36 protein-coding genes and 1 pseudogene (2 of these 37 running past the window's edge) are annotated in these 57,671 nt (G+C 57.2%); 21 read left to right on the forward strand and 16 right to left on the reverse strand.

Going from position 1 to position 57,671, the window contains the following annotated elements; all coding sequences use genetic code 11:
* The 4 genes in view from QLG07_RS04210 to hemA are tightly spaced (at most 37 nt apart) and all read right to left on the reverse strand, a layout consistent with a single transcriptional unit that may run on beyond the window.
* Positions 1 to 368: the 5' portion of a SirB2 family protein gene (locus tag QLG07_RS04210; protein WP_282468551.1), read on the reverse strand. It extends 31 nt beyond the left edge of the window; 368 of the gene's 399 nt are visible here — the first part of the coding sequence; its start codon is at positions 366 to 368; its stop codon lies beyond the left edge, outside the window.
* A 9-nt stretch (positions 369 to 377) separates the two neighbouring features.
* On the reverse strand, positions 378 to 1,214 hold the full coding sequence (gene prmC / locus QLG07_RS04215) for a peptide chain release factor N(5)-glutamine methyltransferase (RefSeq protein ID WP_187497637.1): 837 nt from the start codon (positions 1,212 to 1,214) through the stop codon (positions 378 to 380).
* Positions 1,214 to 2,296: a peptide chain release factor 1 gene (prfA, locus tag QLG07_RS04220; protein ID WP_048916260.1), complete on the reverse strand. Its 1,083-nt coding sequence runs from the start codon at positions 2,294 to 2,296 to the stop codon at positions 1,214 to 1,216. The genes prmC and prfA overlap by 1 nt, the downstream gene beginning before the upstream one ends.
* Positions 2,297 to 2,333: 37 nt before the next feature.
* Positions 2,334 to 3,590, reverse strand: a complete 1,257-nt coding sequence (hemA, locus tag QLG07_RS04225) for a glutamyl-tRNA reductase (RefSeq protein WP_282468552.1) — start codon at positions 3,588 to 3,590, stop codon at positions 2,334 to 2,336.
* 227 nt (positions 3,591 to 3,817) lie between these two features.
* Here hemA and lolB point away from each other — a divergent pair, with 227 nt between their 5' ends.
* From lolB to prs, 3 genes are all read left to right on the forward strand, one after another.
* The gene (gene lolB / locus QLG07_RS04230) at positions 3,818 to 4,444 is read left to right on the forward strand and encodes a lipoprotein insertase outer membrane protein LolB (RefSeq protein ID WP_048916262.1); all 627 of its coding nucleotides are present in this window, start codon (positions 3,818 to 3,820) and stop codon (positions 4,442 to 4,444) included.
* Positions 4,441 to 5,304 carry a 4-(cytidine 5'-diphospho)-2-C-methyl-D-erythritol kinase gene (gene ispE, locus QLG07_RS04235; RefSeq protein WP_282468553.1) on the forward strand — a complete coding sequence of 288 codons (864 nt, stop codon included), beginning with the start codon at positions 4,441 to 4,443 and terminating at the stop codon, positions 5,302 to 5,304. The genes lolB and ispE overlap by 4 nt, the downstream gene beginning before the upstream one ends.
* A gap of 258 nt (positions 5,305 to 5,562) precedes the next feature.
* Positions 5,563 to 6,510, forward strand: a complete 948-nt coding sequence (prs, locus tag QLG07_RS04240; RefSeq protein ID WP_013201847.1) for a ribose-phosphate diphosphokinase — start codon at positions 5,563 to 5,565, stop codon at positions 6,508 to 6,510.
* A 114-nt stretch (positions 6,511 to 6,624) separates the two neighbouring features.
* Here the strand turns inward: prs and QLG07_RS04245 are convergent, their stop codons facing one another.
* Positions 6,625 to 7,515 carry a LysR family transcriptional regulator gene (locus QLG07_RS04245; RefSeq protein WP_187498882.1) on the reverse strand — a complete coding sequence of 297 codons (891 nt, stop codon included), beginning with the start codon at positions 7,513 to 7,515 and terminating at the stop codon, positions 6,625 to 6,627.
* Positions 7,516 to 7,625: 110 nt separating this feature from the next.
* Here QLG07_RS04245 and QLG07_RS04250 point away from each other — a divergent pair, with 110 nt between their 5' ends.
* Positions 7,626 to 9,077: an MFS transporter gene (locus QLG07_RS04250; protein ID WP_282468554.1), complete on the forward strand. Its 1,452-nt coding sequence runs from the start codon at positions 7,626 to 7,628 to the stop codon at positions 9,075 to 9,077.
* A gap of 73 nt (positions 9,078 to 9,150) precedes the next feature.
* Here the strand turns inward: QLG07_RS04250 and ychH are convergent, their stop codons facing one another.
* On the reverse strand, positions 9,151 to 9,438 hold the full coding sequence (gene ychH / locus QLG07_RS04255) for a stress-induced protein YchH (RefSeq protein WP_048916265.1): 288 nt from the start codon (positions 9,436 to 9,438) through the stop codon (positions 9,151 to 9,153).
* A 274-nt stretch (positions 9,439 to 9,712) separates the two neighbouring features.
* Here ychH and pth point away from each other — a divergent pair, with 274 nt between their 5' ends.
* Positions 9,713 to 10,300, forward strand: coding sequence for an aminoacyl-tRNA hydrolase (gene pth, locus QLG07_RS04260; RefSeq protein ID WP_099754012.1), 588 nt, complete (start codon positions 9,713 to 9,715; stop codon positions 10,298 to 10,300).
* A 418-nt stretch (positions 10,301 to 10,718) separates the two neighbouring features.
* On the opposite strand, the gene QLG07_RS04265 is transcribed toward pth, so the two are convergent.
* Together QLG07_RS04265 and QLG07_RS04270 are read right to left on the reverse strand one after the other, a co-directional pair.
* The gene (locus tag QLG07_RS04265) at positions 10,719 to 11,402 is read right to left on the reverse strand and encodes an EAL domain-containing protein (RefSeq protein ID WP_099754013.1); all 684 of its coding nucleotides are present in this window, start codon (positions 11,400 to 11,402) and stop codon (positions 10,719 to 10,721) included.
* A 137-nt stretch (positions 11,403 to 11,539) separates the two neighbouring features.
* Positions 11,540 to 13,021 (reverse strand): SulP family inorganic anion transporter, encoded by a 1,482-nt coding sequence (locus QLG07_RS04270; protein WP_282468555.1) that lies wholly within the window; start codon positions 13,019 to 13,021, stop codon positions 11,540 to 11,542.
* A 354-nt stretch (positions 13,022 to 13,375) separates the two neighbouring features.
* On the opposite strand from QLG07_RS04270, the gene ychF reads away from it, so the two are divergent.
* The 5 genes and pseudogenes from ychF (at position 13,376) to QLG07_RS04295 (ending at position 18,399) form a co-directional block, all read left to right on the forward strand.
* Positions 13,376 to 14,467, forward strand: a complete 1,092-nt coding sequence (gene ychF, locus QLG07_RS04275; protein ID WP_048916269.1) for a redox-regulated ATPase YchF — start codon at positions 13,376 to 13,378, stop codon at positions 14,465 to 14,467.
* Between the two features lie 100 nt (positions 14,468 to 14,567).
* Positions 14,568 to 14,783, forward strand: a pseudogene (locus QLG07_RS04280) (integrase); the annotation flags it as partial.
* A 281-nt stretch (positions 14,784 to 15,064) separates the two neighbouring features.
* On the forward strand, positions 15,065 to 17,272 hold the full coding sequence (locus tag QLG07_RS04285) for a DUF4401 domain-containing protein (RefSeq protein WP_282468556.1): 2,208 nt from the start codon (positions 15,065 to 15,067) through the stop codon (positions 17,270 to 17,272).
* Positions 17,265 to 17,795 (forward strand): GDYXXLXY domain-containing protein, encoded by a 531-nt coding sequence (locus tag QLG07_RS04290; RefSeq protein ID WP_282468557.1) that lies wholly within the window; start codon positions 17,265 to 17,267, stop codon positions 17,793 to 17,795. Before QLG07_RS04285 ends, QLG07_RS04290 begins: the two co-directional genes overlap by 8 nt.
* Before the next feature lie 151 nt (positions 17,796 to 17,946).
* Positions 17,947 to 18,399: a hypothetical protein gene (locus tag QLG07_RS04295; RefSeq protein WP_282468558.1), complete on the forward strand. Its 453-nt coding sequence runs from the start codon at positions 17,947 to 17,949 to the stop codon at positions 18,397 to 18,399.
* A gap of 182 nt (positions 18,400 to 18,581) precedes the next feature.
* Here the strand turns inward: QLG07_RS04295 and QLG07_RS04300 are convergent, their stop codons facing one another.
* The 7 genes from QLG07_RS04300 to QLG07_RS04330 all read right to left on the reverse strand — a co-directional run bounded on the left by QLG07_RS04300 (position 18,582) and on the right by QLG07_RS04330 (position 45,456).
* On the reverse strand, positions 18,582 to 19,757 hold the full coding sequence (locus tag QLG07_RS04300) for an HlyD family type I secretion periplasmic adaptor subunit (RefSeq protein WP_048918633.1): 1,176 nt from the start codon (positions 19,755 to 19,757) through the stop codon (positions 18,582 to 18,584).
* Positions 19,758 to 19,777: 20 nt separating this feature from the next.
* Positions 19,778 to 21,997, reverse strand: coding sequence for a type I secretion system permease/ATPase (locus tag QLG07_RS04305; RefSeq protein ID WP_282468559.1), 2,220 nt, complete (start codon positions 21,995 to 21,997; stop codon positions 19,778 to 19,780).
* A gap of 131 nt (positions 21,998 to 22,128) precedes the next feature.
* Positions 22,129 to 40,116, reverse strand: coding sequence for an Ig-like domain-containing protein (locus QLG07_RS04310; protein ID WP_282468560.1), 17,988 nt, complete (start codon positions 40,114 to 40,116; stop codon positions 22,129 to 22,131).
* A 96-nt stretch (positions 40,117 to 40,212) separates the two neighbouring features.
* Complete coding sequence (locus QLG07_RS04315; protein WP_099754436.1) at positions 40,213 to 41,439, reverse strand: TolC family outer membrane protein; 1,227 nt, start codon at positions 41,437 to 41,439, stop codon at positions 40,213 to 40,215.
* Between the two features lie 863 nt (positions 41,440 to 42,302).
* On the reverse strand, positions 42,303 to 42,809 hold the full coding sequence (locus tag QLG07_RS04320; RefSeq protein WP_282468598.1) for an ATP-binding protein: 507 nt from the start codon (positions 42,807 to 42,809) through the stop codon (positions 42,303 to 42,305).
* A 46-nt stretch (positions 42,810 to 42,855) separates the two neighbouring features.
* Positions 42,856 to 44,049, reverse strand: coding sequence for an MFS transporter (locus tag QLG07_RS04325; protein ID WP_282468561.1), 1,194 nt, complete (start codon positions 44,047 to 44,049; stop codon positions 42,856 to 42,858).
* A gap of 381 nt (positions 44,050 to 44,430) precedes the next feature.
* Positions 44,431 to 45,456, reverse strand: coding sequence for an alpha/beta hydrolase (locus QLG07_RS04330; RefSeq protein ID WP_282468599.1), 1,026 nt, complete (start codon positions 45,454 to 45,456; stop codon positions 44,431 to 44,433).
* A gap of 273 nt (positions 45,457 to 45,729) precedes the next feature.
* Here QLG07_RS04330 and QLG07_RS04335 point away from each other — a divergent pair, with 273 nt between their 5' ends.
* The 8 genes from QLG07_RS04335 to QLG07_RS04370 all read left to right on the forward strand — a co-directional run bounded on the left by QLG07_RS04335 (position 45,730) and on the right by QLG07_RS04370 (position 53,084).
* Positions 45,730 to 46,896 (forward strand): aldo/keto reductase, encoded by a 1,167-nt coding sequence (locus tag QLG07_RS04335; RefSeq protein WP_282468562.1) that lies wholly within the window; start codon positions 45,730 to 45,732, stop codon positions 46,894 to 46,896.
* A 14-nt stretch (positions 46,897 to 46,910) separates the two neighbouring features.
* Entirely contained in the window at positions 46,911 to 47,591 is a 681-nt protein-coding gene (locus tag QLG07_RS04340; RefSeq protein ID WP_282468563.1) for a heavy metal response regulator transcription factor, read from the forward strand.
* Between the two features lie 15 nt (positions 47,592 to 47,606).
* Positions 47,607 to 49,052: a heavy metal sensor histidine kinase gene (locus tag QLG07_RS04345; RefSeq protein ID WP_282468564.1), complete on the forward strand. Its 1,446-nt coding sequence runs from the start codon at positions 47,607 to 47,609 to the stop codon at positions 49,050 to 49,052.
* Positions 49,053 to 49,115: 63 nt separating this feature from the next.
* Positions 49,116 to 49,595 (forward strand): cupin domain-containing protein, encoded by a 480-nt coding sequence (locus tag QLG07_RS04350; protein WP_282468565.1) that lies wholly within the window; start codon positions 49,116 to 49,118, stop codon positions 49,593 to 49,595.
* A complete protein-coding gene (locus QLG07_RS04355; protein ID WP_187498418.1) occupies positions 49,573 to 50,334 on the forward strand; it encodes a carboxymuconolactone decarboxylase family protein in 762 nt (253 codons plus the stop codon). The genes QLG07_RS04350 and QLG07_RS04355 overlap by 23 nt, the downstream gene beginning before the upstream one ends.
* Positions 50,335 to 50,343: 9 nt before the next feature.
* Positions 50,344 to 50,928, forward strand: a complete 585-nt coding sequence (locus QLG07_RS04360; RefSeq protein WP_282468566.1) for a flavodoxin — start codon at positions 50,344 to 50,346, stop codon at positions 50,926 to 50,928.
* Between the two features lie 107 nt (positions 50,929 to 51,035).
* Positions 51,036 to 52,100 carry an alpha/beta fold hydrolase gene (locus QLG07_RS04365; RefSeq protein WP_282468567.1) on the forward strand — a complete coding sequence of 355 codons (1,065 nt, stop codon included), beginning with the start codon at positions 51,036 to 51,038 and terminating at the stop codon, positions 52,098 to 52,100.
* A 132-nt stretch (positions 52,101 to 52,232) separates the two neighbouring features.
* Positions 52,233 to 53,084 carry an aldo/keto reductase gene (locus QLG07_RS04370; RefSeq protein ID WP_187498421.1) on the forward strand — a complete coding sequence of 284 codons (852 nt, stop codon included), beginning with the start codon at positions 52,233 to 52,235 and terminating at the stop codon, positions 53,082 to 53,084.
* 230 nt (positions 53,085 to 53,314) lie between these two features.
* On the opposite strand, the gene QLG07_RS04375 is transcribed toward QLG07_RS04370, so the two are convergent.
* Complete coding sequence (locus tag QLG07_RS04375; RefSeq protein WP_282468568.1) at positions 53,315 to 54,439, reverse strand: N-acetyltransferase; 1,125 nt, start codon at positions 54,437 to 54,439, stop codon at positions 53,315 to 53,317.
* A 388-nt stretch (positions 54,440 to 54,827) separates the two neighbouring features.
* Here QLG07_RS04375 and QLG07_RS04380 point away from each other — a divergent pair, with 388 nt between their 5' ends.
* The 3 genes in view from QLG07_RS04380 to QLG07_RS04390 are tightly spaced (at most 29 nt apart) and all read left to right on the forward strand, a layout consistent with a single transcriptional unit that may run on beyond the window.
* Positions 54,828 to 56,567 carry a fatty acyl-AMP ligase gene (locus QLG07_RS04380; protein WP_282468569.1) on the forward strand — a complete coding sequence of 580 codons (1,740 nt, stop codon included), beginning with the start codon at positions 54,828 to 54,830 and terminating at the stop codon, positions 56,565 to 56,567.
* A 17-nt stretch (positions 56,568 to 56,584) separates the two neighbouring features.
* Positions 56,585 to 57,487 (forward strand): NAD-dependent epimerase/dehydratase family protein, encoded by a 903-nt coding sequence (locus tag QLG07_RS04385; RefSeq protein WP_282468570.1) that lies wholly within the window; start codon positions 56,585 to 56,587, stop codon positions 57,485 to 57,487.
* 29 nt (positions 57,488 to 57,516) lie between these two features.
* A protein-coding gene (locus tag QLG07_RS04390) for an acyl carrier protein (RefSeq protein WP_048918533.1) crosses the window boundary here: on the forward strand, positions 57,517 to 57,671 show its 5' portion. The gene runs 106 nt beyond the window's last position; the window shows 155 of its 261 coding nt (coding positions 1–155); it begins with the start codon at positions 57,517 to 57,519; its stop codon lies beyond the right edge, outside the window.

Consider the following 57,671-nt stretch of genomic DNA (forward strand, 5'->3'; position numbering starts at 1 on the left):
GTGGCTAACTGAACGATGGCCACAAGGGCGATTAACGCCACAATGAACGCTATCCAGCGTACTTTTTGCGCGCGCGGACGTCGTCCCAGGGCAATAGCGCCCAGCGCGATATAGATGATAACGCCAAACAGCTTCTCAGTCAGCCAATTGCCCTGCGGTGTAAACGGGTAAAAATGGGTCATCATCACCAGCAGCACGCCAGAAAGCAGCAAAAGCGTGTCGTTAAGATGCGGCACAATACGCACCCAGCGCCGCTGCAGCATAGCTGAACCGGTCTGCAACCAGTAAAAGCGCAGCAGAAACATCACTGCCGTTATCGCTACGGTTAACAGATGAAAATTTTTAAGTGGAAGGTACCATGCGGCCATAAAAGTTCCTTAATTATGCGTTATCTGCCCGAGCGTCACGCGGTCGTTGCCGCCATAATCCTGACAGGTTTCCACCTGACAGAAGCTGTTTTCGCGCAGGATTTGCCGCACCGCTTCACCCTGCTGCCAGCCATGTTCCAGCAGCAGCCAGCCGTTATCCGCCAGATAATTCGCAGCCGAAGAGGCAATAATTTTGATATCGGCCAGGCCATGGTCGCTTGCCACCAGCGCGCTGGCGGGCTCGAAGCGCACATCGCCCTGCGACAGATGGTGGTCGGCGACATCGATATAGGGGGGGTTACTCACGATCAGCTGGAAACGCTGAGCATTCAGCGCCGAAAACCAGTCGCTTTGCAGGAAGCGGGCGTTAGGCAGATTAAGTTTCGCCCCGTTGTGCGTTGCCAGCGCCACCGCCGCCGCAATGCGGTCCACGCCCGTCACCTGGCAGTCAGCGCGTTCACTGGCCAGCGCCAGCGCAATCGCTCCGGTACCGGTGCCGAGGTCAAGAATGGCGCACGGGTCGGCAGGAAGCCGGCTTAGCGCTTGCTCAACCAGCACTTCACTGTCCGGGCGCGGGATCAGGGTGTCGGGCGACACGCTGAGCGGCAGCGACCAGAACTCACGTTCACCGATCAGGTACGCCACCGGTTCCCCGGCGGCGCGGCGCGCCAGCAGACTCTCCAGCGCGGCCAGCTGGCTGTCGTCCAGCTGCGCATCGTCAAAAGCGATCAGCCAGGCGCGGGATTTGCCGCTAACCCATGCCAGCAGGATCTCCGCGTCGCGTTTCGGGCTTTCGCTGCTGCTGAGACGGGCTATCGCCGCTCGCAGCCAGACACGGATTTGCACTACTCGTTCCCGGCAAGTGCAGCCAGCTGATCGGCCTGGTATTCCTGCACAATCGGCTCAATCAGCGCGTCCAGCTTGCCTTCCATCGCTTCATCCAGACGGTAAATCGTCAGGTTGATACGGTGATCGGTGACGCGGCCCTGCGGGAAGTTATAGGTGCGGTTACGGTCCGAACGGTCGCCGCTGCCGAGCAGGTTGCGACGGGTCGAGGACTCTTGCTCCTGCCGGCGCGCCATTTCGGCGGCGCGAATACGGGACCCGAGCACGCCGAGCGCCTTGGCTTTGTTTTTATGCTGGGAACGTTCGTCCTGGCACTCCACCACGATGCCGGTTGGCAGGTGGGTAATACGGATCGCCGAGTCGGTGGTGTTAACGTGCTGGCCACCCGCCCCCGATGAACGGAAGGTATCAATTTTCAGGTCGGACGGATTAATCTCCGGCAGCTCCGCTTCCGGCACTTCCGGCAGCACCGCCACGGTACAGGCTGAGGTGTGGATACGCCCCTGAGATTCGGTTTCCGGTACGCGCTGCACGCGGTGACCGCCGGATTCAAACTTCAGGCGCCCGTAGGCACCCTCGCCAATCACTTTGGCAATCACCTCTTTGTAGCCGCCGTGCTCACCTTCGTTGGCGCTCATCACTTCGACACGCCAGCGGCGCGATTCAGCGTAGCGGCTGTACATGCGGAACAGATCGCCGGCAAAGATCGCCGCTTCGTCACCGCCGGTTCCGGCACGAATTTCCAGATAACAGTTACGCTCATCATCCGGGTCTTTCGGCAGCAGCAGCACCTGCAGCTGCTGCTCCAGCGCTTCGCTGGCGGCACGCGCCTCTTTTAGCTCTTCCTGTGCCATCTCACGCATTTCAGCGTCATCCAGCATCATTTCGGCGGTTTCAATGTCTTCCTGGGTTTGCTGCCACTGACGGAAGCACTGACTGACGTCGGTCAGCTGGGCGTATTCGCGGGATAAAGCGCGGAAACGCTCCTGATCGGCAATCACACCAGCATCGCCCAGCATCGCCTCAACTTCTTCGTGGCGCTCCTGCAAGGCTTCCAGCTTGGCAACAATAGAAGGCTTCATTCGTGTAGTTTTACCTTGTAAAATAGAGGTTTAAACGCTATTCCAGCCCGAGGCTGTCGCGTAAAATTTGCAGGCGTTCGCCATCGCCATCGCGGGCGGCCTGCTGAAGAGATTTGGTTGGAGCGTGGATCAGACGGTTGGTCAGTTTGTGGGCCAGGTCACGCATCACCGCTTCGGGGTCTGCACCCTGCTGCAGTGCGGCAAGCGCCCGCGCCTGCAACTCTTCCCTGACCTGATCTGCCTGCGAACGGTAGTCGCGGATGGTTTCAACGGCGCTCTGCGCGCGCAGCCAGGACATAAACTCGCTGCTTTCCTGTACCACGATGGTTTCAGCCTGCACCGCAGCCGCCTGGCGCTGGGCCATATTGCTTTCAATAATCGCCTGCAGGTCATCCACGCTGTACAGATAGGCGTTCGGCAGCTTGCCCACTTCCGGCTCCACGTCACGCGGTACGGCAATATCCACCAGCAGCATCGGCTGGTTGCGGCGCTGCTTCAGCGCACGCTCCACCATCCCTTTGCCGATGATCGGCAGCGGGCTGGCGGTAGAACTGATGATAATGTCGGCTTCTGCCAGGCGTGAATCGATCTCCGCCAGGCCTATCACCTCAGCCCCGACTTCATCCGCCAGCAACTGCGCACGCTCGCGGGTACGGTTAGCGATGATCAACTTCTTCACCTTGTGCTGATGCAGATGGCGCGCGGCCAGCTCGATAGTCTCGCCCGCTCCGACCATCAGCACGGTAACGGTCGACAGCGACTCGAAGATCTGGCGCGCCAGGGTACAGGCGGCAAACGCGACCGATACTGCACTGGCACCGATTTCAGTTTCGGTGCGCACGCGTTTGGCGACGGAGAAGGTTTTCTGGAACATGCGCTCCAGTTCGCTGGAGAGCGAATGGCCGCGCTGGGAGTCGGCAAAGGCTTTTTTCACCTGGCCTAAAATCTGCGGTTCACCGAGCACCAGCGAATCCAGGCCGCTGGCAACGCGCATCAGATGGCTGACCGCTTCGTCACCCTGATGCCAGTAGAGGCTTTTACGCACCTCTTCAACGCACAGATGATGGTAATCACACAGCCACGACACCAGCTGCTCCTGCAGATTTTCCTGCTGCTCAACGCTCAGGTACAACTCGGTACGGTTACAGGTAGACAGCACAACGCCGCCCTGAACCAGCGGCTGTGCCAGCAGGCTGTTAAGCGCCTGATCCAGCGTGTCCGGCGAGAACGTAACGCGTTCGCGCAGAGCCACAGGTGCCGTTTTGTGATTGATGCCGAGTGCCAGTAACGTCATGGTGCGAGGTTGGGTTAATCCCACAGTTGTCAGGGTTTTGTGAGGCGCATTCTACAAGATGAGCGAGATCAATAAAAGTGATGGTTCACCTATCCCTGTAACAAGTTATACCGACAACAGGTCAAATGAGACAATTTGAGCATTGACGCGGCCCGGTTAGCTGGTTAGCGTGAGCGGTTGATTGCGGCAAGTATGCCCGAACCCCCGTCTGAGGAGCTGACCTGATTATGCTATCGCCAAACCGCCGCCTGCTGCGGCTTATCCCCCTTGCCAGCCTGCTGTTAACCGCCTGCGTTACGCCCACCAAGCCACAGGGGCCGGGCAAGAGCGCCGATACGCCGCAGTGGCGTGAGCATCAGCAGTCGGTGGAAAAGATCACCCAGTATCAGACTCGTGGCGCGTTCGCCTACCTCTCCGATCGGCAAAAAGTGTATGCGCGCTTTAACTGGCAGCAGACCGCACCAGACCGCTATCGCCTGCTGTTAACCAATCCGCTCGGCAGCACCGAGCTGCAGCTGGACCAGCAGGGCCAGACCGCACAAATTGTTGATAATAAGGGCAAGCGCTACGTCAGTAATGATGCCGCGAAGATGATCTCCCAGCTGACCGGTATGAGCATTCCGCTGGATAACCTGCGTCAGTGGATGGTCGGCCTGCCGGGCGACGCCACCGATTATCAGCTTGACGACCAGTACCGCCTGCGCGAACTGAACTACAGCCAGGACGGCAAGCAGTGGCACGTGACCTACCAGGGTTATGACAGCAAGCTCAACCCACAGCTGCCATCCAATCTCGAACTGCGTGAAGGCAGCCAGCGCATCAAACTGAAGATGGACAGCTGGACGGTAAAATGATCACAACCTGGCCTGCCCCGGCAAAGCTGAATTTATTTCTCTACATCACTGGCCGCCGCGCCGACGGCTACCATAATCTACAAACGCTGTTTCAGTTTCTCGATTACGGCGACACGCTGACGATTGAAGTGGACGACAGCGGCGAGATTACGCTGCTGACGCCGGTGGCGGGCGTGCCGGATGCGCAGAACCTGATTGCGCGCGCCGCAGCGCTGCTGCGCGAGCGGGCGGCCGCTCTCGGCTCCCTGCCCGATGCTGCCGGGGCGAAAATTGCCATTGAGAAGCGCCTACCGATGGGTGGCGGACTGGGCGGCGGTTCCTCAAACGCCGCCACGGTGCTGGTGGCGCTTAACCACCTTTGGCAAACCGGGCTGAGCCTGGGGCAGCTGGCAGAGCTTGGCCTTCAGCTTGGCGCCGACGTGCCGGTGTTTGTTCACGGCTTCGCTGCCTTTGCCGAAGGTGTGGGTGAGCAGCTGACCCCGGTTAACCCGGCGGAGAAGTGGTATCTGGTGATGCACCCTGGGGTGAGCATTGCCACCCCGCTCGTTTTCAACGATCCGGAGCTGACCCGCGACACGCCAGCAAGGGAAATCAGCCAGTTATTAAGCACCGAATTCCATAATGATTGTGAACCTGTCGTAAGAAATCGTTTTCGCGAGGTTGAACAGCTTGTTTCCTGGCTGCTAGAATACGCGCCGTCGCGCCTGACTGGAACGGGTGCTTGTGTGTTTGCAGAATTCGACACCGAGTCCGCCGCCCGCCAGGTGCTTGAGCTGGCCCCGAAAAATCTGCAGGGGTTTGTTGCGCGAGGTGTTAATATCTCGCCGCTACACCGCAGACTTTCAGGGCAATTGAGTTGATGTGACAGTGTCACTCTGTTCCAGACGCTGCACGACTGCTCTTATTTAACCCAAATAATTGGCGTTGTAGCAAGGCGGCCAGTGTTTGAGTTCCCGGGAGCTTACCCAGGTAAGTGATCGGGGCGATGACGCGCAGCCAACGCCGCTACGGCGTCAAGAATGTAGGGTTAAAACACCCGTATGAAAGCATAAGTCGTATACCGCCCAGTGCGGCTTATGGTATTTCATTCTCTGGACGCAAAGCCTGAGGTTCTTCTCGTGCCTGATATGAAGCTTTTTGCTGGTAACGCCACCCCGGAACTAGCACAACGTATTGCCAACCGCCTTTACACCAGCCTGGGCGACGCCGCCGTCGGTCGTTTCAGTGATGGTGAAGTGAGCGTACAAATTAACGAAAATGTACGCGGTGGTGATATTTTCATCATCCAGTCCACCTGTGCCCCAACCAACGACAACCTGATGGAACTGGTTGTGATGGTTGACGCCCTGCGTCGTGCTTCCGCTGGTCGTATTACCGCGGTGATCCCTTACTTTGGTTATGCACGTCAGGACCGCCGCGTGCGTTCCGCCCGTGTGCCAATCACTGCCAAAGTTGTCGCCGATTTCCTCTCCAGCGTTGGCGTTGACCGCGTTCTGACTGTGGATCTGCATGCTGAACAGATTCAGGGCTTCTTTGACGTCCCGGTTGATAACGTATTTGGTAGCCCGATCCTGCTTGAAGATATGCTGCAGATTGGCCTGGAAAACCCGATTGTGGTTTCCCCGGACATCGGCGGTGTGGTTCGCGCCCGCGCTATCGCCAAACTGCTGAATGACACCGATATGGCCATCATCGATAAACGTCGCCCACGCGCCAACGTCTCACAGGTGATGCATATCATCGGTGATGTGGCTGGCCGTGACTGCGTGTTGGTCGATGATATGATCGATACCGGTGGCACCCTGTGTAAAGCAGCGGAAGCGCTGAAAGAGCGCGGTGCGAAGCGCGTGTTCGCCTACGCAACCCACCCTATCTTCTCCGGTAACGCGGTCGAAAACCTGCGTAACTCGGTGATTGATGAAGTGGTTGTGTGCGACACCATTCCACTGCCGGAAGAGATTAAAGCGCTGCCAAACGTCCGTACCCTGACCCTGTCAGGCATGCTGGCCGAAGCAATCCGCCGTATCAGCAACGAAGAGTCTATCTCTGCGATGTTTGAGCATTAATTCCGGTGTGCTACGGATGGGCCGACCAGAAAAGCGGTCGGCCCCTACTGTAGGGGTTGACCTTCTTTTGCGGTCAACCGGAACAAAAAGGGACAGAGGCTCATCTGTCCCTTTTTATTTGCGCAGCGCAATATGTTCCGCCAGGTAGTCAATCAGTACTCGCAGCTTGGGCAGCAGGTGGCGATTGCCCGGCCACAAAAGAGAAAACTGCCCGCCATGGCCGATCTCCCCCTCCAGCACGCTCTGCAGCTCGCCGCTCTCCAGATACTCCTGCACCGCAAAATCCGGGACGTAAATCAGCCCTAAACCGCGTCGCGTGGCGGATATCTGCGCCTCCAGATTGTTAAACACCAGCGGGCCATTAAGCGATAGCGCCTGGGGATCGACGCCGTTAAACTGCCACGGCTGCAGCTGACCGCTGCCGGAAAAACGGTACAGCAGGCAGGCATGCTGGCTCAGCTCCGCTACCTTCTGCGGCGTGCCGTGCTGCTGAAAATAACCCGCGGAGCCAACCAGACGAAACTGAAAGCCGCCCAGCCGCCGCGCCTTGAGGCGCGAATCGGCAAACTCGCCGCTGCGCAGCACCGCATCATAGCCCTCACCAATCACGTCCACCAGGCGGTCATTGAAATCGAGGTCCAGTTCAATTTCGGGATAGCGGGCGGTGAACCCCGGCAGCAGCGGCAGCAGCAGGCGGTAGCCAATGGCCGGAAAGCTCAGGCGCAGCCGCCCGCGCGGGGCCGCCATCAGGCGGGAAAGCTCCTGTTGCGCCTCTTCCAGCTCCATCACTATGCGTTGGCTGCGTTCAAAGAACAGCGCGCCCTCTTCAGTCAGGCTCAGGCTGCGCGTGCTGCGGTTAAACAGGCTGACGCCGAGGCTGGCTTCCAGCCGCGCCACGCTTTTGCCGATAGCAGAGGCCGAAACCCCCAGCCTTTCGGCGGCGGCGACAAAGCTTCCCAGCTGCGCGGCTTTCACAAACGCGCTCAGCCCGCTTAAACTCTCCACGCTGCTCATTCGCGACTTTTTGTCCTTTATCTGCGGCCTGATGGCCTGTTTATCGTGGCGTGACGCCAATTTATCCTGCTTTCTTTCCTGTTGAAAGCGGAGAGTCCACAATGAGTTCCCTGATCCTCACGGCACCAGGCAGCCGCTGGAGTGTTTTTGCCGTCTGCAGCGCCGCCCTGATGTTACCGCTCAGCTTCTCCGCCGGGGTGATTGCCACCCCAGCGATTGCCCAGCATCCCGGAGGGTCTGCACTGGCCCTGAGCTGGATTACCAATGCCTTTCTGCTCAGTTTCGGCAGCCTGCTGATGGCCGCAGGCACGCTGGCGGACCGTTTTGGCCGCAAGCGGCTGTTTATCAGCGGCGTCAGCGCCTTTACCCTGCTGTCATTTTTCACCGCCTGGGTGCCTTCGGTGGTGTGGCTGGACGTGGTGCGCGCCCTTCAGGGTGCCGCCGCCGCCGCGGCACTGGCCGGGGGCGCCGCCGCGCTGGCCAATGCCTTTGAGGGGCAACGGCGCGCCCGCGCCTTCAGCCTGCTCGGCACCAGCTTTGGCGTTGGCCTTGCCGCCGGACCGGTGATCGCCGGGATGCTGATGCAGATTGCCGGCTGGCACAGCGTTTTTCTCTGCTGCGCCCTGTTTGGCATAGTGGCTCTGATTGCCGGCGGGCTGACGCTGCCGGAGTCGCGCACCCCGGATGCCGGCGCGCTCGACTGGCCGGGGGTTATCAGCTTCAGTACCACCCTGTCGCTGTTTACCTGGGGCATGCTGCAGCTGGCGGACAGCGGCGGCGACCGCCTGTCGGTTGCGCTGCTGCTGGCTTCCCTGCTGGCGGGCGGGCTGTTTGTGTGGATCGAACGGCGCAGCGCCGGGCCGATGCTCGATCTCAGCCTGTTTCGCTACGGCCGTTTTGTCGGGGTACAGCTGCTGCCGGTAGCCACCTGCTACTGCTTTGTGGTGCTGCTGGTGCTGCTGCCGCTGCGTTTTATGGGATTCTACGGCTACAGCGCGCTGACCACCGGGCTGCTGATGCTGGCGCTGTCGCTGCCGATGCTGATTGTCCCCTCTCTGGCGGTGGCGCTGACGCGCCGTTTCCATCCCGGTGCCGTCAGCGCGGCGGGCCTGCTGCTGGCCGCCGCAGGAATTGGCCTGCTGAGCCAGTTTTCTCCCACCGCTTCGCTGCCCATCACGCTGCTGGCGATGGCGATGGTGGGCTGCGGCACCGGGCTGCCCTGGGGGCTGATGGATAATTTGTCGGTCAGCGTGGTGCCGCCGCAGCGTGCCGGCATGGCGACCGGCATTTTCAGCACCGTGCGCGTGGCGGGAGAAGGTGTCGCGCTGGCAAGCGTTGCCAGCCTGTTCAGCCAGCTGCTCAGCTGGCAGCTCACGGCGCATAACCAACCGGCAGCGCTCGCCGGGCAGCTGGCGAGCTATCATCTGGTGGATTCACGACTGTTGGGGCTGGCGGAACAGGCTTTTCAGCAGTTATTACTGGTACTGATGGCGATGACGCTGCTGTGCGCGGCAGCCATCTGGCGCTGCCTGGTGACGCCGGACAGGAAGTGAGCAAGCGGAGCAAACAGTAACGCCCGGCTGGCGGGCGTTGATTGCGCTAAGAGGGTAATAGCAGCGCGGAAATTTAAGACTGGCTGTTGTGCTGGCTGCTGCCGTGGCGGCAGCGTTTGTCGCCGCAGTGGCGCACCCAGTAATAGCGGTCGGCGATTTTTTCCCGCCCGCTCACTCTGGCCCCCACCAGCCACAGCAACGCACCGATAAAGATGCTGAAAATCGCCCCATGCACCATATACTCAGGCAGATTGAGCTGAGGCAGCTGGTTGAGAACTGAATAACCCACGCCGCCGACCATCACCACTAAACCGAGTACCATCAGGGCATTACCCATCACATGTGAATGTTTACGTTTCATTGCGCACCTCCGGACAGTATTGAAAAGGCAAATTCCATTGCCAGATGCGCTTAGTGTAGGCAATCAACAGCTGCTCTGATGAGTTGGCGATCACATTTATTGCTTATGCTTTGACAAAACTTTACGTCTAACGGCCTGTTTTTATATAGAAAATGTATTATCACGCTTGTCAACTATCGTGACATGGCTCACCTTTTTACGCAGATCTTTGAGTTCTCGCAACGGCTTGCGTAAACTAGCCGCTTTCCCCCGTACGCTTCAGGAAACACCACACGTGAGTAGCATCAAACTGATTGTTGGCCTGGCCAATCCCGGCGCTGAATACGCCGCCACGCGCCATAATGCCGGAGCCTGGTACGTTGATTTGCTGGCTGAACGCCACAATCAGTCATTAAAGGAAGAGAGCAAGTTCTACGGCTACACTGCCCGGTTAAACATCGGGGGTGAGGATGTACGCTTGCTGGTGCCAACCACCTTTATGAATCTCAGCGGCAAAGCCGTGGCGGCGATGGCGACGTTCTACCGCATTGCCCCGGAAGAGATCCTGGTTGCCCATGACGAGCTGGACCTGCCGCCCGGCGTGGCAAAGTTTAAGCAGGGCGGCGGCCACGGCGGTCATAACGGCCTGAAAGATATTATCAGCAAGCTGGGTAACAACCTGAACTTCCACCGCCTGCGCATCGGCATTGGTCACCCGGGCGACCGCAACAAGGTGGTCGGTTTTGTACTGGGCAAGCCGCAGTCGGCAGAGCAGAAGTTGATTGATGATGCGGTCGATGAAGCGGCGCGCTGCACGGAAGTGTGGTTGAAAGAAGACCGCCTGAAAGCCATGAATCGTCTGCACAGCTACAAAGCGGGCTAAGCCTGCGCACCCGCTGTGGCCGCAGCGGGGAATACTCCTGAGGTATCCCCAGAAATCACTTCCCTCGCTAAACGTCCGCGAATCGGTCTGAGCTCAGCCTGAGCACGCCGGAACGGCAAAAGACGCTCCCTGCGGGCCTCGGCACGCGGCATCCCTGCCGCGTGACGTCCGGCTTACCTCAGGCCAAGCTCATCCCCCATTCGCATCGTGCTCGCTGTGGCTTTTAAACCGCGACGCTGAAGCTTTGGGTGCAAGGAGGGAGGGCTGATTGCAGCAGGCCCACGGCCAGGGATGGCCGTGAGCCAGGCTACAGGGATGTATTCATGCCGGTGCGGAAAGCAGCCCTCCCTCCTGAAACCGGGCAACTGTCATCCCGCAACACTATTCAAATCAATTTTTGTGGGGATCCTTCAGGGGATTACCCCTTCTCGCACCGCTTCCCGTCGTCGCCACACTCCAGGCTATCCAGCGTCAGCTGCTGTGCAAAATAGCCCTGCACGCCCCAGATTTTACTGTTGCGCAGCGTCTCCAGCTGACCGTCTCCGGCCACACCCTCCACGATCACCCGATTGGTATACTGACGGATATGGTTGATCAGCACCGAAAAGAACGGCTTATTGACATTTTCCAGATAGAACTGGCGGTCGAGCTTCACCGCTTCAAACATGTTTGACTGTAGCGCATGCAAATTGGCATCGCCGGCACCAAGATCGTCCAGCCATAAGATATTCAGCTGTTCAATCAGGGTACGCAGCAGCGGATTGTCCATGCCGTCGTGCAGATTGGGGAAATCTTCCGACAGTTTCAGGCGCACAAAGGGCAGATGGCTGAGGATTTGCTGGATAAACGACGACTGCGTGACGGCGCGCGCCAGCTGAAAGTCGATGGCCACGCTGCACAGCAGGCCGTGCTGGCGAAAGTAATCGGCGTACTCTTCAACGATCAGCAGCTGATGCAGTAGCCGATCCTCAGGCAATGGTGGCTGCCGCACAGCATCCAGCGGGCCACCGACCGCAGCAGAATGCGGACGGTAGCTCAGGTCGATGGCGATCATCTCACCGCTAAGGGTATGTACAGGAGTACAAAAAAAATCGTTTTTCATGCCGCCGGGTCAGTTAACGGGCATCCTGCCAGTGAAATAAATCGTGGTACAGTTAAACTATAGAAGTAAATACTGTAAGCGCCGTTATAAAACGACGATTTCTAGATTATCGGCAGGTCCAGCAGTAGCTTTATGGTTCATGCATCATTGCTAGCAACTTTATAATCCGGGTCATCCAGCTCATGGCTGCAGAATGGCCCTGCCTGACGCAACAGGCTGATGCAATCCTCGCTCAGATGGCGCAGGCGCAGGCTTTTACCGGCTTCCAGATAGCGCGCCGTCAGCTTGTCGATCGCCTCCACGCCGCTGGAGTCCATCACCCGGGTGCGGGCAAAGTCGATCACCACGCTATCGGTATCCTGCTGCGGATTAAACAGCTCCTGGAAACTGGCGGTGGAGCCAAAGAACAGCGGCCCTTCCAGACGGTAGGTTTTCTCCCCCTCTTTCTCGCTCTGCTCAATAATGGTGATGCGGGCGTGCTGCCAGGCGAAGACCAGCGCCGAGATAATCACGCCGCAGATCACCGCCATCGCCAGGTCGGTGAAAATCGTGACCAGCGTCACCGCAATCATAATTACCGCATCGGCTTTCGGCATGCGCTTCAGGCGCCTGATGGAACTCCACTCAAAGGTGTTGATGCACACCACAAACATAATGCCCGCCAGCGCCGCCACCGGCAGCAGCGCGATATAATCCGACAGGCTAATCACAAACAGGATCAGCAGCAGCGCCCCGACCAGGTTGGAGATGCGCCCGCGCCCGCCGGAGGTGAAGTTGATAATGGACTGGCCGATCATCGCGCATCCGGCAAAGCTGCCTAAGAAGCCGCAGAGAGTGTTGCCAATACCCTGCGCCACGCACTCCTGATTGCCCGCCCCCTTTTTACTGCCCATCTCATCCAGTACCGCCAGCGTCAGCAGCGATTCAATCAGCCCGACCAGCGCAATCACCACCGCATACGGCAGCACGATCTTCAGCGTTTCCCAGCTCAACGGCGCGGTCGGCAGATGGAAGGACGGCAGCGTGCCGGAGATATCCGCCAGGTCGCCGACGCGTTTAGTATCCAGGCCAAAACCAATGGCAATCGCACTGATGGCGATCAGCGCCGCCAGCGAACCCGGGATCGCTTTGGTCAGCTTCGGGAACAGCCAGACAATTAACATCGCCAGCGCCACCAGCGCATACATCACCGGCCCCTGCCCTTTAATCATCGGGAACTGCGCCAGCATAATCACAATCGCCAGCCCGTTAACGAAGCCGTAAATCGCCGGTTGCGGCACCAGGCGGATAAACTTACCGAGCCGCAGCACGCCAATCGCCAGCTGAATCAGCCCCGCGAGGATGGTCGCCAGCAGCACGTACTCGTAGCCGTGCTGGGTAATCAGGCTAATCAGCACCACGATAATCGACCCGGCCGCGCCGGAGATCATCCCCGGCTTGCCGCCGAAGAAGGCGGTGACCAGCCCGAGAATAAAGGCGGTGTGCAGACCAATGGTCGGCGACAGCCCGGCCAGCAGAGAAAAAGCCGTCGCTTCCGGGATCAGCGCAACGGACACCACGGCACCGGCCAGCACGTCATTTTTGACGTCACTCGCCCTGAAATTGCTCAGGTTAAACATAAAATTTCCAGTTAATTTAAACGTGTTGGTTCTTCCGTGCCGCATTAATCGGGCACAGCTGGCTCGTCAGAGTGACGAGTGGCGGCAACGGGCGTTGCGCAGGCGGGAGGGTCTTAAGGTGGCGTAAGCAGCAAGCGATGCATCTGCGGGGTTCTCCAGGTTCTGTAAAGACACGTCAGTATGGGAAAATGTGAGCACGATCTCAAGAGATAACTTAACCTCCGCCTCAGAAATCAACCGCCTCCAGGCTAAAATTACGTGTATAATGCGCGGAAACTTTTAAGACAACCGTCTGTGACACTATCAGGGCATGTAAAAGTGCGTTGATTATCAAGAAATTAAGGTGATTCAAACATGGGATTCAAATGCGGTATTGTGGGCCTGCCAAACGTCGGGAAATCCACCCTGTTCAATGCGTTAACCAAAGCGGGCATCGAAGCAGCTAACTTCCCGTTCTGTACCATTGAGCCGAATACTGGCGTGGTGCCAATGCCTGATTCACGTCTTGATCAGCTGGCTGCTATCGTTAAGCCACAGCGTATTCTGCCGACCACCATGGAATTCGTTGATATCGCTGGCCTGGTAAAAGGCGCCTCTAAAGGTGAAGGCCTGGGCAACCAGTTCCTGACCAATATTCGTGAAACCGAGGCTATCGGCCACGTGGTGCGCTGCTTTGAGAACGACAACATTATCCACGTAAATAATAAAGTTGACCCGGCTGACGATATTGAAACCATCAATACCGAGCTGGCGCTTTCTGACCTCGATACCTGTGAACGTGCCCTGCAGCGCGTGCAGAAGAAAGCCAAGGGCGGCGATAAAGACGCCAAAGCTGAACAGGCGGCGCTGGAAAAATGCCTGCCGCATCTGGAAAAAGCCGGCATGCTGCGCGCGCTGGACCTGACGGATGAAGACAAAGCGGCGGTCCGCTACCTGAGCTTCCTGACGCTGAAGCCAACCATGTATATCGCCAACGTTAACGAAGACGGTTTTGAAAATAACCCGTACCTCGATATCGTGCGTGCGATTGCCGAGAAAGAGGGTTCCGTTGTGGTGCCGGTGTGCGCTGCCGTTGAGTCTGATATTGCCGAGCTGGAAGATGGCGACCGCGAAGAGTTTATGGCCGAGCTGGGCATTGAAGAGCCGGGCCTGAACCGCGTCATCCGCGCCGGTTACTCCCTGCTCAACCTGCAGACCTACTTCACCGCTGGCGTGAAGGAAGTGCGTGCATGGACTATCCCGGTTGGTGCGACCGCACCGCAGGCCGCAGGTAAGATCCACACCGACTTCGAGAAAGGCTTTATCCGCGCTCAGACCATTGCTTTCGATGACTACATTGCCTGCAAGGGTGAACAAGGCGCGAAAGAAGCCGGTAAGATGCGTTCAGAAGGGAAAGACTACATCGTGAAAGATGGCGATGTGATGAACTTCCTGTTCAACGTCTAAAACGCTGCTGTCGTCTTATGAGGTTTGATTGAATCTCCTACGATTTGAAACGCGATAAATCCACGCAGCTGCGTGGATTTTTTTTAGCTCGCCAGTTAGAAAAATCCGCAAGGCCAGTGACACTTCTCACCTCTTTAAGCCCGTCGCCACACAGTGTTTGCAGATGAACGACTGGGCCGAAATCACCAAAACGCGGCGACTGGATATGCTGGAGCGTGTGGTTTTCCCCGCCATCGGTAAACTTCCTATCACGGAAATCACCCCGTACCACATTCTTAAAATTCTTCATGAAACGGCTAAACGCGGCGCACCGACTGGTAACGCAGTAAGACCGGACTCTGGCATCAGGAAACGCAGGTGCTCCAGGTCACCGATGGCACTGAGAAAACCATGATCATCAGAATGCGTATGATCGCGCAGAATGCGTTAATCGCCTTTGTTTTTCGCTGTTATTTCCGCGAAATGATGATTAAATTCGTTCAGGAACATTATTCGCACAGTCTGAGGCTCATCAGAGCGTGACTCGGATTGATCGCAGGTAAGTACAGTCTTTAACTTCATCATCAAAGTCATATCGCAAACAGAGGCAGGGAAAGAATGAGGGAGCTTGCACCCGATGGCATCACCGGGATGCCGTCACGGACGGCAGAGTATCTTTGTCGCCAGATCGCACGCCTGCTGAAAGGAGGAAGCCTGACCCCTGAGACCTGCGAGCGTATCTTTGCTTTCTGTGGAATCAGACCTTCAGATGCTCAGTGGCGTCAGTTTCTTACCCCGGTTCTTTCCTGTCTGGGATTACTGTCACTGGTTGCCGGAGCGGTGTTCTTTATTGCCTGGAACTGGGCCTGGCTGCCGAAAATGGCGAAATTTGCCCTGGCCGAGCTGTTTATCGTCGCGCTGGCGATGATTGTCTGGTGGCGCTGGTACAGCACGCTGGCACGCAAGGCATTACTGGCGACAGGGTTAAGCTTCGGTGCCCTGTTTGCGCTGTATGGACAGATTTATCAGACTGGTGCTGACAGCTGGGAGCTATTCCGGGCCTGGTTATATGTTCTTCTGCCGCTGGCGCTGATTGCCCGGCAAAACAGCCTGTGGTTTTGCAGCTGGCTGGTCGCTAACCTGGCGTTCCAGCTCTATTACAACACCCTGCCGTCGTCACTGCTGGATCTGGCCGCGTCTGACAGTTTAATCAGGCTCCCGACCACTGTGCTCTGCGGATATCTGGCGTTGCTGGCAGCCTGCCTGATTGTCAGGGAAGCACTGGCCTGGCGCGCGATAACGCATCATCCTGAGAGCTGGCTGGCAAGCCGCTGGTTCTCGCGAGTCATGGCTGGATTTTTACTGCTTCAGCTGACCGCCATTGTGGCCGGGAACCTCTCTGACTGGGGCGGCGGTGACCACCTTCCTTATATCACGGGCGGTTGGGTGATCACCCTGCTGGCAGGTTATTACCTGTACCGATACCGCTATCAGGATCTCTGCATGCTGACGCTGGGCATCGCCAGCCTGACCGTGGTCGGCTGTGCGCTAATCATGCAGTTATTTCTTTTAGCCTACGATACGAGCGATCTGTTTTTGACCGGCGCCCTGATGGCATTCTGGGTAGCGGTAAATGGTTCAATTCTGCTGAAGTGGCAACGCAAACTGGTTGAAAAGGGGCCAATCGATCTGGTTCCGGCCAGGCTGTCGTTACTGACAGACACTTTGCGTCAGCAGGGTTTGCTGAGCGCCTCGCAGGTTGAGGAAATTAAGCAACGCGGTCACGCATCCGACCTGCCCTGGTATCTGAGGCTGGCGCTAAGCGTCGGAGGCTGGGTGGCGGCGATCATCATTCTGTTACTGATGATACTGATGCTTTATGCCACTGAACTGCTCGAAGATCCGAATGCTGCCACCCTTATTATTCCTTCGCTGCTGCTTGCCGCCATTGCGCGTGGCCTGTTACGCAGTCAGCGTGACGGTAAACATCACCTCGGCCTGGCATGGGCGATTGCGGCAACGTGCGGACTGATAACCGGCGTTCTGCTGCAAATCCAGAGCAATGACGCCAGCTTTATTATGCTGAGTTCACTGACTGCCTTGCCGATCCTGGCCGCGATGGCGGTGGCTATGCCCGACCGCACTTATCGGTTTATGGCCATCACTGCCCTGACCTTTTTCCTGGTGCTGGCGGGCCATTCTATGGCCCGGCTTTACCTGTCTCCGATGGCTGCACGCCTTGCTGTGTCCGTACTGGTGGCGGCGATCATATGTTTGTGGATGTGGACAGTCAGTTATCAGTTGAGGTTACAGGCTGGGCAGTGTGCTGACGCGGTACATCCCCTGTTGTATGGCATACCTTGTGGCCTGATGTTGCTAAGTTTCCTTGGGATTAACGCGGCTTATCTCACGGATTTCCTCTGGTCAGCATCGCAATTTTCCACGCTTCAGTCTGCGACAGGCCCAGGGATCGCGGCTGGCTTAGTGCTGAGTGCGCTCAGTCATAAAAGGCACAGCCAGCCGCTGTTTTCGAGCATTACGCTGCCCGCTGCGCTTATCTGTGGGGCTGCCGCCCTCTATGCGCCGGGTATAGGGCTGGGATTATGGTTAATTCTGATGGCACGTTATCAGGGAAGTCTGGGGTTACTGGTGGTCAGTGGCGGTTTCATGGTGCTGTATGTCACTGGCTGGTATTACTTTTTGGAGGTAATTTTGCTGCAGAAATCCCTGCTGCTGCTGGTCAGCGGTCTGGTTTTACTGGGGCTGGCATGGGGAGTCAAAAAAGTATTACCCGTACAAATCGGAGGTGCCAGTGAGAATGCATAAACAGTGCCGATGGCTGGCTGGCGCTGTGATAGCGCTGGCGTTGATAGCCGTTAATGTCAGCATCTGGCAAAAAGAGCAGTTGCTGAAGCAAGGCGCGGTCATGATTTTACCCCTTGCCCCGGTTGACCCGCGATCCCTGATGCAGGGTGATTACATGGCGCTGAACTATGCCCTCACCCGTCCTCTGGAACTGACGTTGTATCAACAGGCTGAGTCCTGCGGCGCGACCCTATCAGCGCCATGCCTGCCCACCAGCGGAACCCTGATTGTTGACCTCGATGCGCAGCGTCACGCGACTCAGGCCCGCTTTGATCAGGGTGAACCTCTGCAGCCGAATCAGCTACGGGTGAAGTACCATCAACATGACGGTTCGCTGACCGTCGGCACTAACGCCTGGTTCTTTCAGGAAGGTCATGCCGACAGATTCGCGCAGGCCCGTTACGGGGCATTTCGGGTGGGAAGCGATGGCACGGCTCTCCTGACGGATCTGCTAAATGAGCAGGGTAAAGCGATTCAGCCTTAAGGATGCGAGACGCTCACTGGCCAGGCGCTAAATACCCTGACAGGCGGCCTTAATATCCTTACTGCCCGGATGCCCGTCACAGGTCGACAAAAGGTTGCTGTGCCGGAAGCCTGTTTTGCGATTAAGCCTCGCGCCGAAAATTTAAGCGGGCATGCTGAATCAATATAGCTACTCAGACATTGAGAAAATTATGCCGAACATGATTAACGACAAATGGGTTAGGGTATCTGTGATATCAGCAATATTTAGTAGTTTAGTGGGTTCATTACTGGTTATAACCTATCTTTCCTGGGGAAAAAGCATTACACCCGTAGTGGGTTTCATTTTTAATTATTTTTTCATTGTTATGGTGAGTATTATTGGCACTACGATGGGATCAATAATAATCGGCATGCCATTAGCGATGATTTCAAAGAGATTTTTTCCTGACGCTGCCCTGAAGGGGTGCTTTTTTATCGTGTGCTCTGCGCTCTTCATTTGGCTGGTTGTACTGGCATGGCCTGTTATCAGGATATGTGAAACGCCTTATTCGGATATTTTGCTTTTAAGCCCCTATGCTTTCTGTTCAGCTGCCGCACTTGCTTATCTGGTTTACTGGGATTGATGAGTATTATATCAATCAGGATCGGGGCAGAAGGACCGTTAATAAATCCACGCAGTTGCGTGGATTTTTTGTTTTAGAGTGTCTCACCGCATCTCATCTAAGTGCAGTCATCAATTTACTTTAACTACTGCACATTCATAACCGCGGTTACTGGAGTGAAGTTTTCACCCTACTTCTATTATTCAACGCTCACGCAATGCTTCGTTCATTTTATTCAGCGGCTTAAGCAGGTAATCGAGGATGCTTTTATTTCCGGTTTTGATGTCTACTGTGGCGATCATACCGGGGAAAATATAAAACTTCTCGTGGTGCTTATTTTCCAGGTAATTTGCATTGGTTTTGATCTTTACGCGGTAGTAGTAGACGTCGCGGCGCACATCATCCTGAATGGTGTCCGGTGAAATCGTCGTCACTTCGCCGTCTAAACTGCCGTAGATGGAGTAGTCGTAGGCAGTGATTTTGACTTTGGCTTTCTGCCCCGGATGAATAAACGCTACGTCGCGCGGGGAAATTTGCGCTTCCACCAGCATCTGGTCGTCAATCGGTACCAGCGTCATCAACACGCCGTTAGGCGGGATCACGCCACCGACGGTGTTAACCTCGATATTCTTTACAATGCCTTTCACCGGCGAGAAGAAGTCCAGTCGGTTGAGGGAGTCTTTGCGGCCTAAAATTACCGAACGCTGAGTCTCGATCTCCGCATTGGCTTTCGCCAGCTCCTCGCCCGCGCGGACGTGATACTGCGTTTCCAGATCGGTCGCCTTGCTTTCCATTTCGTTGATCTGCCGTTGCAGCCGCAGTACTTCGACATCGCTCGCCGCGCCCTGTTTGACCAGCGGTTTGGTCATCGCAAGCTCGCGCCGGATCAGTGCCACCCCCTGTTTCAGGCCAGAAAGCTGCTTCTCAAGGCTGTTGCGGCTGGAGTTGTACAGCTCAGTTTCCGATTTCACCAGATCCGGCTCGTTGTTCAGCTCAGGTGGAAACACCAGCGGGGTATCGTTGATTTGAGCGGTCAGACGCGCCGCCGTCGCCAGCGCCGCGTGCAGACGGGACAGACTCTCCTGCACGCCGGACTCGGTTTTAGTGCGGTCTAGCTGCGCCAGACGCTGGCCGCGCTCCACCACTTCACCCTCCTGCACGTTGATGCTGTGGACAATCCCGCCCTCCAGCGACTGCACGATCTGTTCGTGCGAAGAGGGAATGACTTTGCCAGTGCCGGTGGTCACTTCGTCCAGCGTATAAAAGTTCGCCCACAGCACAAAACTCAGCAACATCAGCGCCAGGCTCCAGACCAGAACGGTCGAGCGCGGCAGGGATTTTTCCGCCAGCGGCCGGTGATACTGTTTTTGTCCATTTATCGGTTTTTTGCGTCCGATCATTATGCCCTGTCCTTATTCGCTGGTTTAACGGCCTGAGCGGGCTGTCCTTTTGGCCTGAAATGTTTATTCAGGATCTCATCTTTGCTGCCATCGAGCGTGATACGGCCGTTATCCATCACGACGATGCGATCGACCAGCTGCAACAGCGCCAGACGGTGCGTAGCGATTACCAGGGTTTTGTTTTCCCCCCACGCCGACAGGTGATGTATCAGGTTCGCCTCGGAGATTTCATCCAGCCAGGCGGTGGGTTCATCCAGCAGTAATACCTGCGGCTGCATGATGATATGCCGCGCCAGCAGCAGTGCCTGGCGCTGACCGCCGGAAAGCCCGACGCCGCCTTCGTGGATCAGGAAGTTCAGACCATTCTCTTTTTGCTGCACAAAGGGCAGCGCGCCGCTGATGATCAGCGCCTGATGGATCTCTTCATCGGTAGCCTGCGGGCGGCCCATGGTAATGTTGTCACGCACCGAGCCAAAGAACAGCCGGGCGTGCTGGTTATGCAGCGCCACGTCACGGCGTAAATCTGCCGGATCGATCTGTTTGATGTTGACGTTATCCAGCACCACCTGCCCTTGCTGAACCTGCTGCATCCCGGCCAGCACCTGCAACAGCGTGGATTTCCCCGCGCCGTTTTTGCCCAGTACGGCAATCTTCTCGCCCGGCGCGATTTTCAGGCGGGCGATGGCCAGATTGGCGACTTTCTCTTCTTCGTCGTAATAGAACACCGCGTCATTGAGCTGATACTCACCGGCGATTTGTGCCTTGTGGACCATTTTCTGGCCATCTTCCCGATCGATAGGCCGTTGCATCAGTTCATCCAGCCCTTTACGGGCAACTTTGGCCTGCTGCCAGCGGGAAAGCACGCCGGAGATCTGCGCCAGCGGCGCGATAGTGCGCGAGGCCAGAATGGTGGTTCCGACCAGCGCACCGGTGGTCATGTCGCCGTTCATCACCAGATAACACCCCACCAGCAGCACAATGGCATACACAATCGCCTGCACTTCCTGCGTCCAGGTCATCAGCAGGCTGGTGAGAAAACGCTGACGCATACTGATATCGGCGGAGACTTCGTTGCAGTGGTTCCACTGGTTCTGGAAACGCTGTTCGGCGCGCATCAGTTTGATGTCTTCAAGGGATTCCACCGCTTCCACCAGCGAGGCGTTTCGCACCGCTGATTCGCGCATCCCTTCGCTGGCGAGCTTCGCCAGGGGTTTTTGGATAAGCAGACCGGGGATCAGCAACAGCGGAATGGCCAGCAGCACCACAAACACCAGCGGACCGCCAATCATCCACAGAATGACCGTGAACAGCAGGAAAAACGGCAGATCGGAAATCACGCTGATGGTAGTGGAGGTGATTAACTCGCGCACCGATTCCAGTTCACGGATTTGCGAAATAAAGGAGCCGGTGGATTTGGAACGGGCACTGTTTTTAATGCGCAGCGCGCGGCCAAACACCCGGTCGGATATGCGCAGATCGGCGCGTTTCCCTACCACATCAGAAATATGGACGCGGACCATGCGCATCACGAATTCGAAAACAATGGCGATCATCACACCGCCAAATAGCACCCACAGCGTGGGGATGGACTGCGATGGCACCACGCGGTCGTAAACCTGCATGGAGAACAACATGCCCGCGAGCGCCAGCACGTTGGCGATCATCGCTGCCACCATGATGTCGCTGTAGCGGCGCCAGTCTTTCAGCGCCAGCTCCCAGAACCAGTTTCTTCTGTAGGGCTTGATGTAGTTATCAACGCGCGCATCGGGAATGGTTTGCAGCGGTCGCAGCAGCGTGATGCTCTGCACCCGCGCTAACAGTTGTTCAGCCGTCAGCGGCGTTTCCAGCCCCTGATCTTCAGTAAATTGCACGGCGCATTGGCCGCTGGCGTCCAGATGCGTCACCACGCCCAGTCGGCCATTATCCAGCGCAACGATAAACGGCACCGACATCGGGTCGAGATCCGCCGGATGAAAATCGCGGGTCACGCGTGCCAGTCCGAGCTTTTGCGCCATCTCATCGAGCACGCTCTCCTGCGGTGCGCCCATCTCCCAGGCGAGGGTGGCTTTCACATGCTCTTCTGAGTAATCCAGACGATAGTGCCGGGCAACATCCAGCATGGCGCTCAGCCATGCCGCATACCCCTTTTGTTTCTCCGCCTGCGCGGCGCGACCGTCGACGACCGCTGCGTCGGGTGCGCTACTGCTTTTATCTGACATGGTCTCTTTATTCATCTGTATTGTTGCCTAATTCACTGTTCCTTCACGTTCATTCCAGAACATGATTATGGAGCGGGAGCAGCGGAGCAGAGACTGTGCCCTCTGCCCCGCCGCCTTCCATTTACCGTTAATTAGCCAACCACTAATTGATGGTTTGCCAGCAGCGTCGCCAGATCGGTGTGGACGTTGGTCAGCGTCGCGATGGTCGTCATCGACTGCGCCGTGCCGCTGCCATCCAGATCAACCTTAATCACCGTGTTGTTACCTTCGGTGGTCACGCTCAGGTAATTCGCCAGATTGCCAACGCCTGAACCCAGCGTCGCGACGCCGTTAACGTAGCTGGCGTCCGCCGTACCGCTGTACCCGCTCGACTGCAACAGGTCACTCAGATCAAGACGGTCGGTATTCGCCGTCCCTTCCCAGGTCCCAACCTTGAAGCCGTTGATGGTGTCGACACCGTTGCCGCCGGTGGCATCGCTGCTGTCCAGCAACTTGTACAGCAGCGTGTCGTGCCCACCTTTACCCAGGTTGAAGGTGTCATTACCACCGCGTCCTTCGAACACGTTATTACCTGCACTGCCGGTGATAACATCGTCGTAATTCGACCCGGCAATCCCCTCGATATCCTTGAAGGTCGCCGTGTTGAATCCGGTGTTCTGTGCGCTGCTGCTGCTGAGATCTACCGTGACCCCGCTGGAGGCGTTTTTAAAATCGACGATATCCTGACCGCCGGTGGCGCTCCATGTCGCATGGTCTGACGAGCTGCTCCAGCCGCCGCCACCGTTGTAAACGTAGGTGCCGCTTTCAGCGATAAACGTGTCGTTATAGCCGGTGCCGGTGAGGGTGCCGCTGGTGCCGCCGTTCGCCGCGTCTGCGGTGAGCGAATAGCTGCTGGTGCCGTCGCCTGCGCTCAGGTCTGTCCAGGTGGCATTGGTGGACACGCCGTTGATGTTGCGCACCAGCACCGCCGAATACGTTTCATTCGGATCCAGACCGTAGAAGTTCACCAGCGCCGAGGAGTCGTTGACGCCGACGCCCGACTGGGCGTTGATGATCTGCGACGCCACCCGTTCACCGGCAGAGTTGTAAAGCTGTACGGTATTACCGTAGAACACGTTCATGCCTTCGCCGTCGAGAATGCGCAGGTGAAGAGCCGTGCCGTCCGCAATGCTGGCATTGTTGGCGATGTACACCACTTTGCCGTTTGCCTGCGACACCAGCAGATCCTGCGTACCGTTCCAGTCGTAATCGAGGGTGGCAATCCCCGTCACGTTAACCAGTGAAGAAGCAAGCGTACTGCTGCTCCAGCCTTTGCCGGTACCGTCGTTAACATACAGTTGGGCGGTCTGGCTGGCCGAATAGGTGCTGAACTTGATGATGTCCATGTCACCGTCGCCGTCCCAGTCCACGGCAGCGGACAGATAACCGGCGGACGCGGTATTGGTGGTCGATGTTTCAACCGCGGTTGGCGTGGTCAGCAAGGTTCCCTGCCCGCTGTTGTAGTAAATCGCACCGCCATAGTTGTAGCTGCCGTTAGGGTTCAGACCGGAGGAAATGTACAAATCCATCAGGCCGTCGCCGTTGAAATCCGCCCAGGTCATTGAGACGGCCGTGGTGGTGTTCGCGGCATTCGGCACAAAGACGTTGGCGATGTTCTGCGTTTCCGTCAGCGCACCTGTGCCACTGTTGTTGATCACCGTCAGCGCATAGGCACCGCTGCGGTTGGTATGCTGCACAATGTCGACCGTACCGTCATTGTTAATGTCCACGCCGGAAATTTCCCGGTAGGTGACCCCGGCAAGACCGGCCGCTCCGTACGTACCATCTGGCGACAGCACGCCGTTGTTATTGACCAGATAGCTGCGGGAGTCGCCGCCTGCATCGCCGTATGCCATGTCCAGCCAGCCATCACCGGTTTTGTCATAAGCCATGATCCCGCCGTACCAGATGGTTGTGCCGATAGCCTGCTGACCGTAGGTATAAGTGCCATCCGTGTTCGCCGTCCATTTGCCCTGGATACTGCCGCCGTAGTTGGTTTCCGTCGCATAGATGTCTGAGGTGCCATTACGGTCGGTATCCGCCAGCGTATAACTCACCACAATGTTGCCGCGGGAGTTGGTCAGCGTGGTGCCGGTATAGCTGTTCAGACCAGAGCTGGTGTAATCAGAGATACCGGTGACCACGTTCCACAAGCCACTGCTGTTCAGGCTGAAGGCCATCGCATTGGTGGTGGTTGCCCCAGCGGTGCTCGCCCAGCTGGTGTCCACCGCCGTTTCGGCATAAACCACCAGAGAACCGTGGCTGATCCCCGCCTCGTTACCGTTGCCCGCGCTGCTTCTGACCTGAGCAGTCACGTCATACGTCGCCAGCGCCAGAGAACCCGGCAGCTGCAAATACCAGGTGTTGTTGATCGGATCGACCACCACCGCACCGCCGGATTCCGAGGTATAGGTGACGCCGTTTACCACCACCTGTACATACATCCCCTCACCCAACGCTTCAGATAGCGTACCGCTGATGATTGGCGTCGTATCCTGGGTCGATTCACCGGTCACGGTGGCAATCGTGGTCGGAATCGAGGTATCGACCGTCAGGGTGAAGTCTGACGACGATGTGACGTTGCCCGCCAGATCCTGCGAGGTCGCGACGTAAATATAGGTCCCGTCCGCCAGCGCGGAATCCGAGAAGGTCCACGCCAGGCCCACCACCGTCGCAACGCCAACGTACACCCCGTTGCGGTAGATCTTCAGCACTTCGCCGTCGGCCAGCGCTTTGCTCAGCGTGCCGCTCAGCGTCGGCGCGGTTTCGTCGGTGTGGGTGCCGGAACCGAACGATCCCTGACGGTCTCCCTTATTGTCAGAATAGCTGGCGATAGTCGCCTGCGCTTCCGGGTTCAGCGTATCAACCGTCACCAGCTGAGAACCGACCGCCCCGGTGTTACCCGCCAGATCGATCACCCGCACCTGCACGTTGTAAACGCCATCGCCGAGTACGGTACCGGTAGCGTCATAGCTCCAGGTGCGTCCGCGGGTGACGACGTCAATCCATGTCTGACCGCCATCGAGGCTGATCTGCGCCCATTCATCGCTCGCAAGCGTTGCACTCAGGTTGCCGGAGAACGTCAGCGTGGTATCGCTGGTGATGAAATCATGGCTGTTATCACCGGTATCGGTGCCGATCGCGCCAATGGTGATGGCTTGCGATGGCGCAGTGGTGTCAATCGTCACCACCTGCTGCGCGGTCTGGCCGACGTTACCGGCCTGATCGACCACGCGTACCTGATACAGCGTTTGCCCGTCGGTCAGCGTGCGACCATCGCTATAGCTCCACTTCAGGCCGGAGAGCGCAACGGTCGTCCAGCTCGCGCCGTTATCAATGCTGATCTGCACCACTTCGCCCGCGCCCAGCGCCTGTCCGATAGAACCGGTCACGGTCAGCGAGGTATCACTGGTGATGAAATCGCTGGCAGACACACCGGTGTCGGTGGCGATACTGTCGATGGTCACGGTTTTGCTGCTGTCCGGCGCCACGGTATCCACGGTGACAACCTGACTGGAGATGCTGCCCACGTTACCGGCGGCATCTACCACGCGAACATAGTAGGTGTAATCCCCGTCGGTCAGCGTGCGGTCATCAACGTACCTCCAGCGCGTGCCGATGGTGGTCGTGTTGAGCCACGTCACCCCCCCATCAAGACTAATTTGCGCATATTCATCCGCCGCCAGCGTCGCGCCGAGCGTGCCGCTCACGGTCAGCGAAGTGTCGCTGGTGACGAAATCGCTGCTGCTCAGACCGGTGTCGTTGCTGACAGCATCAATGCTGATGGTTTTACTGCTGTCCGGGGCGACGGTGTCGATGGTCACCACCTGACTGGCGGTTGCGCCGACGTTACCGGCCAGATCTACCACGCGCATCTGATAGTTGTAGTCGCCATCGGCCAGCGTGCGGCTGTCGATGTAGGTCCACGTCAGGCCACTGATATTGACATCTTTCCAGGTGATGCCGCCGTCGATGCTGATCTGCGCATATTCATCCGCATTCAGCGCCGCGCCCAGCGTGCCGCGCAGGTTGATGGTGTTATCGCTGGTGATGAAATCAGTACTGCTCAGGCCGGTATCCTGCGAAACCGCATCGATAGTGATCGACTGGCTGGCCGTTGGCGCTACGGTGTCAATAACCACCGTTTTCGTCGCCGTCGAACCGACGTTCCCCGCCGCATCAATCACCCGGACGTTATAGGTGTATGACCCGTCCGCCAGCGCGCTGCCCGGGGCATAACTCCACGTGGTGCCCACCACGGTGAGCGTCTGCCAGCTGATGCCGCCGTCGAGGCTGATTTGCGCCGACTCGGCATTGCCCAGCGCCGCACTCAGCCCGCCTTTCAGCGTGATGGTGTTGTCGCTGGTGACAAAGTCAGTATTGCTGCGTCCGGTGTCTTCACTCAGCGAATCAATGGTGATGGTCATCGACGGCGCCGTGGTATCCACGGCAATCTCGTGGATGTCGCTGCCGGTGTTGCCGATACTGTTGGTGACGGAAGCGGTGATTGCGTAGTTATTGCCATCCGCCAGCGCTGACACCGCGTTGGCGCTGAGGTTGAGCGTCCAGCTCAGATCCGCCGCGACCGAAGTGGTGTACGTCTGCCCGTTGAGCGTCACGGTGACGAGGCTGTTCGCCGGTGCGGTGGTGGTGCCGCTGATAGCGAGCGAAGTGCCGTGCTCGGCGGCGTTCACCACGTCGTCCTGCGCGAAGGTGTTGATGCTTATGGTTGGCATCTCACCGCTCAGGGTAACGGACGATGCTGCCGACACCGGGTTGCCCGCCACATCACTGACGGATGCGCTGACGGTATAGCTGCCGTCCGCCGCGCCGAGGAAATCCGCCGCCGGAACGGTCACACTCCAGGTGCCGTCAGAGGCCACCGTGGCGTGATACTCACGGTGATTAAATGTGACGGTCACCGTCTGACCGGCTTCCGCGCTGGTTGTCCCGCCGATCGCCTGACCGGCATGCTGCTCGGCGGAGTTGATGATGTCATCACCGGCAATGGTGTTGATGGTCAGGGTCGGCGCGAGGGTATCGACAATCACCGATGCATTCGCCGACGCCGGGTTCCCGGCCACGTCGCTGGTGCTGGCGGTGACCGTCAGCGTGCCGTCCTGCAGGGCCGCAACGTCATTTTGCGGAACCTGCACCGACCATAGGCCGTCGGCGCTCACCTGCGTGGTATAAGTGACGCTGTTCAGCGTCACGTGCACCGTTTGCCCCGCCTGCGCCGTCGTGGTGCCGCTCAGGGTTAACGCCTGACCCAGCTCCGCTGCATTCAGGATCCCGTCCGCGGCGATCGGGTTGATCAGCAGCGCCGGTGCGGTGGTATCAACCGTCACGTCATGCGTGGCGCTGACCGGGTTGCCTGCCGTATCGCTGGCGCTGGCTGTTACGGTGTAATTACCGTCAGTCAGTTTCGCCACATCGGTCGCCGGTATGCTTAGCGTCCAGTCACCTTTGACATCCACCTGCACAGTGTAGGTTTTGCCGTTCAGCACGACGGCCACCTCTGTTCCGGACACCAGTTTTTCGCTGCTGCCGGACAGCGTCAGGCTGTTGCCCTGTTCCGCCGCATTGATAATGTCGTCCTGCGCAATGGTATCGATGCTCAGGCTGAGGGCATCAGTCATGACGGTGATCAGATGGTCGGTGCTGCCGGTGTTGCCCGCGTTATCGGTGATGCTGACCGTAAATGTCGTGTCACCGGAAGCCAATGCGCTGATAGCGCTGGCCGGAACGCCGATGCTCCAGTTGCCGCGGGCGTCAACCACGGTGGTGTAGGTATGGCCGTCGATCGCCAGCGTCACCAGATTGCCTGCCTGCGTGCCTGTGCTGCCACCGGTGATCACCTGCGCCTGCGCATGTTCAGCGGTATTCAGCACATCGTCACCGGCGACGGTGTTGATGGTCACCACCGGCGCGGTCGCGTCAACCAGCAAGGAGCCGGTGGCGCGGCTGCTGTTGCCGGCGATATCGCTGACGCTGGCGCTCACGGTGTAAGTTCCGTCAGCCAATGCGCCTGCACTCGCCGCCGGTAGCGTGGTGCTCCACGTCCCGTCTGCCGCCACGCTCGCCGTGTAGGTCTGGCCGTTAAGCGTCAGGGTGACCTGCTGACCAGCTTCGGCGGTGGAGGTCCCGCCGATCGCCACGTCCGCATTCGCTTCCGCGCCGTTAAGCACATTATTACCGGCGATGGTGTTGATGGTCAGCGTTGGCGCAGCGGTATCCACCAGCGCCGTGTTTGCCGCCGTGGCGCCGTTGCCCGCCGCGTTGCTCACGCTCACGGACACCGTTGCGTCACCGTCTTTCAGCGCCTTCATGTCCGCTGCCGCAACGGTGATGCTCCAGCTGCCGTCGGCCTGCACGCGGGTGGTGTACTGATGACCGGCAAAGTTTACGCTGACATCGCGACCGGCTTCGACGTTCTGCGTGGTGCCGCTCAGGGTCAGATCCGCCGCTTTCTCCGCCGCGTTAATGATGCCGTCGCTGGCAATGGTATCGACGCTGATCGCTACGCTGCTCAGATCGACGGTGATGTTTTGCGTGATGGTCACCGGGTTACCGGAGGCATCCGCGCCGCTGACGACGATCGCCAGCTGACCCGCAGGCCACTTCGCCACGTCTGCCGCCGGAACCGCCGCCGACCAGCTGCCGTTGGCGCCGACCGTGGCAGCATAATCGGTGCCGTTGACGGTCACGGTGACGCTGCTGCCCGCGGCGATATCAGAGCTGGTGCCGCTGATGATCTGGTTTTGATTAATCTCGATGCTGTTGACGATGTCGTCACCGGCAACCGTATTGATGCGTAGGCCCGGCAAACCGGCGTCGATACCGATCTGGCGATCGCCGCTGCCGGTATTGCCGTGCTGGTTGGTGACGCTCGCGCTGACGGTTAAATCGCCGTCGCCCAGCGCCTGCAAATCGGCCGCCGGAACGCTGACGCTCCAGCTCAGATCCGCCTGCACTTCGGCCTGGTAGGTGTGACCGCCGAGCGTAACGGTGACGGTGTCACCGGCCGCCGCGTTGCTCACGCGCCCGCTCAGGGTCTGGCCTGCCGCCGCTTCGGCTGCGTTGATGATGTTATCGCCCGCCACAGCATTAATGATGACGGAAGGCAGCGAGGTATCAACCAGCAGGTTAGCGCTTTCGGTGATGGCGTTGCCGACATCGCTGTTGGCGCTGGCTGTTACGCTGTAGTTGGCTTCCCCAAGCGCTGCCAGTGCGCTGGCCGGAACGGTCAGGCTCCAGACGCCCGCGGCAATTTGCGCGCTGTAAGTGACGCCGTTCAGCGTGACGCTGACCTGAGTGCCGTCACTCAGGTTGCTGCCGGTGCCGGAAATCGTCAGATCTGCACCTTTTTCGACGGCGTTGAGTACGTTGTCCTGCGCGATAGCGTCAATGCTGATGCCCGGCAGGCCGGTATCTACGGTCACATTGTGCGTCTGCGAACCGGTGTTACCGGCGCTGTCAGTGATGCTGACGCTCACGGTGTAAGTGCCGTCAGAGATCCCGCCGATCGCGCTGGCCGGTACGCCGACGCTCCAGTTGCCGCTGGCATCCACCACGGTGTTATAGGTATGGCCGTCGATCACCACGCTCACGCTGTTACCGCTGACCGTACCCGTGCTGCTGCCGCTGATCACCTGCGCCTGCGCGTGTTCGGTGCTGTTAATGACGTCGTCACCGGCGATGGTGTTGATGGTCACCACCGGCGCGGTCGCGTCAACCAGCAACGCGCTGGTCGCCCCGGTGCGGTTACCGGCGATATCGCTGACGCTGGCGCTCACGGTGTAAGTTCCGTCAGCCAGCGCGCCTGCGCTGGCCGCCGGTAGCGTGGTGCTCCACGTCCCGTCTGCCGCCACGCTCGCGGTGTAGGTCTGGCCGTTAAGCGTCAGGGTGACCTGCTGACCGGCTTCGGCGGTGGAGGTTCCGCCGATCGCCACGTCCGCCCCCGCTTCCGCGCCGTTAAGCACGTTATTACCGGCGATGGTGTTGATGGTCAGCGTTGGCGCTGTCGCATCCACCAGCGCCGTGTTTGCCGCCGTGGCGCCGTTGCCCGCCGCGTTGCTCACGCTCACGGACACCGTTGCGCCGCCCTCTTTCAGCGCCGCCATGTCCGCTGCCGGAACGGTGACGCTCCAGCCGCCGTCCGTTTCTACCTGCGCGGTATAGCTATGACCGGCGAAAATCACCGTCACCTTCTGACCGGCTTCGACATTCAGCGTGGTGCCGCTCAGGGTCAGATCCGCCGCTTTCTCCGCCGCGTTAATGATGTCGTCGCTGGCGATGGTATCGACGCCGATCGCTACGCTGCTCAGATCGACGGTGATGTTTTGCGTGATGGTCACCGGGTTACCGGAGGCATCCGCGCCGCTGACGGCGATCGCCAGCTGACCCGCAGGCCACTTCGCTACGTCTGCCGCCGGAACCGCCGCCGACCAGCTGCCGTTGGCGCCGACCGTAGCATGATAGTCGGTGCCGTTGACGGTCACGGTGACGCTGCTGCCCGCGGCGATATCAGTGCTGGTGCCGCTGATGATCTGGTTTTGATTGATCTCGATGCTGTTGACGATATCGTCACCGGCAACCGTGTTGATGCGCAGGCCCGGCAAACCGGCGTCGATGACGATCTGGCGATCGCCGCTGCCGGTATTGCCGTGCTGGTTGGTGACGCTCGCGCTGACGGTTAAATCGCCGTCGCCCAGCGCCTGCAAATCGGCCGCCGGAACGCTGACGCTCCAGCTCAGACCCGCCTGCACTTTGGCTTCGTAGGTGTGGCCGCCGAGCGTAACGGTGACGGTGTCCCCGGCCGCCGCGTTGCTCACGCGCCCGCTCAGGGTCTGATCGGCCGCCACTTCGGCTGCGTTGATGATGTCATCGCCCGCAATCGCGCTGAGGGTCACCGAGGGCAGCGCGCTGTCGACCAGTACGCCGTGCGTCGTGCTGCCGGTGTTGCCTGCGGCATCAACGGTGGAGGCGGTCAGGCTGTAATTCGCCTCGCCGAGCTGAGCCACATCCGCCGCCGGGACGTTCAGCGTCCACGCGCCGCCGCTAACGCTGGCAGAGTAGTCTTTGCCGTTCAGGTTCAGCGTCACGGTGGAACCGTCCGCGCCGCTGCTGGTGCCGCTCACCGTCAGGGCTTCGCCTTTTTCCATGGCGTTGATCACGTCGTCAGCCGCCACGGTACTGATGGTCAGCACCGGCGCGGCGGTGTCTACGATCACCACGTGCGAGGCTGTACCCGGATTGCCCGCCGCATCGGCGACGGTGGCGGTAATGGTGTGGCTGCCGTCCGCCAGACCGCTGACCACGGCGGCAGGCACGCCGAGGCTCCAGTTGCCGCTGGCATCCACCGCAGCGGTGTAGCTGCTGCCGTCGATGACCACGGTGACCAGGCCACCCGCCGGAACGCCGGTAGATGAACCGCTGATGATGAGGTTCTGCTGGTGTTCATGAGCGTTGACAATATCGTCTGCAGAAACGGTGTTGATGGCAAGCGTTGGCGCGGTCACGTCCACCTGCAGCGAACCATTCGCGCCGGTGCGGTTACCGGCGATATCGCTGACGCTGGCGCTCACGGTATAGGTTCCGTCAGTCAACGCACCTGCACTGGCCGCCGGTATCGTGGTGCTCCAGGTGCCGTCTGCCGCCACGCTCGCCGTGTAGCTCTGGCCGTTAAGCGTCAGGGTGACCCGCTGGCCGGCTTCGGCGGTGGAGGTTCCGCCGATCGCCACGTCCGCCCCCGCTTCCGCGCCGTTGAGCACGTTATCACCAGCGATGGTGTTGATGGTCAGGGTTGGCGCAGCGGTATCCACTTCCACGGTATGCGCTGCCGTGGCGCCGTTGCCCGCCGCGTTAGTCACGCTCACGGACACCGTTGCGTCGCCGTCTTTCAGCGCCGCCATGCTCGCTGCCGGAACGGTGACGCTCCAGCTGCCGTCCGTTTCTACCTGCGCGCTATAGCTATGACCGGCGAAAATCACCGTGACCTTCTGACCAGCTTCGACATTCAGCGTGGTGCCGCTCAGGGTCAGGTCCGCCGCTTTCTCCGCCGCGTTAATGATGTCATCGGCCGCGACAGTGTCGATAGCAATCGCCACACTGGTGAGATCGACGGTGATATCGTTTGAAATCGTGACGCTGTTTCCGGCTGAACTGGTGCCAGTAACGGATACCGTCAGCGCGCCCGCAGGCCAGCTGGCAACGTCCGCTGCCGGAACCGCCGCTGACCAGCTGCCGTTGGCGGTCACGGTCGCGTGGTACTCAACGCTGTTAACCGTGACGGTAACGCTGCTGCCCGCGGTCAGGCCGCTGCTGGTGCCGCTGATGATCTGATTCTGATTGATCTCGATGCTGTTGACGATATCGTCACCGGCAACGGTATTGATGCGCAGGCCGGGGATCGCGGCGTCAATAGCAATGTCGCGCTCACCGGATCCGGTGTTGCCGCTGATATTGGTCACCGTTGCGGAGACTTTCAGCGCGCCGTCGCCCATGGCAGCAAGATCGGCGGCAGGGATCGTCAGGCTCCACGTAAAATCATCTTCGACGGTGGCGTAATACGTTTTTCCACCCACGGTGACGGTCACCTGCTGTCCCGCTTCCGCATGGATAACGGTGCCGCCGATCGCCTGATCGGACTTCACTTCGGTGGCGTTGATGATGTCATCACCGGCCACCACGTTGATGGTCACCGCCGGGCTGTCGGAGGAAGTTTGCAGCCCTTTGCTCACTGACCCGCTGTTGCCGACATCATCGGTGCCGCGCACGCTAACCTGATACAACGCCTGGCCCAGATTCGCCAGATCGCTGGCCGGAATGTCCGCGCTCCATGCGCCGTCGGTCACGGTGCCCTGATACTCCAGACCGTTAAGGGTAACGATAACCGTCACGCCATCCATCAGACCGGTCACGGTGCCGGTGATGGTCAGCGTTGAAAGCGCTTCGGTGGCGTTAAGAATGTTGTCGCCGCCTGCCATGTCGTTGATGGTAAAGACCGGCGCGGCGGTATTGACCACCACGTTTTGCCCGGCCGAACCGACGTTACCGGCGGTGTCTGTCGCGCTGGCGGTGACCTTATAGCTGCCGTCCGCGAGGCCGCTGATGATGCTGGCCGGTACGCCGACGCTCCAGTTGCCGCTGGCATCCACCACGGTGTTATAGCTATGGCCGTCGATCACCACGTTCACGATGTTACCGCTGACCGTACCCGTACTGCTGCCGCTGATCACCAGCGCCTGCGCGTGTTCGGTGCTGTTAATGACGTCGTCACCGGCGAGGGTGTTGATGGTCACTTCCGGCGCGGTCGCGTCAACCTGCAATGAGCCGCTGGCGCGGCTGCTGTTACCGGCGATATCGCTGACGCTGGCGCTCAGGGTATAGGTTCCGTCAGCCAGCCCTGCCGCATCTGCCGCCGGTAGCGTGGTGCTCCACGTCCCGTCCGCCGCCACGCTCGCCGTGTAGGTCTGGCCGTTAAGCGTCAGGGTGACCTGCTGACCGGCTTCGGCGGTGGACGTTCCGCCGATCGCCACGTCCGCCCCCGCTTCCGCGCCGTTAAGCACGTTATCACCGGCGATAGTGTTGATGGTCAGCGTTGGCGCAGCGGTATCCACTTGCGCCGTGTTTGCCGCCGTGGCGCCGTTGCCCGCCGCGTTGCTCACGCTCACGGACACCGTTGCGTCACCCTCTTTCAGCGCCGCCATGTCCGCTGCCGGGACGGTAACGCTCCAGCTGCCGTCGGCCTGCACGCGGGTGGTGTACTGATGGCCGGCAAAGTTTACGGTCACATCGCGACCGGCTTCGACGTTCAGCGTGGTGCCGCTCAGGGTCAGATCCGCCGCTTTTTCCGCCGCGTTAATGATGCCGTCGCTGGCGATGGTATCGACGCCGATCGCCACACTGGCGAGATCGACGTTGATATCGTTTGAAATCGTGACGCTGTTTCCGGCTGAACTGGTGCCGGTAACGGATACCGTCAGCGCGCCCGCAGGCCAGCTGGCAACGTCCGCTGCCGGAACCGCCGCCGACCAGCTGCCGTTGGCGGTCACGCTCGCGTGGTACTCAACGCCGTTAACCGTGACGGTGACGCTGCTGCCCGCGGTCAGGCCAGTGCTGGTGCCGCTGATGATCTGATTTTGATTGATCTCGATGCTGTTGACGATATCGTCGCCGGCAACGGTATTGATGCGCAGGCCCGGCAAACCGGCATCGATGACGATCTGGCGATCGCCGCTGCCGGTATTGCCGTGCTGGTTGGTGACGCTCGCGCTGACGGTTAAATCGCCGTCGCCCAGCGCCTGCAAATCGGCCGCCGGAACGCTGACGCTCCAGCTCAGATCCGCCTGCACTTTGGCCTGGTAGGTGTGGCCGCCGAACGTAACGGTGACGGTGTCCCCGGCCGCCGCGTTGCTCACGCGCCCGCTCAGGGTCTGGTCTGCCGCCACTTCGGCTGCATTGATGATGTCATCGCCCGCAATCACGCTGAGGGTCACCGACGGCAGCGCGCTGTCGACCAGTACGCCGTGCGTCGTGCTGCCGGTGTTGCCTGCGGCATCAACGGTGGAGGCGGTCAGGCTGTAATTCGCTTCGCCGAGCTGAGCCACATCCGCCGCCGGAACGTTCAGCGTCCACGCGCCGCCGCTGACGCTGGCAGAGTAGTCTTTGCCGTTCAGGTTCAGCGTCACGGTGGAACCGTCCGCGCCGCTGCTGGTGCCGCTCACCGTCAGGGCTTCGCCTTTCTCGATGGCGTTGATCACGTCGTCAGCCGCCACGGTACTGATGGTCAGCACCGGCGCGGCGGTGTCTATGGTCACCACGTGCGAGGCTGAACCCGGATTGCCCGCCGCATCGGCGACAGTGGCGGTAATGGTGTAGCTTTTGTCAGCCAGACCGCTGACCACGGCGGCAGGCACGCCGACGCTCCAGTTGCCGCTGGCATCCACCGCAGCGGTGTAGCTGCTGCCGTCGATGACCACGGTGACCAGGCCGCCCGCCGGAACGCCGGTAGATGAACCGCTGATGATAAGGTTCTGCTGGTGTTCATGGGCGTTGACAATGTCGTCGGCAGAAACGGTGTTAATGGCAAGCGTTGGCGCGGTCACGTCCACCTGCAGCGAAGCACTCGCGCCGGTGCGGTTACCGGCGATATCGCTGACGCTGGCGCTCACGGTATAGGTTCCGTCGGTCAGCCCTGCCGCATCTGCCGCCGGAACCGCCGTGCTCCAGGTGCCGTCCGCCGCCACGCTCGCCGTGTAGGTCTGGCCGTTAAGCGTCAGGGTGACACGCTGACCGGCTTCGGCGGTGGAAGTCCCGCCGATCGCCACGTCCGCCCCCGCTTCCGCGCCGTTAAGCACGTTATCACCGGCGATGGTGTTGATGGTCAGCGTTGGCGCAGCGGTATCCACTTGCGCCGTGTTTGCCGCCGTGGCGCCGTTGCCCGCCGCGTTGATCACGCTTACGGACACCGTTGCGTCGCCCTCTTTCAGCGCCGCCATGTCCGCTGCCGGAACGGTGACGCTCCAGCTGCCGTCGGCCTGCACGCGGGTGGTGTACTGATGACCGGCAAAGTTTACGCTCACATCGCGGCCGGCTTCGACGTTCAGCGTGGTGCCGCTCAGGGTCAGATCCGCCGCTTTCTCCGCCGCGTTAATGATGTCGTCGCTGGCAATGCTATCGACGCCGATCGCTACGCTGCTCAGATCGACGGTGATGTTTTGCGTGATGGTCACCGGGTTTCCGGAGGCATCCGCGCCGCTGACGACGATCGCCAGCTGACCCGCAGGCCACTTCGCCACGTCTGCCGCCGGAACCGCCGCCGACCAGCTGCCGTTGGCGCCGACCGTGGCAGCATAATCGGTGCCGTTGACGGTCACGGTGACGCTGCTGCCCGCGGCGATATCAGTGCTGGTGCCGCTGATGATCTGGTTTTGATTAATCTCGATGCTGTTGACGATATCGTCACCGGCAACCGTGTTGATGCGCAGGCCCGGCAAACCGGCGTCGATGACGATCTGGCGATCGCCGCTGCCGGTATTGCCGTGCTGGTTGGTGACGCTCGCGCTGACGGTTAAATCGCCGTCGCCCAGCGCCTGCAAATCGGCCGCCGGAACGCTGACGCTCCAGCTCAGATCCGCCTGCACTTTGGCCTGGTAAGTGTGGCCGCCGAGCGTAACGGTGACGGTGTCCCCGGCCGCCGCGTTGGTCACGCGCCCGCTCAGGGTCTGGTCTGCCGCCACTTCGGCTGCGTTGATGATGTCATCGCCCGCGACCATGCTGATGTTCACCGACGGCAGCGCGCTGTCGACCAGTACGCCGTGCGTCGTGCTGCCGGTGTTGCCTGCGGCATCGACGGTGGAGGCGGTCAGGCTGTAATTCGCCTCGCCGAGCTGAGCCACATCCGCCGCCGGAACGTTCAGCGTCCACGCGCCGCCGCTGACGCTGGCAGAGTAGTCTTTGCCGTTCAGGTTTAGCGTCACGGTGGAACCGTCCGCGCCGCTGCTGGTGCCGCTCACCGTCAGGGCTTCGCCTTTCTCGATGGCGTTGATCACGTCGTCAGCCGCCACGGTACTGATGGTCAGCACCGGCGCGGCGGTCTCTACGGTCACCACGTGCGAGGCTGAACCCGGATTGCCCGCCGCATCGGCGCCAGTGGCGGTGATGGTGTAGCTTTTGTCAGCCAGACCGCTGACCACGGCGGCAGGCACGCCGACGCCCCAGTTGCCGCTGGCATCCACCGCAGCGGTGTAGCTGCTGCCGTCGATGACCACGGTGACCAGGCCGCCTGCCGGAACGCCGGTAGATGAACCGCTGATGATGAGGTTCTGCTGGTGTTCATGCGCGTTAATAATGTCGTCTGCAGAAACGGTGTTGATGGCAAGCGTTGGCGCAGTAAAGTCCACCAGTAACGCGCTGGTCACGCTGGTGCTGTTACCGGCGATATCGCTGACGCTGGCGCTGACGGTATAGATGCCGTCGCTCAGCCCTGCCGCATCTGCCGCCGGAACCGCCGTGCTCCAGGTGCCGTCCGCCGCCACGCTCGCCGTGTAGGTCTGGCCGTTAAGCGTCAGGGTGACCCGCTGGCCGGCTTCGGCGGTGGAGGTTCCGCCGATCGCCACGTCCGCCCCCGCTTCCGCGCCGTTGAGCACGTTATCACCGGCGATAGTGTTAATGGTCAGCGTTGGCGCAGCGGTATCCACGGTGACATCCTGCGCGGCGCTGGCGTTGTTGCCCGCCACGTTGGTCACGCTGACACTTACCGTGGTGTCGCCGTCTTTTAGATTGCGGATATCTGCCGCCGGAACGGTGACGCTCCAGCTGCCGTCGGCCTGCACGCTGGCGTGATAAGTGCCATTCGCGAAATTAATCGTCACGCTCTGGCCAGCCTCCACGCCCTGCGTGGTACCGCTAAGTGTGACATCCGCCGCTTTTTCAGCCGCATTTAGCACGTTATCCAGCGCAACGCTATCGATGGCAATCGCCACGCTGCTCAGATCCACGTTAATGATATTGGCAATGCCGACGCTGTTGCCCGACGTGTCGGAGCCGGTGACGCTAACGGTTAGCGCGCCCGCAGGCCAGCTGGCGACGTCCGATGCCGGAATCGCCGCAGACCAGCTGCCGTTCGCGCCGACCGTAGCATGATAATCGATGCCGTTTACGCTAACGGTGACGCTGCTGCCTGCGGCGATATCAGAGCTGGTGCCGCTGATGATCTGGTTCTGACTGATTTCGATGCTGTTGACAATGTCGTCGCCCGCAATGGTATCGATGCGCAGGCCCGGCAAACCGGCGTCGATGATAATCTCGCGATCGTCGCGACCGGTGTTGCCGTGCTGATTGGTGACGCTCGCGCTGACGGTTAAATCACCGTCGCCCAGCGCCTGCAAATCAGCCGCCGGAACGCTGACGCTCCAGCTCAGGTCGTCCTGCACGGTGGCCTGGTAGGTGTTGCCACCCAGCGTCACGATCACGGTATCGCCCGCCGCCGCATGGGTCACTCTGCCGCTCAGAGCCTGGTCAGCGGTGATTTCAGTGGCATTGATGATGTCATCGCCTGCGGTCACGTTAACCGTGACGACAGGCAGCACGGAATCCACCTGCACCTGATGCGACGCAGTGCCGGTATTGCCCTCGGCGTCTGTGCTGACTGCCGTCAGGGTGTAATGGGCTTCGCCGAGCTTTGCGACGTCGCTGGCCGGAATGCTGACCGACCAGTTGCCGCCGCTGACGACGGTGGTGGTGTACTCCACGCCGTTAAGGGTCAGAGCGATCTGCGTACCCTCAGCGCTGTTGCTGGTGCCGGTCACCTCCAGCGCCTGGCCTTTGGCTTCGGCGTTAACCACGTTCTCAAAGGCGACGGTATCAATCGTCAGTTGCGGCAGTTCGGACGACAGCACCACGGTCGCGTTCTGACTGCCGGTGTTACCCGCTTTATCAGTGATGCTGACGTTCACATCATAGCTGCCGTCGGCCAGCGCGCTGAACACGGATGCCGGTAAACCGATGCTCCATGTGCCGTCGGCGGCAAGCGTCGTGGTGTAAGTCTGGCCGTTGATGCTCAGCGTGACAGTATCGCCCGCTTCGCCGCCGGTGCTGCTTCCGCTGACCATCTGCGCCTGAGCCTGTTCGAGGCTGTTAAGGATGTTGTCACCGGCGATGGTGTTGATGGTCACGACCGGCACGGTGGTGTCAACGCGCAGATCGTGCGTGGTAGATGTGCGGTTACCCGCCGCATCGCTGACGGAGGCGCTCAGCGTGACACTGCCGTCTGCCAGCGCGCCCGCCTGTGCAGCCGGAACGTTCACTGACCAGTTACCGTTTGCCTCAACGCTTGCGGTATAGGTCACTCCGTTGAGCACCAGCGTCACCACCTGCCCGGCTTCGGCATTTGAGGTGCCGCTGACGGTCAGATCGTGACCCGCTTCGGCTGCATTCAGAATATCGTCGCCCGCCAGCGTGGCAATAGTCAGCGTAGGTGCCTGCGTATCCACTGATAGCGTAGATGCGGAGGTGATGGTGTTGCCAGCGCTGTCTACACCGCTGACCTGAACGGTGTGGACACCGTCCGCCAGCGCCTGCGCGTCTGCGGCAGGCACAGTGATTGTCCAGCTGCCATCCGCCGCAACGGTGGTCTGCCAGGCCTTACCGTTAAGGGAAACGGTGACGGTGGTACCCGCCGCCAGGTTGGCGCTCTGACCGGAAATGGCAACGTCCGCGCCCGCTTCGGCCGCGTTCAGCACGTTGTCCCCCGCCACGGTGTCGAGGGTAAGGGAAGCCTGCGCGGTAACTATGTTCAGAGTGATCGACCCGGCGCTGGTGGTCGAGCCGTTGCTCTCCTGCACCACGACCCAGGTGTGCGCACCGGCGCTCTGCGCGGCGAGCTGCGCTGTCCACTGGCCGTTGGTGCCGACGATGGCTGTGGCAATCACATGGCCGCTGGCATCGACAATCGAAATCTCCGCGCCCGGATAGCCGGTACCGCTGAAGGTTGGTCGGGTATCGTCAGTCACGGCCTGATTAGCAAGAATACCCTGACTGTCGCCCTGCGTGTCGGTCACGAGGAAAGTCGGTTTTGCGACTTCCACCGCCTGAGTGTTATCAATGACTTCGGTTTTTCCGTCACTGCCGCCGCCGTGGCCGAGCAGCGCCCCGGCCGCGCCTGCGCCCAGCACACCGGCCAGCAGATACGGCCACTCCACGGTGACTTCGGCGGTGCTGAGCAGCAGCGGATCAATGCCCGGCAGTGGGGTTTCCACCGCCGTCAGCGCAAACGCCGGGGTATCATGAGGCGCAGTGGCGTCGGTGAAATTCACCTCCGTCATCTGCTGATTTTCATCCTGAAAGACCAGTTTATTCTCGTCTTTCTCACCAATATTCTCGAAATATCCTACGCAGCGAATGACCGATCCATCCTGCATATGAATAAGCAGATCGTTGCCACTGCGTTCGTAGCTGGCGACATTCTTCACTGCGTCGTGAATAACGACAATGCCGGATTCATTCATCGCAACAGCGGTGTTACCTTCTGCAGTGAAAGTATTTTTAAGCGACGTTTTACGAGAGATAATATCCATGGTTCTGCTCATGATATTGTGTCCATTCCTTGTATATCTGACTGGTGTTAAAACAATACCGTCAAAAGGGTATTGAATTTGCGTGCATAACTGACTTTATTTCAAATCAGGTAGTGACTGACTCCCACTCTGATTAATACCGAGCTGAGTTAATAACTCGTTGACGGCCGTGGTGTAATTTATCAGTGAATACCAACTGTCATATTTCGCACTGATTTGCGAAAACTGTGCCTGAAATACCTCCTGTTCGACGCTAAGCAGATCGTTCAGCGTGCGCTGATTGAGCTTATATTCGCTCTTGTACACATCGCGCGAGCGGACAGAATCCTGTAGCTGTTCAGCACTGGCCTGCGCCTGCCCTTCAGCGCCAGCCCAGTTGGCATAAGCCACTGAAGCCTTTTGCATCACATCCAGCTTGGCCTGATCGACCAGCGTGGCGGCAATATTTTTATGCCCTTCAGCCTGACTGACGCGAGCCGACACCGCACCGCCCTGATAAAGCGGCGCATTCACGTGTAACTGGATCTGATTATTCCAGTACGGATTGTTCGTGGTTTCGTAACGCGTTCGACTCGCCTGTAAACTCAGGGTAGGCAAATAATCCGCCTTCGCCTTATTGACTTCAAATGACGCCGATTCCTGTTGCGCCTGCGCGTACAGTACCGAGGGCACTTTGGAATAATCGATATTATCCGGCAGCACTGGAGTATCGAGATTCACCGCGGCAATGGACTGATAATGGCTGGCTCGCACACCCGTGAGCGAGGCGAGTTGCGCTTTTGCCGCTGACAGGCTGGCCTGATATTGTTTAAGCGTCGAGCGCATACCGGAAATACGCGACTGCGCCTGCAGCACATCTGAGCGCGTGCTTAATCCGGCATCGGCACGTAATGACGACATGCGGCGGACATCCTCCAGCGCCGTAATGTTATCCTCCACCGCTTTGGTCAGATCCTGATATTTCAGCACATCCAGGTAGGCCGTCGCCGTTTGCTCAGCGACGTCAGACAGTGTCGCCAACAATTTGTAGCGATAACTTTCCTGCGCAGATTTCTGCTGGTTAATGCTGGCGTTGGTTTTACCGAAGTCGTAGACAAGCTGCGACAGCGTCAGGCCGTAGGCAGCGGCATTATTCATATTGTTGAAGGTATCCTGCTGGGTCGAATTGCCGGTATTGGCGGTCAGACCGACCTGCGGAAACCACGCACTTTGCGCTTCGCGGATCTGCGCCTGGCCGATCCCCATTTGGTACGCCTGTTGCGTAACCGACGGACTGCGTGAAAACGCCTGCAAAATAGCGGTTTTCAGATCTACCGACGCCATACTTTTCATCGATGGCGGATTGGCCCACCGATCTGCGTGCCCTGATACGACGGCATTGGCGATATACGGGAACGTCAAGAAAACAATTAAAATACAGATTTTTTGTAAGCTGTTATTAAATAATTTTACAATCCATATCATTGAATAAAGAGATCCATCTTATTAATTTACAGGGTCGGGTGTTCTTTATCCTACCCCACTTAAGACAAATCTTAAACTCTTTTTTTTGGGGACAAAAAAGGGCACAAGAATATTGTTTTAGTTTCATAACGTTATTACTGATGGAAATACTTTATGCCTTGCCAATCATCAGGCTGTAAATTCGATTAGGAAGAAATAAAAAAAGCATGGCGTTTATTATTATCCCTGTGAGTCTAGTGCATGATATCGCCTAACGCCACTCTGTTTATGTTAAACACCCTGACGCTATAGTTAAATAATTGTTGGCTACTTGTAATAACTCCTTACCCTGTCTGAATCAGAAAATTATTCCCAGCCGCCCCTTTAATATCTAAATATATCAGGCGCTCCGGAATAAGGTCTTCTCGATTTATTTTTACACGTTGAGTTTTAAGGAAAGTTGTTGCGGCAGACTAAATTTGACCATCTTAATAGTGGTGCATCATCGGTTATTAATTTAAAACAGCTGCTATACGACCGGGCGTAGTTCAGCGTTAACATCGCTGGCAAAACCTATCACAACGATTGTGCAAAGCGATGGTGACTCTCATTCGCCTATTTCATTACTTTCCTTTTATCGGCGTAATCAACCTAATTCGCCTTGCCATGACCGCTACCAGTATTGAACACAACGCCCAGTGGGTCATAGCCGATCCTGGGCCGCAACCCTGATGTAATTGCGTTTAGCCGTACTCAATAACAGTAAACCCTTCGTCATCTGTTGGTGCGGAGAAATAGCGCGTTATGATTTCGAATTGTTGATCGGTCGCGCTAAAGTCGTGTACACCCTCTGCGTTTCGGGCATGCAATCGGGCTTTACAGACCTCATCAGAGACTTTCAGATAATGCAGACGATGACTGGCACCTGACTCCTTAACGATACTCATCATCCATTCACGATTTGTAGGTGTGTTGGCCGGAAAATCCAGAACGACGGATACACCCGCTCTGAGTAACGATACGAGGTGGGGCTTGATGGCGCTGCGGAGCTTCGAGGAACACTGCAAATAATCGGCTACTGAATGGATTTCATTGGCATAGAGCACCGCCAGCCACCGATCCTCACTGACGAGCACGGTGGCTGGCGAGGCAGCTAATTTCGCGGATAGCGTGGATTTACCTGATGCAATTTTTCCACACAGCAGGTGCAGCGTGGGTTTTCCTGCTGTGGTGACTCTATTGGTATCCATCATTTATCTCGCTAACAATTAACAGTAAGGCCCTCCTTACTGTCGCTTAACACTCACTGCATGGCTGCACTCTTCCCGCCTGCCAGACGGTACAGGCATACACCACCAGTCCGGTGACGCCCAGAATCACGCCCACATAGGCGGTCGCGATCCAGCCGTAGCCTAAAGATACCGCCATGCCGCCCAGATAGGCGCCCATCGCGTTGGCAATATTCAGCGCGGAGTGATTCATTGCGGCGGCTAACGTCTGTGACTCTTTCGCCACGTCCATCAGGCGTATCTGCAGTGACGGCAGTAAAACCGACGAGGTACCAATCAGGAAAGTCGCCAGCATCCCCCCCGCGACCTGCGTTGCCAGCAGCGGGAAGACAATCATAATGCAAATATTCCACAGCAGCGTCCAGCCTATCACCTTCAGCACGGTTTTATCCGCCAGCCGGCCACCCACCAGATTCCCGACAATCATCCCCAGGCCAAACGCGGCCATGGCCCACGGAATAAGCCGGGCGGACATGCCCGCCACGTGCATCAGGGTGGGTGCAATGTAGCTGAACACCGCAAACATCCCGCCAAAGCCGATCGCCCCCACCAGTAGGGTCAGCAACACCTGGCTGTTTTTCAGCGCGCCCAGTTCACGTAACGGATGAGCATCGCTGTCTGCCGGTGTGGCAGGTACAAAGCGCAATATCAGCATGCAGGTGACTAAGCCAATCATCCCGACAAAACCGAATACCACATGCCAGTTAAAGACTTGCCCTACCCACGATCCCAGCGGGACGCCAATCAGCGTGGCGATGGTTAACCCCAGCATCAGGGCACTAAGCGCCCTGCCGCGCTTTCCTGCCGGAACCAGAGAAGCGGCCACCAGCGACGCTACGCCAAAATAGGCACCGTGCGGTAAGCCCGTCAGGAAGCGGGCGATAATCAGGCCGTGATAGCTTCCCACCAGCGCACTGCCAACGTTGCCAATAAAAAACAGCGCCATTAATGCCAGCAGCAGATGTTTTCTCACCATCCGCGCCGCAATCACCGCAATCACCGGTGCGCCCACCACCACCCCAAGCGCATAGCTGGCAATCGCATTACCGGCCTGCGGTTCAGTGATGTGGAAAGAGCTGGCGACGCCCGGTAACAATCCCATGATGATAAATTCGCCGGTGCCAATACCGAACCCACCTAACGCCAGCGCGAAGATAGCCCAGCGCGCCGCTGCGGCACTCAAAACATTCTGGTTTTGCAAAACTCCCCCTTACAGGTTTCAAATTTCAGTGGCTTAAAACCCTTGCAGGCAAAACCTGACAAGATTCTAAACTAATTTGAGCCACATCACAGTTTTACAAAACGCAGGGTGATTTAAAAGTAATCGATTACTCTCCAATACAGTATTGTAGCGATGAGGTGTACCCGCTGGCGAGGAAACGGTCTGGCAAACAGCTTCCCATTAAAAAATTAATGACCGCAGATTGCGGTGGTTTTATGAATTTCATTCATAGCAGCTAGTTGTTGTGCGGCATTATCTTTCCTGCCGAGTTCGATACTCTTGAGTCAGGTGCGAATTACGGTGATTGTGCCCGGGTATGGCCAGCCTGAACGACTGGCCGAAAATATCATCAGAGAGTGGTTAAATATGCTGCTCGAAGAAGAGATCTAATTTTTGCATTGTCTGGTTAACGTACTCAGGAACCCAGTAGGTCTCGATATGGGTAGCACCCTCGATCAGGAAGAGTTCTTTGTCATTCGTACCGGTGGCTTTAGCAAATGCATCTTTAGTCATATAGAGCGTATCCGCTTTAGTGCCGGCAATCATCAGCAGGGGTTTATTGATGAGATTGATATGGTCCGTCACGTCAAAGTTCATCAAGTCTAACAGGCTGCTTGTGGTGTATTTAAACGTTGAGTTTGGGTGAGCGTGGGTTTTCCAGTAGTACTCGTAGCCCTGTCGATATAACGCAAATGGTAATTTTGCAATCTGTTCACTGCTCAGGTTTGCATCACCTGAGTAAAGTACCTCGCCACCAGCGGCTTCTTGAGCGCGTGCGTCAGAAGCCTGCTGAAGACGCTGCTGGAGAGTATCCAGCTGTGAATCCTGCATACCATTGCGGCGTACAAGACCGGAATTAAACATGCTGAGGGTTGCAATTGATTTGAAACGTTTGTCCGTCTCGGCGGCAACCAGTGAATATCCGCCGCCTCCACAAATGCCAAGCAGACCGAGGCGGGAAGTATCAACCCCCGGATACTGGCTGATGTAGTCTGCCATGCCGTGGATATCCTCGATACGGTTAGCCGGTTTATCCACGCTACGAGGCATCCCACCGCTGGCACCTTGATAAGCCGCATCTGCGGTAATGGTGATGTATCCCTGCCCGGCAAGGCGCTGCGCATACAAACCCGCGACCTGCTCTTTTACGCCACCATTAGGATGTGCGACCACCACAGCAGGGTATTTTTTGGCGGGATCATAGTTCGCAGGCGTATAAACATTCGCGGCAATCTGGATACCATGAAGATCGTATTTTTCCGGATGAATGTTGACCTTGCCTTTGATGTTCTCAGTGATGGCACCGTCATAGACCAGTGTGAATGGATTTTTTTTGTAATCAGCCGCATTGACTGAGGTTACTCCGGCCATCGCCGTTAGCAACATTGCACTGATAAGCGTGAATTTCATGGTCTCTCCCGATGAGTGTCAGCCGGGTTATGCAGGCTGGCGGAATCAAATTTGCAGACTCAGATTAGAGAGAGAGGACTGTCAGCATCGTGACAGGAAAATAACATTTTTGTCAGGAAACGGGCTGAGATGGGCAGCGTTTCTGACAATTCTGTCAGCTAACCGTCAGCTTTATGTTGGCAAATAAGCGGCAGAATAGTCTTGCTGAAATGAGATTCATGTTCAACTTTCTGAGAAAAGGAGCGATCAATGAAAAACCAGAATAATCCAACAATGCCAGAGCGACGCAAGCTATTAGTCGCCGGGGCGGGTATTGCCGCCGCCTCACTGATCCCCCACGTATCGGCAGCGAGTCGCTCCTCTCAGGTCGATTCATCCCGACCAACCAGCCTGCCCCTTTCGGCTCCGGGCAAGCGAAAACTCGGTAAGCTGGAAGTCTCTGCCGTCGGGCTGGGCGTCCAGAACATGAGTCGCAAATACGATACCTCTGTTCCCTGGCGTCCCGAGATGGTCAATGTTATCCAGCGGGCATTTGATGAGGGAGTGACGTTCTTTGACGCTGCTGAAGCCTACGGCCCCCTTGAAGTAGAAAAAATTCTCGGAGAAGGCGTAGCCCCTTTCAGGGACAAAATCGTTATCGCCACTAAGTTTGGCTGGAACATTGATCAGCAGACAGGTAAGCGCCTGCCGGGTCTTAATAGCAGACCGCAGCATATCAGACTGGTCGTCGAAAATATGCTCAAACGGCTGCGTACCGACCGCATCGATTTGCTGTATCAGCATCGGGTTGATCCTCAAGTTCCGATCGAAGATGTCGCCGGTGCAATTCAGGATTTAATGGATCAGGGAAAAGTCCTGCACTGGGGGCTGTCTGAAATGGGCATTAACACGCTGAGACGCGCCCATGCTGTATTACCCGTTACCGCGGTACAAAGCGAATACTCTATGCTCTGGCGTGGACCTGAAAAGCAGGTACTTCCGGTGTGTGAAGAGCTGGGAATTGGGTTCGTGCCATGGAGTCCGCTCGGCGTGCAGTTTTTGACGGGCTGGATTGATGAGAATACCCGGTTCGCTGCCGGTGATTTCCGTGCCACAGAAACGCGCTTTTCGCCTGACAACCTTCCACATAACTTACAGCTGGTAGAGCTACTAAAATCCTGGGCAACAAGAAAAAATGCCGCCCCGGGCCAGATTGCGCTGGCATGGCTGCTGGCCCGTCAACCCTGGATAGTCCCCATCCCGGGCACTACCAATAAAGACCATATGCTGCAAAACACAGCGGCCACCGGTGTGGCGCTGACAACCACAGAGATGACCGAGCTCACTCGCTCTCTGGATGCCATCGCTATTCAGGGGCAACGTCTGCCGGATGCCGTGCAGGTTTATTCCGATGTTGAAGCACCGTTGAAAAGTTAAGAGGAAGTCCCGTAATGCGCCTGTTGTTAGTCGAAGATGAAGAAAAAACGTCAACCTACCTCAGCCGGGCGTTGAGCGAGTCCGGATTTACGGTAGATGTCTCTGCAGATGGTGCTGAAGGTCTTCATTACGCACTGGAGTTCGACTACGACGCAATAATCCTTGATGTGATGTTGCCTGGCATGGATGGCTACCGATTGCTTGAGGGAGTGCGAGCCGTCAAACAGACGCCGGTGCTGATGCTTTCTGCGCGGGGATCGGTTGACGAGCGCGTCAAAGGCCTTCGTCTTGGTGCTGATGATTATCTCCCCAAACCCTTTTCGCTTATTGAACTGGTGGCGCGCATTCAGGCACTGGTGCGTCGCCGCGCTACGGATGGCGCAGACATCACCCAGTTGCAAATTCACGATTTGCATCTCGACATACTGGCTCGCCGGGTATTTCGCGCAGGAACGCGACTGGAACTGACGGCAAAAGAATTTTCCCTGTTGAGCCTTCTGGCCCGGCATCAGGGGGAGATTCTGTCAAAGATGATGATTGCTGAGCAGATATGGGACATGAATTTTGACAGCGATGCCAACGTGGTTGAAGTCGCCATTAAACGTCTACGATCCAAAGTTGATGCTCCATTCACTATCAAACTGTTACATACCGTTCGTGGCATGGGATATGTGCTCGAAGTCCGGTCTGATTAAATGAAGGGGATAAGCATGCTTAAGCGTTCCATCTCCGTTCACCTGGCGCTGATGTTTGCCGCTGCCGCGCTGCTGATTGTCTCCTTTATCGGGATCTTGCTAAGAAGCTCCTTGCATGACTCTTTGCAAAAGCAGATGCACAATGAACTGTTGTTCCGTGAATCCTTAATGAGTCCGTGGATAACCGCACGATCCTCTTCTGAAGGCTGGTCTCAGCTTGCCAATAAATTCACTGTGTTAACCAATTCTGAAGGTGAGCGCGTTCGCTACTGGATAGTGAGCGATAACCCACGCTTTGGCATAGGGGGCACGCCACCGGTGGGTGTCCAGTGGTCTTCATTGCAGGAAGGCTTTAATAAAGTGCCCGGCGCATCGGAAGGGGCATGCTCACTGTTCCTGTTAGTGAAAACCATCCCAGCGAACGGTGCAAGGCCCGAACTGCGCTATGTGGTCGCCATCGACTCCACGCCGTACATGGGCACGCTCGATGCGTTCACACGGACACTATTGATTATTGCGGCACTGGGTGTAGTGATTGTCGCGTTGCTGGGATATATCGTATCAAAGATTGGCCTGCGTCCGGTGGGTATGCTCAGTAAGCAGGCACAACATCTCGCACCGGGAGATCATGGTCAGCGCCTGGATACTGACTCATTACCTGAAGAATTGCGGCAGTTAGCCTCATCTTTCAATGGCGTTCTACAACGGCAGGAGGTCGCCTGGCGGCAGCTCGAAAGCTTTAACGCCGATGTTGCACACGAACTCCGCACACCGCTGACTAACCTGATCGGCCAGACGCAACTGGGACTATCACGTCGACGTTCACAAGATGAACTGGAAGAATTATTGGGTTCAAACCTTGAGGAGCTTGAACGCATGACGTCGATCGTAAACGACATGCTGTTCATGTCTCATGCACACGCGGGTGAACATGCTTCCCAGCTTACGCAGGTGTATCTGCGAGAAGAAACGCTGAAAACAGCGGAGTATGTTGAACCTTCTTTTGCCGAAAAAAAGCTTTCCTTGGATGTTGAGGGCGACGTCACCGCACTCATCGACCGGCGACTATTTCACCGCTCACTGGCAAATTTACTGGAAAATAGCGCAAGACATTCTCCTCCCAATAGCACAGTTACGGTGCGGTTAAGCGAAAAGAATCATCAAGCCTGTGTTGAAGTTTCTAACTCTGGCGATCCGATAGCGCCAGAGCATCTACATCGGCTTTTTGAGCGGTTCTATCGCGTTGACACCTCCAGAGCCAGGAGCGATACCCATCACGGACTGGGTTTATCAATCGTACGTGCAGTCGCCATTATGCACCGGGGGGAGGTCTTTGCGCGTAGTGAAGGTGGCACCAATACATTTGGCCTCACCTTTGCCATGCAAGCGGATAAAACGGCGAGCAATACTCAGCCGGGACTAAGGGTAACTGACACAATTGTCAGGAGGGCGTCAGCCTGAAGTCATCACCCCTCGATAAAATTATCGCAGGCCATCCCCTGTTCATTGATAAGGACGCTTTGCATGATCGGACATTTACGTTACCTCGGGCTGTTACTGCCTCTCATTACTTTTTCATCCTGGGCAGCGGAACAAAATCCCGCTGTCAATATCGCTCCCGCAGGAAGTCAGAAAGCGGTGTATGGAACAGCTGAGAACTTTACCGGTCGAGTCCGGGTTGATCCCCTCTTTAAACCGGATAACGAGATCCAGGTTTCCGGGGCTTATGTCACCTTTGAACCTGGTGCCCGCTCCGCCTGGCATACGCATCCTGCCGGTCAGCGGCTAATAGTGACCTCTGGTGTTGGGCTCACCCAGCAAGCAGGCCAGCCGGTGCAGATGATCCGTGCGGGTGATGTCATCTCTTGCCCGGCAGGCGTTAAACACTGGCACGGGGGGGCACCTGGCAGCGCGATGACGCACCTGGCGATAACCGGGATTGTGGATGGCAAAAGCGTTAACTGGATGGAGGAAGTAACAGATGAACAATACCATGCCCGTTAAGGCATTAATGGCTGCGGTAATACTGACCTTGGGTTTTGGTCTCACGGCAAATGCTGCGCTCTTCAACAAAGGAACCTCAGAAATGAACCATGAACAAGCGGTTTCAGATACGCTGTCAGCTCGCCAGCAGGTTATTCCTTTGATTGCGGCATCGATGGCCAGTAGTCAGATGGATAAGCTCAATGCTTCTCTGAATCAGGGACTTGACGCAGGGCTCACAATAAACGAAAGCAAAGAGATTCTCGTCCAGCTCTATGCCTACACGGGTTTCCCCCGTAGCCTGAATGCGCTGAGTGAACTGATGAAGGTCGTCGAAGCGCGTAAGCAACGTGGTATCGAAGACGTTGAGGGTAAAGAACCTGTCGCCCCCATCCCTGTCGGAGATGAGCTTCGCCGAGTCGGTACTGCAAACCAGACTAAAATTTCAGGCGCTCCGGTCCAGGGCCCCTTATTTGATTTTGCCCCTGTCATTAATCAATTTCTACAAACGCATCTGTTCGGCGACATTTTCGCCCGCGATAACCTCGACTGGCAAAGTCGCGAGCTGGCAACGGTGGGCGCATTAGCCGCCACGCCGGGCGTTGAATCGCAGCTGTTATCGCATACGCGAGCCAGCCTACGGGTCGGCCTGACGGTAACGCAGTTACACCAACTGGCACGCGTTCTGCGTGATCATGGCGAGGATGATGCGGCTGTGAGGGTTGAAAAGGCGCTGCAACAGGTGCTCGCAAATAATTAGGAGTTGATTATGGAACATGATCCCACCCGCAGAATGTTGATTACTGCGCTTGCCGGGCTCACGCTAGCGAATGCCACCCGGGCAACAGCTGCGAGCGGAATCGCAAACGTGCAGGGTAAAAGCCCTATTCTGGTGGCGTACCTTTCTCGCAGCGGTAACACACGAGTGATTGCGGGCGTCATTCACCGCAGCCTGAAAACCGATCTGTTTGAGATTGAACCGGCCGCACCTTATCCGGAAGACTATTTTCAGACCGTTGAACAGGTAAAAGATGAACGCGAACGGGGAGCAAAACCAGCATTAAAGAATAGCGTCGCAGATATCTCACGCTATGAGACGGTGTATTTAGGCTTTCCTATCTGGGGGACCAGCGTGCCGCCCGTAGTGCAAACATTTATCAGCAGCCTTAACCTTGCGGGCAAATTACTCATCCCCTTCATTACTCACGGCGGCTACGGTAAAGGAGACAGCGACGAGATACTTGCAAGCCTGGCCCCCACTGCCCGTTGGGAAAAACCGCTGGTCATAGAATGCGACCAGGAGCGAAGAACCACAGAAACGGTTATCAGTTGGTTAGATACGGTACGCGGCTAATCGTCCGTATTCATGAGTCAGCCCAATAAGGGCGATCAAGGCTGCTAGATAATTAACCCTGACAACTCAGATATGATTTAACGGCAAACATAACCGAGGATGTAATCTTGAAGACGATGTTAAAAACGCTGGCCATATGCATGATGGCGGGTGGCCTGGTAGCTCAATCAGTCAGCGCCGAGCCACTGGTTATTCAGGAACAGGGAAGTTTTTCTGCTGGCGGTACTATCACCACCGCCCCCGGAAAATTTGACGCGAAAAAACCGATGGACTCTGCTGGCCAAACTTATCATGGCGATCATGCATCGGTATTCTACCAAATCCCGGAGAATCCGCATAAATACCCCATCGTCATGCTGCACGGTGCAGGTCAGTTCTCCCGTACATGGGAAAGCACCCCGGATGGTCGCGAAGGGTTCCAGAACATATTCCTGCGCCGTGGATTCTCAACCTATCTTGTCGATCAGCCACGTCGTGGCAGCGCCGGGCGCACGACTGTAGAAGGTACTGTTTCACCAAAGCCGGATGAGCAGATGTGGTTCAATCAGTTCCGTGTTGGTGTCTGGCCTGAGTATTTTAAAGATGTGCAATTCTCTCACGATAAAGAAACTCTGAATCAGTATTTTCGTCAGATGACCCCAAATACCGGGCCGTTTGATATTAATGTTATCTCTGATGCGATGTCCGCCGTAGTGGATAAATCCGGTCCGGCAATCCTTTTCACTCACTCTCAGGGCGGCGGACCAGGCTGGTACACAGCGATGAAAAATGACAAGGTCAAAGCCATTGTCGCCTTTGAGCCAGGCAGCAGCTTTGTCTTCCCGCAGAGAGAACTCCCTACCCCTATGCCTAGCGCGTTCGACACGCTTAAAGGCGAACCCGTGCCGATGGAACAGTTTATAGCGCTGACTAAAATCCCGATTCTGATTATTTACGGAGATAACATACCGGATAAGCCTGTAGCCATGCCCGCACAGGACAGCTGGCGAGTACGTCTGGCAATGGCGCGTGAGTGGCGTGACGTGGTGAACAAGCATGGCGGGGATGTAACGGTTATGCATCTGCCTGAAGTGGGTATCAAAGGTAATACTCACTTCCCATTCTCGGATTTGAATAATGTTCAGATAGCCGACCTGGTCAACAAATTCCTGAAAGAGAAACACCTACAGTAGTTTCGTAAACCAGAAGCAGGGTTCAGTCAATATTTATGAGCCCTGCTCATGACCCCTAGCGCATTACACCCTCTAATCAAATAAATCACCTTGCGTTATGCTTTTCCTCGACAACAGCGAAAGGATAGGATCATGCAAACTGTAAAACTGAACACCGGTATTGAAATGCCCCTGCTGGGCTTTGGTGTCTTCCAGATGACGGATGCCGCGGAATGTGAGCGCGCCGTTATTGATGCCATCGATGCGGGATACCGCCTGATAGATACCGCTGCGTCTTACCAGAATGAAACCCAGGTCGGGAACGCTCTGAAACAGACCGGTATCGCACGTGACGAACTCTTTGTCACAACCAAACTTTGGCTACAGGATACAAATTACCAGGGCGCTAAAGCACAGTTCGAACGCTCCCTTAATCGACTGCAACTTGACTACGTTGACCTGTACCTGATCCACCAGCCTTACGGTGATGTCCATGGTGCCTGGCGTGCCATGGAGGAGTTGCAGCAGGCAGGCAAAATTCGCGCCATTGGCGTTAGTAACTTCCAGCCTGACAGACTGGCCGATCTTATCGCCTTCAACAACGTTGCCCCTGCAGTGAACCAGATTGAAGTCAATCCCTTCAATCAGCAGCTGCATGCCGTGCCATGGATGCAAAGCCGTGGCATTCAGCCAGAAGCCTGGGCACCGTTTGCTGAAGGTAAAAATGGGCTGTTTCAGCATCCCGTGTTAATGGAAATTGGTAAGAAATACGGCAAAACCGTGGGTCAGGTTGTCCTGAGGTGGGTCTTCCAGCGTGGCATCGTTTCGCTGGCGAAATCGGTGCGAAAAGAGCGCATGGAAGAGAATATCAACATTCTCGATTTTGAACTCAGCCCGGAAGATATGCTGCAGATCGCCGCCCTCGATACCGCAACCAGTGCCTTCTTCTCTCACCGTGATCCAGCGATGGTGGAATGGCTGACTGGCCGCAAACTTGATGTTTGAGCCGCGGTAAGGCAGGTATTCATTCAATGCTAAAACGTTAACTGTATGGCCTTTGCATTAATCAAGAGATTATCAGCGAAGCCTTATGGCGCCGGTATTAAAAAAAGCGCGAAGTTAAATTACCTCCGCGTGGGACCTCCGCTAAGAAACCCACTTCTTAGCGGGAGGCTCGCTTGCCCCCCACCTGTGGCCGGAGAACACCTGCATATACGCCTCCGGTGGCCTCGTTATCACAGCTGCTTCTCATACAGCCGATAGCGCTTATAGGCCACCGCGCCGATACGCTCGAGGATATGGCGCATCCCGCTGTTGGATTCGAGGATCCACGACATCTCCAGCGCGTCGATCTGACGTCTGGCAAAGGGATCGCGCAGCGCTTCAATCAGCAGCAGAGCAATAATCGGCCCAGTGCGGCTAAATTGATACTCCTGCACCACCCCCATTAACGGCACGCGTGCGGTGCGCACCCCGCTGACCTTCAGGCGCCATAACAGTTTCGCCCAGCCAAAAGGCAGTAAGCGGCCGTTGAGATCGCGAATAGCCTCATTGAGGTTGGGTAAGCCGACAATAAAGGCACAGGGTTTGTCATCTATTTCAGCAATATAGATCATATCGTCTGGCACCAGATGCTTGAGCTGCTCTCCCATCACTGCAAATTCATGCTCGGTGAACGGCACAAATCCCCAGTTATTCTGCCAGCCTGAGTTGAAAATCTGCCGCATTATCTGCATCTCTTCAGCAAAGCGCTGGCGATTAATAGTGCGAACGGTCACCTTTTTTCGCACTCTGTCCATCAGCGTGAATAAAGGCTTGGGGAAATGAAGATCGCTGCGCTGCATCCAATAGGCCAGCAGGTCAGTACCTTTACGGTATCCCTGCTGCTCCAGCGCGCGGGCATAATAGGTTTTACCATGAGTCATCATGGCCGACGGCGGTGTGTTAAAGCCGTTAATTAATAAGCCACTCTCCTGATTGATATTGAGCCCAAAGGGGCCGGTTATTTTTCTGGCACCTTTGGACTTCAGCCAGCTTTCCGCTGCGCTAAACAGCGCGCTAAATACCTCCTGATCTTTAATCGCGTCAATCATGCCAAAATGGCCGGTATCCTCACCATAAAGTTCACGGTGAAGCGTGTCTATTTGTGCCGTTATCCGGCCAACAATAACATTGTTTTTCCTGGCTACCCATGCCTGCCATTCGATATGCTCATTGCCTGGATTTTTCTCAGAAAGATGCTCCATGCGCTCCATATATAATGGCGCTATCCAGCCTGGATCGTTGTGATATAGCGTGGAGGGAAACGCAATGAAACTTTTAAGGTCCTGCTTATTAATGACTTTCTCGATGCGGATCATAACCACCCTGACTTATTTCAATTCATGAAAGCACAGCAAGTATTTAAGAATTAACTTATCTGGCACTGTATTAGCACCTACCCTCTGAGCCAGTGATGACGGAAATTAGCGGAATGAATCTGTTCGTCTTTACCACTAGATGCGTTTAACACCCTCAATGTGGAATAAACCATACACTTTTTAAAAATGGCGCGTCATACTTACTCCCGCTATGTTTTTCATCGGGCATGAGGTTTTTATGCTAATCGTTTATCAAAATAAAACTGAGCCATTTTTCACCCAACACCCTTACCGATATTTTTTCGCGTGACGTTTAACAAAAAACAACCTCTACCCTGCGTACTTCTCGGAGTTATCTGGCGGTTTTTAATCAATGGCTTTATTGCATATGTCTGAAACGAGTTCAATCCATTCTCTTCCTATGCGCTATGCTGATTTCCCCACCTTAGTGGAAGCATTAAATTATGCTGCCAGCGGAAGCACGGGAATGAATTTCTACGATCGGCACAATCAGCTCACTGCCGTATTGGAGTACCGCACGTTGAAACAGCGTGCCCTGGCAATGGCCCAGCGGTTATTAGCGCTTAAGCTAAAAAAAGGTGACCGTGTCGCCCTGCTCGCTGAAACCTGCCCGGGATTCGTCGAGGCGTTCTTCGCCTGCCAGTATGCGGGTTTAGTCGCAGTACCGCTCGCTATCCCAATGGGGGTCGGTCAGCGGGATTCGTATATCTCCAGGCTGCAGGGCTTAATGACAAATTGTCAGCCTGCGGCGATCGTGGGGAGTGAGGAGTGGTTACCCATCATCCGCTCCGCCAGCGTTAATAATCCGGGCATGCACATCCTTAGCCATCAGGCTTTGCACGCCTTACCCGCCGGGACAGCTGGCATGCCCGCTTTGTCGCCTGACGATATTGCCTATCTGCAATACACCTCGGGCAGCACGCGTTTTCCGCGCGGCGTGGTCATTACCCATCGCGCCGTGATGGCCAATCTGCAGGCCATCAGTCACGACGGAATAAAACTGCGCGCCGGCGATCGCTGCGTTTCCTGGCTGCCGTTTTATCACGATATGGGATTGGTTGGCTTTCTGCTGACGCCGTTAGCCACCCAGCTATCGGTGGATTATCTGCGCACGCAGGACTTCGCCATGCGCCCGATGCAGTGGCTCAAGCTGATTAGTAAAAACCGCTGCAGCATCTCTGTTGCTCCCCCTTTCGGTTACGATCTCTGCCTGCGCCGCTGTAACGATACAGCGCTGGCTGAAATCGATCTCTCCAGCTGGCGCGTGGCGGGCGTTGGGGCAGAAAGCATTTCCGCCGAGCAGCTGACGCATTTTGCGCAGCACTTTCGCCAGGTCAATTTCGATAGCCACGCCTTTATGCCCTGCTACGGTTTGGCGGAAAACACCCTTGCCGTCTGCTTCTCACCCGCGGCCTCAGGGACGTTGACCGACTGTGTCGACCGTGAAATTCTCGAATATCACAGCCGGGCCGTCGCGCCCACGCCCAGCACCAAAGCCACCTCGACCTTTGTTAACTGCGGCAAGGCGTTGCCGGGTCACCGTATTGAAGTGCGTAGCGAGGACGGCACGCCACTGCCTGAACGTCAGGTGGGGCATATCTGTATATCCGGTCCCAGCCTGATGAGCGGTTATTTTCAGGATGCCGCTTCGCAGCAGAAAATCCAGGCGAGCGGATGGATGGATACCGGTGACCTGGGCTATTTGCATCAGGGTTATCTGTTTGTCACCGGCCGTAAGAAAGACCTGATTATCATTCGCGGCCGCAATATCTGGCCACAGGATATTGAGTATGTCGCTGAGCAGGAACCTGAGATTCATTCAGGTGATGCAATAGCCTTTGTGACCTCAGCCGGGCAGGATGAAGGGGCACGCATTATCTTGCAGATCCAGTGCAAAGTGAGTTCGCAAGAGCGCCGGCAGCAGATCGTGCATTCACTGATGGCCCATATTCAAAGCGAGTTCGGCGTGACGGTTGATATCGAACTGCTGCCACCGCACAGCATCCCGCGCACCTCTTCAGGCAAGCCCGCCCGTGCCGAAGCGAAGAAGCGTTACCTCAGCGCCCTTGGCGTAGCGATCAACCCTCAAACCGAGCTGGCAGGTTAGTGAACAGGAGAGCAGTCGTGGCCATAACCGGCGCGACCGGTTTTATCGGCCGGCATATTGCCGACAACTTACTGGCGCGCGGCTTTTCCCTCAGAGCACTGACGCGCCAGGCATCTCGCCAGTCGATCAACCATCTCCAGTGGGTTCAGGGAGACTTGCAGCAGCCCGCATCTCTGGCGGAACTGGTGAGCGGCGCGGACAGTGTCGTTCACTGTGCAGGCCAGGTGCGCGGGCACAATGAAGCGGTTTTCACCCGCTGCAATGTCGGCGGCAGCCTGAATCTGCTGCAGGCGGCAAAGGAGAGCGGCCGCTGCCAGCGCTTGTTATTTATCTCCTCTCTGGCCGCACGCCATCCCGACCTTTCCTGGTATGCGAAGTCAAAATATGTCGCGGAACAGCAGTTAAGCGCCCAGGCGTCACCCGTTGCGCTGGGAATTTTTCGCCCCACGGCAGTGTACGGGCCGGGTGATAAAGAGTTAAAGCCAGTGCTTAGCTGGCTGCTACGCGGCGTACTGCCGCGCACGGGCGCGCCTGACGCCAGGCTGTCGTTTCTTCACGTCAGTGATTTGGCTGAAGCAGTTAGCCAATGGCTCTGCGCCATAAATCCCTTACCCCAACCCTATGAACTCTGTGACGGGTTAAGTACGGGATATAGCTGGGAGAGTCTGCGCCTGATTGGCGCGGAGGTGCGACGCGGCCCGGTGCGCTTAATCGGCGTCCCGTTACCGCTACTGAAATGGCTGGCTGATATTAACGTATTTGCCTGCCGTATTGCGGGTAAAGAACCGATGCTGACCCGTAGCAAAATCCAGGAGCTTACCCACCACGACTGGTCGGCAAGCAACAACAGTTTATCTGAAGATATTGATTGGTTTCCAAAAATCACTTTGCAGCATGCACTGCGTGAAGGCTGGTTTTAAACATCTGATAAAGGGAAGTGACGAGCGCTATGATAAATCGAGAAGCGGTGATGGATTACATCCTCGCGTGTTTAGGCGGGATGGTCGCCAGTGAGGTTGAAATAAAACCGGAAAGCGATCTGATTGATGAACTCGGCCTGGAGTCCATCAAGGTAATGGATCTGTTGATGATGCTGGAAGAGAG

The organism is Erwinia sp. V90_4 (assembly GCF_029967685.1).
Taxonomy (GTDB): Bacteria; Pseudomonadota; Gammaproteobacteria; order Enterobacterales; family Enterobacteriaceae; genus Erwinia; species Erwinia aphidicola.

Excerpts from the sequence above, each read along its gene's own strand:
- prfA (WP_048916260.1), bottom strand. The coding sequence starts at position 2,296 with ATGAAGCCTTCTATTGTTGCCAAGCTGGAAGCCTTGCAGGAGCGCCAC.
- hemA (WP_282468552.1), bottom strand. The coding sequence starts at position 3,590 with ATGACGTTACTGGCACTCGGCATCAATCACAAAACGGCACCTGTGGCT.
- lolB (WP_048916262.1), top strand. The coding sequence starts at position 3,818 with ATGCTATCGCCAAACCGCCGCCTGCTGCGGCTTATCCCCCTTGCCAGC.
- ispE (WP_282468553.1), top strand. The coding sequence starts at position 4,441 with ATGATCACAACCTGGCCTGCCCCGGCAAAGCTGAATTTATTTCTCTAC.
- QLG07_RS04250 (WP_282468554.1), top strand. The coding sequence starts at position 7,626 with ATGAGTTCCCTGATCCTCACGGCACCAGGCAGCCGCTGGAGTGTTTTT.
- ychH (WP_048916265.1), bottom strand. The coding sequence starts at position 9,438 with ATGAAACGTAAACATTCACATGTGATGGGTAATGCCCTGATGGTACTC.
- QLG07_RS04265 (WP_099754013.1), bottom strand. The coding sequence starts at position 11,402 with ATGAAAAACGATTTTTTTTGTACTCCTGTACATACCCTTAGCGGTGAG.
- QLG07_RS04270 (WP_282468555.1), bottom strand. The coding sequence starts at position 13,021 with ATGTTTAACCTGAGCAATTTCAGGGCGAGTGACGTCAAAAATGACGTG.
- ychF (WP_048916269.1), top strand. The coding sequence starts at position 13,376 with ATGGGATTCAAATGCGGTATTGTGGGCCTGCCAAACGTCGGGAAATCC.
- QLG07_RS04285 (WP_282468556.1), top strand. The coding sequence starts at position 15,065 with ATGAGGGAGCTTGCACCCGATGGCATCACCGGGATGCCGTCACGGACG.
- QLG07_RS04290 (WP_282468557.1), top strand. The coding sequence starts at position 17,265 with ATGCATAAACAGTGCCGATGGCTGGCTGGCGCTGTGATAGCGCTGGCG.
- QLG07_RS04295 (WP_282468558.1), top strand. The coding sequence starts at position 17,947 with ATGCTGAATCAATATAGCTACTCAGACATTGAGAAAATTATGCCGAAC.
- QLG07_RS04305 (WP_282468559.1), bottom strand. The coding sequence starts at position 21,997 with ATGTCAGATAAAAGCAGTAGCGCACCCGACGCAGCGGTCGTCGACGGT.
- QLG07_RS04310 (WP_282468560.1), bottom strand. The coding sequence starts at position 40,116 with ATGGATATTATCTCTCGTAAAACGTCGCTTAAAAATACTTTCACTGCA.
- QLG07_RS04315 (WP_099754436.1), bottom strand. The coding sequence starts at position 41,439 with ATGGCGTCGGTAGATCTGAAAACCGCTATTTTGCAGGCGTTTTCACGC.
- QLG07_RS04320 (WP_282468598.1), bottom strand. The coding sequence starts at position 42,809 with ATGGATACCAATAGAGTCACCACAGCAGGAAAACCCACGCTGCACCTG.
- QLG07_RS04330 (WP_282468599.1), bottom strand. The coding sequence starts at position 45,456 with ATGTTGCTAACGGCGATGGCCGGAGTAACCTCAGTCAATGCGGCTGAT.
- QLG07_RS04335 (WP_282468562.1), top strand. The coding sequence starts at position 45,730 with ATGAAAAACCAGAATAATCCAACAATGCCAGAGCGACGCAAGCTATTA.
- QLG07_RS04340 (WP_282468563.1), top strand. The coding sequence starts at position 46,911 with ATGCGCCTGTTGTTAGTCGAAGATGAAGAAAAAACGTCAACCTACCTC.
- QLG07_RS04345 (WP_282468564.1), top strand. The coding sequence starts at position 47,607 with ATGCTTAAGCGTTCCATCTCCGTTCACCTGGCGCTGATGTTTGCCGCT.
- QLG07_RS04350 (WP_282468565.1), top strand. The coding sequence starts at position 49,116 with ATGATCGGACATTTACGTTACCTCGGGCTGTTACTGCCTCTCATTACT.
- QLG07_RS04355 (WP_187498418.1), top strand. The coding sequence starts at position 49,573 with ATGAACAATACCATGCCCGTTAAGGCATTAATGGCTGCGGTAATACTG.
- QLG07_RS04360 (WP_282468566.1), top strand. The coding sequence starts at position 50,344 with ATGGAACATGATCCCACCCGCAGAATGTTGATTACTGCGCTTGCCGGG.
- QLG07_RS04370 (WP_187498421.1), top strand. The coding sequence starts at position 52,233 with ATGCAAACTGTAAAACTGAACACCGGTATTGAAATGCCCCTGCTGGGC.
- QLG07_RS04375 (WP_282468568.1), bottom strand. The coding sequence starts at position 54,439 with ATGATCCGCATCGAGAAAGTCATTAATAAGCAGGACCTTAAAAGTTTC.
- QLG07_RS04380 (WP_282468569.1), top strand. The coding sequence starts at position 54,828 with ATGTCTGAAACGAGTTCAATCCATTCTCTTCCTATGCGCTATGCTGAT.